Source organism: Pseudomonadota bacterium (assembly GCA_026388315.1).
GTDB lineage: Bacteria > Desulfobacterota > Syntrophorhabdia > Syntrophorhabdales > Syntrophorhabdaceae > MWEV01.
In genome coordinates this window covers 57,672-115,342 of sequence record JAPLKA010000058.1, presented here as the reverse complement: position 1 = coordinate 115,342, position 57,671 = coordinate 57,672, and the positions used below count along the sequence as shown (strand labels likewise).

Annotated in this window: 61 protein-coding genes (2 of these 61 cut by a window edge); 36 read left to right on the top strand and 25 right to left on the bottom strand. The window is 43.2% G+C overall.

Annotated features, from left to right (window positions below; translation table 11 throughout):
* From NTX75_09460 to NTX75_09390, 15 genes are all read left to right on the top strand, one after another.
* Window positions 1–5: the 3' portion of an N-acetylneuraminate synthase family protein gene (locus NTX75_09460; GenBank protein MCX5816452.1), read on the top strand. It extends 997 nt beyond the left edge of the window; 5 of the gene's 1,002 nt are visible here — the last part of the coding sequence; its start codon lies off the left edge, out of view; its stop codon occupies window positions 3–5.
* A gap of 3 nt (window positions 6–8) precedes the next feature.
* Complete coding sequence (locus tag NTX75_09455; protein ID MCX5816451.1) at window positions 9–1,055, top strand: hypothetical protein; 1,047 nt, start codon at window positions 9–11, stop codon at window positions 1,053–1,055.
* A gap of 47 nt (window positions 1,056–1,102) precedes the next feature.
* On the top strand, window positions 1,103–2,926 hold the full coding sequence (locus NTX75_09450; protein MCX5816450.1) for an LIC12162 family protein: 1,824 nt from the start codon (window positions 1,103–1,105) through the stop codon (window positions 2,924–2,926).
* Entirely contained in the window at window positions 2,923–3,246 is a 324-nt protein-coding gene (locus NTX75_09445; GenBank protein MCX5816449.1) for a hypothetical protein, read from the top strand. Before NTX75_09450 ends, NTX75_09445 begins: the two co-directional genes overlap by 4 nt.
* Window positions 3,243–3,548: a hypothetical protein gene (locus NTX75_09440; GenBank protein MCX5816448.1), complete on the top strand. Its 306-nt coding sequence runs from the start codon at window positions 3,243–3,245 to the stop codon at window positions 3,546–3,548. Before NTX75_09445 ends, NTX75_09440 begins: the two co-directional genes overlap by 4 nt.
* The gene (locus NTX75_09435) at window positions 3,545–4,414 is read left to right on the top strand and encodes a methyltransferase domain-containing protein (GenBank protein ID MCX5816447.1); all 870 of its coding nucleotides are present in this window, start codon (window positions 3,545–3,547) and stop codon (window positions 4,412–4,414) included. Before NTX75_09440 ends, NTX75_09435 begins: the two co-directional genes overlap by 4 nt.
* 190 nt (window positions 4,415–4,604) lie before the next feature.
* Complete coding sequence (locus NTX75_09430; protein ID MCX5816446.1) at window positions 4,605–5,840, top strand: glycosyltransferase; 1,236 nt, start codon at window positions 4,605–4,607, stop codon at window positions 5,838–5,840.
* Between the two features lie 180 nt (window positions 5,841–6,020).
* On the top strand, window positions 6,021–6,293 hold the full coding sequence (locus NTX75_09425) for a hypothetical protein (protein MCX5816445.1): 273 nt from the start codon (window positions 6,021–6,023) through the stop codon (window positions 6,291–6,293).
* A complete protein-coding gene (locus NTX75_09420; protein ID MCX5816444.1) occupies window positions 6,283–7,203 on the top strand; it encodes a glycosyltransferase in 921 nt (306 codons plus the stop codon). The genes NTX75_09425 and NTX75_09420 overlap by 11 nt, the downstream gene beginning before the upstream one ends.
* 7 nt (window positions 7,204–7,210) lie before the next feature.
* Complete coding sequence (locus tag NTX75_09415; protein ID MCX5816443.1) at window positions 7,211–7,450, top strand: hypothetical protein; 240 nt, start codon at window positions 7,211–7,213, stop codon at window positions 7,448–7,450.
* On the top strand, window positions 7,447–8,517 hold the full coding sequence (locus NTX75_09410; protein ID MCX5816442.1) for a DegT/DnrJ/EryC1/StrS family aminotransferase: 1,071 nt from the start codon (window positions 7,447–7,449) through the stop codon (window positions 8,515–8,517). Before NTX75_09415 ends, NTX75_09410 begins: the two co-directional genes overlap by 4 nt.
* 170 nt (window positions 8,518–8,687) lie before the next feature.
* Window positions 8,688–9,536: a peptidoglycan bridge formation glycyltransferase FemA/FemB family protein gene (locus NTX75_09405; GenBank protein MCX5816441.1), complete on the top strand. Its 849-nt coding sequence runs from the start codon at window positions 8,688–8,690 to the stop codon at window positions 9,534–9,536.
* Window positions 9,461–10,315, top strand: coding sequence for a polysaccharide deacetylase family protein (locus NTX75_09400; protein MCX5816440.1), 855 nt, complete (start codon window positions 9,461–9,463; stop codon window positions 10,313–10,315). Before NTX75_09405 ends, NTX75_09400 begins: the two co-directional genes overlap by 76 nt.
* Before the next feature lie 58 nt (window positions 10,316–10,373).
* Window positions 10,374–12,074 (top strand): bifunctional glycosyltransferase/class I SAM-dependent methyltransferase, encoded by a 1,701-nt coding sequence (locus NTX75_09395; protein ID MCX5816439.1) that lies wholly within the window; start codon window positions 10,374–10,376, stop codon window positions 12,072–12,074.
* Window positions 12,071–13,504 carry a radical SAM protein gene (locus tag NTX75_09390; GenBank protein ID MCX5816438.1) on the top strand — a complete coding sequence of 478 codons (1,434 nt, stop codon included), beginning with the start codon at window positions 12,071–12,073 and terminating at the stop codon, window positions 13,502–13,504. The genes NTX75_09395 and NTX75_09390 overlap by 4 nt, the downstream gene beginning before the upstream one ends.
* Before the next feature lie 462 nt (window positions 13,505–13,966).
* Here the strand turns inward: NTX75_09390 and NTX75_09385 are convergent, their stop codons facing one another.
* Window positions 13,967–14,353 carry a hypothetical protein gene (locus NTX75_09385; protein ID MCX5816437.1) on the bottom strand — a complete coding sequence of 129 codons (387 nt, stop codon included), beginning with the start codon at window positions 14,351–14,353 and terminating at the stop codon, window positions 13,967–13,969.
* Between the two features lie 31 nt (window positions 14,354–14,384).
* Here NTX75_09385 and NTX75_09380 point away from each other — a divergent pair, with 31 nt between their 5' ends.
* The 9 genes from NTX75_09380 to NTX75_09340 all read left to right on the top strand — a co-directional run bounded on the left by NTX75_09380 (window position 14,385) and on the right by NTX75_09340 (window position 23,300).
* Entirely contained in the window at window positions 14,385–15,236 is an 852-nt protein-coding gene (locus NTX75_09380; GenBank protein MCX5816436.1) for an O-antigen ligase family protein, read from the top strand.
* Complete coding sequence (locus NTX75_09375; protein MCX5816435.1) at window positions 15,223–15,369, top strand: hypothetical protein; 147 nt, start codon at window positions 15,223–15,225, stop codon at window positions 15,367–15,369. Before NTX75_09380 ends, NTX75_09375 begins: the two co-directional genes overlap by 14 nt.
* Window positions 15,354–17,210: a YdcF family protein gene (locus NTX75_09370; protein ID MCX5816434.1), complete on the top strand. Its 1,857-nt coding sequence runs from the start codon at window positions 15,354–15,356 to the stop codon at window positions 17,208–17,210. The genes NTX75_09375 and NTX75_09370 overlap by 16 nt, the downstream gene beginning before the upstream one ends.
* Window positions 17,211–17,235: 25 nt before the next feature.
* Window positions 17,236–18,363, top strand: a complete 1,128-nt coding sequence (locus NTX75_09365) for a glycosyltransferase family 4 protein (GenBank protein ID MCX5816433.1) — start codon at window positions 17,236–17,238, stop codon at window positions 18,361–18,363.
* Window positions 18,364–18,468: 105 nt separating this feature from the next.
* A complete protein-coding gene (locus NTX75_09360; protein ID MCX5816432.1) occupies window positions 18,469–19,842 on the top strand; it encodes a sugar transferase in 1,374 nt (457 codons plus the stop codon).
* Window positions 19,843–19,918: 76 nt separating this feature from the next.
* Window positions 19,919–21,769 (top strand): nucleoside-diphosphate sugar epimerase/dehydratase, encoded by a 1,851-nt coding sequence (locus NTX75_09355; protein ID MCX5816431.1) that lies wholly within the window; start codon window positions 19,919–19,921, stop codon window positions 21,767–21,769.
* 37 nt (window positions 21,770–21,806) lie between these two features.
* Window positions 21,807–22,214, top strand: a complete 408-nt coding sequence (locus tag NTX75_09350; protein ID MCX5816430.1) for a four helix bundle protein — start codon at window positions 21,807–21,809, stop codon at window positions 22,212–22,214.
* Window positions 22,215–22,284: 70 nt separating this feature from the next.
* Entirely contained in the window at window positions 22,285–22,797 is a 513-nt protein-coding gene (locus tag NTX75_09345) for a hypothetical protein (GenBank protein ID MCX5816429.1), read from the top strand.
* 113 nt (window positions 22,798–22,910) lie between these two features.
* Window positions 22,911–23,300 (top strand): GxxExxY protein, encoded by a 390-nt coding sequence (locus NTX75_09340; GenBank protein ID MCX5816428.1) that lies wholly within the window; start codon window positions 22,911–22,913, stop codon window positions 23,298–23,300.
* 81 nt (window positions 23,301–23,381) lie between these two features.
* On the opposite strand, the gene NTX75_09335 is transcribed toward NTX75_09340, so the two are convergent.
* The 8 genes from NTX75_09335 to NTX75_09300 form a co-directional block, all read right to left on the bottom strand.
* Complete coding sequence (locus NTX75_09335; GenBank protein MCX5816427.1) at window positions 23,382–23,933, bottom strand: hypothetical protein; 552 nt, start codon at window positions 23,931–23,933, stop codon at window positions 23,382–23,384.
* 146 nt (window positions 23,934–24,079) lie between these two features.
* Window positions 24,080–24,361 (bottom strand): hypothetical protein, encoded by a 282-nt coding sequence (locus tag NTX75_09330; protein MCX5816426.1) that lies wholly within the window; start codon window positions 24,359–24,361, stop codon window positions 24,080–24,082.
* Between the two features lie 39 nt (window positions 24,362–24,400).
* On the bottom strand, window positions 24,401–26,533 hold the full coding sequence (locus NTX75_09325; GenBank protein MCX5816425.1) for a YjbH domain-containing protein: 2,133 nt from the start codon (window positions 26,531–26,533) through the stop codon (window positions 24,401–24,403).
* Complete coding sequence (locus NTX75_09320) at window positions 26,530–26,925, bottom strand: four helix bundle protein (protein MCX5816424.1); 396 nt, start codon at window positions 26,923–26,925, stop codon at window positions 26,530–26,532. Before NTX75_09320 ends, NTX75_09325 begins: the two co-directional genes overlap by 4 nt.
* A gap of 21 nt (window positions 26,926–26,946) precedes the next feature.
* Entirely contained in the window at window positions 26,947–29,457 is a 2,511-nt protein-coding gene (locus tag NTX75_09315; protein ID MCX5816423.1) for an SLBB domain-containing protein, read from the bottom strand.
* Window positions 29,458–29,477: 20 nt separating this feature from the next.
* Window positions 29,478–30,737, bottom strand: a complete 1,260-nt coding sequence (locus tag NTX75_09310) for a Wzz/FepE/Etk N-terminal domain-containing protein (GenBank protein ID MCX5816422.1) — start codon at window positions 30,735–30,737, stop codon at window positions 29,478–29,480.
* A 147-nt stretch (window positions 30,738–30,884) separates the two neighbouring features.
* Entirely contained in the window at window positions 30,885–31,640 is a 756-nt protein-coding gene (locus NTX75_09305) for an SDR family NAD(P)-dependent oxidoreductase (protein ID MCX5816421.1), read from the bottom strand.
* 106 nt (window positions 31,641–31,746) lie between these two features.
* Entirely contained in the window at window positions 31,747–32,076 is a 330-nt protein-coding gene (locus NTX75_09300; GenBank protein MCX5816420.1) for a divalent-cation tolerance protein CutA, read from the bottom strand.
* Window positions 32,077–32,396: 320 nt separating this feature from the next.
* Here NTX75_09300 and NTX75_09295 point away from each other — a divergent pair, with 320 nt between their 5' ends.
* From NTX75_09295 to bioD, 12 genes are all read left to right on the top strand, one after another.
* The gene (locus NTX75_09295) at window positions 32,397–32,987 is read left to right on the top strand and encodes a Maf family protein (protein ID MCX5816419.1); all 591 of its coding nucleotides are present in this window, start codon (window positions 32,397–32,399) and stop codon (window positions 32,985–32,987) included.
* A 20-nt stretch (window positions 32,988–33,007) separates the two neighbouring features.
* On the top strand, window positions 33,008–33,745 hold the full coding sequence (locus NTX75_09290; protein MCX5816418.1) for a YggS family pyridoxal phosphate-dependent enzyme: 738 nt from the start codon (window positions 33,008–33,010) through the stop codon (window positions 33,743–33,745).
* Window positions 33,742–35,115, top strand: a complete 1,374-nt coding sequence (gene argH / locus NTX75_09285) for an argininosuccinate lyase (GenBank protein MCX5816417.1) — start codon at window positions 33,742–33,744, stop codon at window positions 35,113–35,115. The genes NTX75_09290 and argH overlap by 4 nt, the downstream gene beginning before the upstream one ends.
* Entirely contained in the window at window positions 35,063–36,085 is a 1,023-nt protein-coding gene (locus tag NTX75_09280; protein ID MCX5816416.1) for a hypothetical protein, read from the top strand. The genes argH and NTX75_09280 overlap by 53 nt, the downstream gene beginning before the upstream one ends.
* A gap of 45 nt (window positions 36,086–36,130) precedes the next feature.
* The gene (gene lysA, locus NTX75_09275; GenBank protein ID MCX5816415.1) at window positions 36,131–37,393 is read left to right on the top strand and encodes a diaminopimelate decarboxylase; all 1,263 of its coding nucleotides are present in this window, start codon (window positions 36,131–36,133) and stop codon (window positions 37,391–37,393) included.
* On the top strand, window positions 37,394–38,206 hold the full coding sequence (gene dapF / locus NTX75_09270; protein ID MCX5816414.1) for a diaminopimelate epimerase: 813 nt from the start codon (window positions 37,394–37,396) through the stop codon (window positions 38,204–38,206).
* Between the two features lie 71 nt (window positions 38,207–38,277).
* Entirely contained in the window at window positions 38,278–39,162 is an 885-nt protein-coding gene (gene dapA, locus NTX75_09265) for a 4-hydroxy-tetrahydrodipicolinate synthase (GenBank protein ID MCX5816413.1), read from the top strand.
* Between the two features lie 191 nt (window positions 39,163–39,353).
* Entirely contained in the window at window positions 39,354–40,148 is a 795-nt protein-coding gene (gene dapB, locus NTX75_09260; GenBank protein MCX5816412.1) for a 4-hydroxy-tetrahydrodipicolinate reductase, read from the top strand.
* Between the two features lie 176 nt (window positions 40,149–40,324).
* Window positions 40,325–41,203 carry a carcinine hydrolase/isopenicillin-N N-acyltransferase family protein gene (locus NTX75_09255; GenBank protein ID MCX5816411.1) on the top strand — a complete coding sequence of 293 codons (879 nt, stop codon included), beginning with the start codon at window positions 40,325–40,327 and terminating at the stop codon, window positions 41,201–41,203.
* Between the two features lie 217 nt (window positions 41,204–41,420).
* A complete protein-coding gene (locus NTX75_09250; protein MCX5816410.1) occupies window positions 41,421–42,062 on the top strand; it encodes a redox-sensing transcriptional repressor Rex in 642 nt (213 codons plus the stop codon).
* A 9-nt stretch (window positions 42,063–42,071) separates the two neighbouring features.
* A complete protein-coding gene (locus NTX75_09245; protein MCX5816409.1) occupies window positions 42,072–42,281 on the top strand; it encodes a hypothetical protein in 210 nt (69 codons plus the stop codon).
* Complete coding sequence (bioD, locus tag NTX75_09240) at window positions 42,281–43,012, top strand: dethiobiotin synthase (protein MCX5816408.1); 732 nt, start codon at window positions 42,281–42,283, stop codon at window positions 43,010–43,012. Before NTX75_09245 ends, bioD begins: the two co-directional genes overlap by 1 nt.
* Here the strand turns inward: bioD and NTX75_09235 are convergent.
* From NTX75_09235 to rpoN, 16 genes are all read right to left on the bottom strand, one after another.
* Window positions 42,985–44,157, bottom strand: coding sequence for a pyridoxal phosphate-dependent aminotransferase (locus tag NTX75_09235; protein ID MCX5816407.1), 1,173 nt, complete (start codon window positions 44,155–44,157; stop codon window positions 42,985–42,987). The genes bioD and NTX75_09235 overlap by 28 nt on opposite strands.
* Window positions 44,158–44,167: 10 nt before the next feature.
* Window positions 44,168–45,352, bottom strand: a complete 1,185-nt coding sequence (locus NTX75_09230) for a pyridoxal phosphate-dependent aminotransferase (protein ID MCX5816406.1) — start codon at window positions 45,350–45,352, stop codon at window positions 44,168–44,170.
* Between the two features lie 200 nt (window positions 45,353–45,552).
* Complete coding sequence (locus NTX75_09225) at window positions 45,553–46,623, bottom strand: hypothetical protein (GenBank protein ID MCX5816405.1); 1,071 nt, start codon at window positions 46,621–46,623, stop codon at window positions 45,553–45,555.
* On the bottom strand, window positions 46,623–47,612 hold the full coding sequence (locus NTX75_09220) for a C40 family peptidase (GenBank protein MCX5816404.1): 990 nt from the start codon (window positions 47,610–47,612) through the stop codon (window positions 46,623–46,625). Before NTX75_09220 ends, NTX75_09225 begins: the two co-directional genes overlap by 1 nt.
* Window positions 47,613–48,530: a PfkB family carbohydrate kinase gene (locus NTX75_09215; GenBank protein ID MCX5816403.1), complete on the bottom strand. Its 918-nt coding sequence runs from the start codon at window positions 48,528–48,530 to the stop codon at window positions 47,613–47,615.
* Window positions 48,530–49,855 carry an adenosylhomocysteinase gene (gene ahcY / locus NTX75_09210; protein ID MCX5816402.1) on the bottom strand — a complete coding sequence of 442 codons (1,326 nt, stop codon included), beginning with the start codon at window positions 49,853–49,855 and terminating at the stop codon, window positions 48,530–48,532. The genes NTX75_09215 and ahcY overlap by 1 nt, the downstream gene beginning before the upstream one ends.
* A 92-nt stretch (window positions 49,856–49,947) precedes the next feature.
* Complete coding sequence (metK, locus tag NTX75_09205) at window positions 49,948–51,111, bottom strand: methionine adenosyltransferase (GenBank protein ID MCX5816401.1); 1,164 nt, start codon at window positions 51,109–51,111, stop codon at window positions 49,948–49,950.
* 113 nt (window positions 51,112–51,224) lie between these two features.
* A complete protein-coding gene (ptsP, locus tag NTX75_09200; GenBank protein MCX5816400.1) occupies window positions 51,225–53,009 on the bottom strand; it encodes a phosphoenolpyruvate--protein phosphotransferase in 1,785 nt (594 codons plus the stop codon).
* Window positions 53,006–53,272 (bottom strand): HPr family phosphocarrier protein, encoded by a 267-nt coding sequence (locus tag NTX75_09195; protein ID MCX5816399.1) that lies wholly within the window; start codon window positions 53,270–53,272, stop codon window positions 53,006–53,008. The genes ptsP and NTX75_09195 overlap by 4 nt, the downstream gene beginning before the upstream one ends.
* 6 nt (window positions 53,273–53,278) lie before the next feature.
* Window positions 53,279–53,689: a PTS sugar transporter subunit IIA gene (locus tag NTX75_09190; protein ID MCX5816398.1), complete on the bottom strand. Its 411-nt coding sequence runs from the start codon at window positions 53,687–53,689 to the stop codon at window positions 53,279–53,281.
* Window positions 53,690–53,875: 186 nt separating this feature from the next.
* On the bottom strand, window positions 53,876–54,724 hold the full coding sequence (gene rapZ, locus NTX75_09185) for an RNase adapter RapZ (protein ID MCX5816397.1): 849 nt from the start codon (window positions 54,722–54,724) through the stop codon (window positions 53,876–53,878).
* 130 nt (window positions 54,725–54,854) lie between these two features.
* Window positions 54,855–55,148, bottom strand: coding sequence for a hypothetical protein (locus NTX75_09180; protein MCX5816396.1), 294 nt, complete (start codon window positions 55,146–55,148; stop codon window positions 54,855–54,857).
* Entirely contained in the window at window positions 55,058–55,660 is a 603-nt protein-coding gene (locus NTX75_09175; protein MCX5816395.1) for a hypothetical protein, read from the bottom strand. The genes NTX75_09180 and NTX75_09175 overlap by 91 nt, the downstream gene beginning before the upstream one ends.
* Before the next feature lie 10 nt (window positions 55,661–55,670).
* On the bottom strand, window positions 55,671–56,132 hold the full coding sequence (locus NTX75_09170; protein MCX5816394.1) for a PTS sugar transporter subunit IIA: 462 nt from the start codon (window positions 56,130–56,132) through the stop codon (window positions 55,671–55,673).
* A complete protein-coding gene (raiA, locus tag NTX75_09165) occupies window positions 56,129–56,653 on the bottom strand; it encodes a ribosome-associated translation inhibitor RaiA (GenBank protein MCX5816393.1) in 525 nt (174 codons plus the stop codon). Before raiA ends, NTX75_09170 begins: the two co-directional genes overlap by 4 nt.
* 86 nt (window positions 56,654–56,739) lie before the next feature.
* Window positions 56,740–57,671 carry the 3' portion of an RNA polymerase factor sigma-54 gene (gene rpoN, locus NTX75_09160; protein MCX5816392.1) on the bottom strand. It continues 433 nt past the right edge of the window, so only the last 932 of its 1,365 coding nucleotides appear in the window; the start codon falls outside the window, past its right edge — the gene reads right to left on this strand; its stop codon occupies window positions 56,740–56,742.

Genomic DNA, 57,671 nt, shown 5'->3' with positions numbered 1-57,671 from the left:
ATTGAAACATGAAAACAGTGCTGTTCAGGGTTGATGGTGGGAGAGTATGGGGTGTTTCAATGGGACATGTAAGGCGTTCGCTCATTTTGTCATCGCAACTTGAGAACGAATACAAAATAATTTATCTTATGAAAGACTATAAGGACGGAATTGAGTATGTACGAAATCAAGGTATGGAAGTTGAAATTATCGATATCGATGATGATAGTAATGATCGGTTAATTAAATTGAGTGAAAAATACTCTCCTGTTAAGGTGATATTCGACCTCAAGGAAACGCCCTATACGGATTTTTTTGACTATGCACGGTCTAAGCGCATACAAACGATCGTATTCGACATCGTTGGGTCATGCATTGGCTATCCGGATGTATTGATTAACGACTCGTTTGTCGATGAATTTAAGAAATATCCACATATCACAAAAAATGTAAAATTGGCATTGGGTCCGGACTATTTTCTTATGGAGCGTTGTCCGGAGGTAGAGCCAATAAAAGAAAGTGTTCATAATGTAATGATTACCATGGGGGGATCCGACCCCGCAGGGCTTACCGTAAAAATTGTCAGTTGCTTATTGGAACACGATCTTAACTATAAGCTTAACGTTGTACTGGGGCCTACTTTCGTTGAGTATAAAGAATTATACAATACATTACGCTCAAACAATTTAAGACAGATATATAATAATCCTCCTGATTTTCTTGGACTTGTAGGATCGCAAGATATTATCATAACCTCTGGTGGCCGAACGCTTTATGAATGCGCTTATCTGGGCCGGCCGGTTATTGTTGTGCCTTCGATTGATCACGAAAAAAAAACCTCAGCCGAATATGCCCGGCTCACAGGTAGCATAGATATCGGTCTTTGGAATGATAAAATGAGCCCCGCTGCAATAAAGGCAGCTCTTGATTTGTATATACAAAACAGAAGTAGTCGTCAGTCTATATTTGAAGCCTCGCGCGGCATCGTAGATGGCAGGGCAATGCAGCGAATATTATCTTTGTTGAATATACAGCAGCCCCAGATACCCTCCTTCTTGAAGGTTACCCACAATTAAGTCATAGCAATAGGTGAGCGGTGTGGATCAGCTCACGGCATCCAGAGATGAATAATACCGATACAGAAATGAGAATCGCAAAACGCTTCCTTGTGACCACGGCCGACGAACGCTCCTGGAAGTTTGATCGCCCTGTGTTGTTCCTCGGCGAGTGGTGCCGATTTTATGATCGCAAGCATGTCTGGTCAAACATGGATGCTGTTGTAGCTAAACCTTACGGTTTCCAACCTGGACAGAGAGAGGGCGATCTCTCCTATTTTCATAAGTTGTCGAGGCAACTTCTGGCAGAGGTGACAGAAGCACTTAATACGTTTCACAAGACTCAGCACAGTGAACGATATTGGAACATTGTGCTTGGCAAGTGGCTTCAAAGGTATGCTGCCGTCACTTTCAATCGCTATTTTACGCTGAAGCAGGTATTGAAGGATCATGGGGTGTCAGGCACCACGGTTTTTGATTTCGCCGGTTATAGTCTTGCCACAAACGATTCACTATCCTTCGTCTGGGCCTGTAGTGATGATATATGGAATCATGTTCTTTACGCGAAAATTATAAACTTTTTAGGGAATGTAAAGACAGATATTGATTCTGTGTCTCTCCAGGGCATAAGTGGTTTTGTACAAGAAGGAAATATCAAAGTTGCGTGGAAACAAAGTGCTAAGCGTTTTATTTTAAACACAGCCAAATATATTCTGCCCAAATTCAGCAGGAAACGTGACGCCTTTATTGTTAATAGCTATCTGCCGTTCAAAGAAGAAGTTATGCTGCAACTTGGATTTGTACAATGTCCGCAATTATGGCAAAGCCCAACGCTGGAGAAATTCGTCCCTGATCCGGGAACGCGTCGGCGCTTTAGTATTGATGCAAAAAACTATACAGGGTTTGAGCGGTTTGTTCGTTGCCAATTGTCTGAAATTATCCCAAGCTGTTATCTGGAAGGCTATGATTATCTGGTTCAACAGGTCAAATCTTTGCCTTGGCCGGCGGAACCGAGATTTATTCTTACCTCGAATAACTTTGATACCGACGAAATATTCAAAGTCTGGACCGCGTTGAAGGTCGAAGAAGGTCGTCCGTATTTTACAGGCCAGCATGGTGCCGGTTACGGAACATCGCTTGGAAGCCAAAATTGGCCGGAGATTGTAACTTGTGACAAGTTTTTTACCTGGGGATGGACGAACGGGAACCATAGGAACATTCCGGCCTTTGTCTTCACAGTGGCTGGTCGCAAACCGCAAAATTGGTTATCCGATGGTGGTTTATTGTTGGTTGAGTTACACCCACCGATACTATTAGTCTCATGCGAACTCCTATGGGATGACTATTTAGAATTCGGCATCTATCAAGAGGAGCAGTTCCGTTTTGTTGCGGCGCTGCCAGAGACCATCCAACAAAAACTGACAGTACGTCTCCACCATGTATACAAAAAATTACGCTGGTCTGATGAGCAGCGTTGGAAGGATTTTAGTCCACATATGCGCATTGAGACCGGTGATGCCCCTATCCGTAAGCTGGTTGCACGAAGTCGCGTGGTCGTCCATTCTTATAATTCGGCAGGCATCCTTGAGACCCTTGCCTTAAACATCCCTACAATGTGCTTCTGGCATGGCGGGCTGGACCATCTTTTGCCCAGCGCAAAACCTTACTATGAGTCGCTGAAAAACGCCGGCATCCTTGCTGATACCCCTGAGCAGGCGGCAGAAATGGTTTCTTTGCATTGGGATAATATTAGTGAATGGTGGGAAAGTGAGACAGTGCAGGATGCACGTAAGACGTTCTGCGACCAATATGCCAGGACGGAAAAAACTCCGGTCCGGACGATGAAACGGTTGCTAACTACGCATGCAAAAATACACCAGCTTGCGAAATGAGCAGCAAGACAATTTATTCAGACGGCACGTACACTAGATTAAACCCGAACCTTCATGCTGAAGATAGTGCGTACAAGATGCACTATCTTGCCAGACTTTTCGAAACTATCGACAGCAAACAAGCACACATAAAAATTCTCGACATTGGTGGTGGTGCTGGCGTGCTGGGAATGCTGGTCTGTGAGTGGTTTGTCGCCAGAGAGCATACTGTTTCTGCAAGTGTTCTGGATGTCGCCGAAGAAATGGTTAACACCCAGAAGAAAAACAACCCATATATTACAACGTGCTACGTTGGGAGCACTGGATCAGATAGGCGATGATAGGTTTTTTCGACATAGTGCTTATGATTGATGTCATCGAACATATCGAGAGGCACGAGCAGTTTACTGCGATGCTCAACAAGTACACCACAAATATCGCCTACAACATTCCTATAGAGATAAACCTGTTTGATGTATTGAGAAATTTTGCTATGCGCAAGAGGTTGATGCCGTGGGTAGGGCTCCATACATCATTCAAGGGTCGGCGTTCTGCCTTGAGAAATCGAAATGACACTCGCCACCACGTATATCAATTCCATGCCGCAGGCTATCGCGGCCTGCTTTTAAGGATTCCCCGATGAGGCTTACCGATCGGGAATACTGGGAAAAGGGATACAAGGACGAATTCCTAAACGTCGGCACAGATAATAACAGGAACAGCTTGTACAGGCGCGCTGCTGACCTGACCAAAAAATTGGTCGGCGAAAAAGTCACCCGCATGGCCACAACATCCTATGATGAATACCTGCTGTTCGACATAGTCCTGGAAAGATGCCTGTCGGATGTGGGTAAAGGGATGAACGCCATGGAAATCGGCTGCGCCCCCGGGACTCACATCATGAAAATGGCCGTGGTATTTGGTCTGACGCCCCATGGGGTTGAATACACACCTTCCGGCGCAAAAATCTGCAAGGCTAATTTTGAACGCCAAGGATATGACTCGGAAAATGTGCATTTTGCCGACTTCCTTTCCTTGGAGTTTCAATCCCGGCATTCCGAAAAATACGATGTGGTGGTTTCCAGAGGATTTATCGAACACTTCGAAAACCCGGAGGAAATTGTTAATGCCCATGTATCTCTCCTCAAGCCCGGTGGCCACTTGGTAATTTCGATCCCGAACCTCCGGGGTATTTACTGGTTGTGGACATATTTTTTCAACAAACCACAGCTGCCGCTCCACAATCTAAATATTATGCTGCTGAAAGAGTTCCGAAAACTCTTTGAGTCGGGAAAATTACAGGAACAATGGAGTGGATACACCGGTACCTTCAGTTTCTGGCTATTCACCGCTGAAAATCCTGGGTTGATTTTAAAATTCTTAATGCGAATAATGATTGTGGCGCAGATGGCGCTGAATGTGGTTTTTCGGCTTGTTTTCAGGGAGGGGGGAATGGAAACGGCTTGGTTCAGCCCGAATCTTCTATATGTTGGAAAAAAATGCACATGATTATATGGAAGTCCATTAGTTCTATCGCTATGCTAATCCGTCGTCTGGTCCCTTATTCCGAAACCCAGTGCCTCAAAACAGACCTGAAATACTATGGCAGGAACCTTAAGTTAGAAACTGGAGCGCGCTCCACACATCCTGAATTCGTGGGAGTTGGTGTGCCTGCTCATATTGTCGAACGGGTGGACAGATGTCGAGGCTGATGACTGTAGTGGTGGAGGGCTATATTGCCGGTGGCGCTGATCGTGTGTTGGCCCAACTCCTGCCACATTTCCAGAGTCTGCGCATTGAATTGCTGGTCAACACCAATCTGAACACCAGCATCCTGCTGAATCAACCCCTTCCGGCCAATGTAAGTCTGCGTAAATATTCATGGACAACTCCAGCGAGCATAGGTAATTGGGCCATCAGCACTGCCTCGGCCGTAATGATATTGCCACGGAGAATTCTTTCCGTACTGCTGCGGTTCCCTGTGATGGTGCTGCTTTTCCTGCGCTTTTTCAATTATTTTCGAAAAAACAGGCCAGATATTCTTTTTATAAATAACGGTGGCTATCCAGGCGGCGAAGCTTGCCGCATGGCTGTTGCTGCTGCTGTAGCACATGGTGGTATAAGGATAATTCATCTCGTTCACAGTTTGGCAACTCTTCCACAAAAACCGTTCTTTCTCCTGGAATGGCTCATTGACCGAATTATTGAACGGCGGGGGTGTTTTGTCGCTGTATCGGATGCAGTCGCAGGATCGCTAATTCAACTCCGTAAGCTAAAGGCCAATGTGGTAACGATATATAATGGCTTGCCAATTGCTCCACCCCCATTACCCCCGCTATGTGGAAAACCGCTTGAATTCCTGCAGGTAGGTTATTTGTGTCAGGAAAAAAATCAGAAATTCTCTATTCTTGCCCTGGCGATTCTTGCCAGACAGGGTTTCAAAGACATTCGGATTACATTTGTCGGAGAGGAGGCGGAAAAAGGCTATATGCACGAACTGACCGAGCTGGCGAAACAGCTTGGAGTTTCCGACCAGATTAGTTTTACGGGCTTTGTCAGGGACATCGAAGGAATGTACCTGCAACACGACGCCATCCTGCTGACTTCCATTGTGGAAGGAATGCCCATGTGTGTTCTCGAAGCTATGCGTGCAGGGCGCGCGGTCATTGCAACCACCGTTGGAGGGGTGCCGGAACTCATAGAGCACTTTCGGACAGGGTATCTGCTGAAGGGTGCAGCCCCGGTTGAACTATCTGAAATCTGGAAGCAGTTGCTGGATAAGCCAGAAACCTTAGGGCACATGGGGGCCAGTGCTTACCAGCGCTTTGTGGAGAAATTCACCCTCGACGCCCAGGTGGGTAAATACCTTGAACTCATCAATTTGCCGCCATTGCAAAAAATAGCGCCATTCCGGTGGAATTCACCCCTGATGTGAGAAGTATGATTCGAAGCTCATCTTCATATCATCAAATGGTATTTATGACGGAGAAAAGGCGCCGTACAGCGAGGAAGACCCTGCCGAACCCATCAATTATTATGGAGAATTGAAACTGAAGACGGAGAAGATGATCGTAGACTCCGGAATTCCGCATGCCATGAAAGATTGCCTGGAACAATGCAAAAGAAAATCCTGATTAGCGCACCCCGGTTTTATGGTATTGATGAAGCCATTCAGGAATCCCGGGTTCACTGCGGATTCAATGCCATACTGAAAATTTATCGCACAGAGTCCACCCTTCAGGGAAAGATCGACAGGCGCCTGACCATAAAAATCCCCCTGGCGAAGCCCATTTTCATGCCGCCGCTCCGGCACTACCTTTCCAAAGAATTGCAGCACAAGTTCAAAATCTTATCTTGTCCAAGCGATAACAAGAGATATGAGAGATAGATTGTCGACACCCACACCCCTTATCAGCGTCGTGGTTCCCGCATATAATGCTGAGTTGTTTATTGAAGATGCTTTGAATTCAATTTGTCGGCAATCTGTATCGGATTACGAGATCGTTGTTGTAGATGATGGATCAACAGATGGTACATATGACAGGGTCAAGGATTGGGCGAATGCACATCCGGCCATTCATGTGAAAATCGTCTGCCAGGAAAATAAGGGCATCGGGGGAGCGAGAAATACGGGTATAAATTCGTCTTCGGGCAGTTACATCGCCTTCCTGGATGCCGATGATGTCTGGCTGGAGCCGAAACTTGAAAATGTCATACAGCGCTTCAAAAAATCACCCAACCTGGATATTGTATGCCATGATATATGGATCGAAGAAATCGGTCGGCGAATAAGACGTAAATGTTGCGGCCCTCATAAATCATATCGAGATCTTTTATATAAAGGAAATGCCATCTCCACTTCAGCTACAGTTGTAAAAAGGGAAAAGATTTTGGCAGCAGGCGGGTTTTCTGAAGACCCGTCTTTTAACGGTGTTGAAGACTATGATTTCTGGCTGCGTCTGGCAAGGATCAATTGCAGCATTGCATACATAAATGTTATCCTTGGTGTTTATCGTATGTTCGGTCAGGGAATCACAGCCAAAATAGGGGAACACTGCCAGCATAACCTCAATGTGGTTAATGCCCATTTTCAAGGGTGGCAACCCAAGACATCTCTATATAAATATCTCATGCGCAAACGTCGGGCTGACATTATTCGTGGCGGAGGTCGCGCCTTTATGCGGTCAGGTAATCATAAGACGGCTCACCAATATTTTTTGACTGCTTTAAATTGTGACCTGTTTAACTGGAAATCCTGGGTATTTATGTTCTTGAATGCGGCAAGAATAAAATCGTGATTTTTAAATGGAATTGCAACGACTGTGCGAATCGGAGTGGATCGGCATATGGAAACCGTTCCGCACCGGTCAAGTCCGCATCCATGTTAGCTATTCGGAGCTTTTTTTCCATCCGGATTTTCATATGAGGCCCGATCCTTACCCCGTCAAGCTGGAGCAATTCATGACGGAGCATTTACCGGGAGCAGCGTCCCTCATTGCCAGGCAAAATGTCATTTGTATTGAATCATCGGCAATAAAGGGATGAACACTCTTCAGAAAGCAAATGCAGAGCGTATCAGTCATCTATGCTTCCCGACAGAAAACAGTGGCGACTGGAGTTTCGATGCATTCGTCAATCACCGTTCCGTTCGGTATTTCAGTTATGGCCGTCACGCCTTATACGAAGCCCTGAGGGTTATCGGCTGTGCGAAAGGCGATAGCGTGCTTCTCCCGGCTTTCATTTGCCGGGAGCTCTTATCTGCGATCAATACAATCGGTGCTGTCCCCGTTTATTACCATGTGGATAAAGACCTGCAGCTCGCGGAACTGCCCGATGCCCTGCCGTTTGCAAAGACCATCTTGGCCGTTAACTACTTCGGTTTTCCGCAAAGCTTGGAGCCCTTCCAACGATATGCAGCAAGGACCGAAGCTGTCATCATTGAGGACAATGCCCATGGCTTCCTGAGTCGTGATGAAGAAGGGCAAGCGCTCGGCACCCGGGGTGATATAGGAATTTTCAGTTTAAGGAAAACGTTGATGCTCCCGAATGGTGCAGCCATGGTGATCAACGCCCACGATAAGAGCTATACGATCAAACCACAGATCGTTCCCTCCGCAGCAGGGATTTCTATTTCCTTTCGCGTGAAGCGTCTTATACATAAATCTCAACGGTTTATTGATCTCCGAATGATCCGGTTTCTCACTTCCATCATACGAACGGCAAGAAAAATCACGTCCGGGAATAGAATAGCGCCTTCAGCACCCGATGCGGAATTTCGCTTGCCGGGAAACGCCGCACCCTGTATAGAACTCCAGTATTTTCTTGATCATCTGGATGCGGAACAGGAAATATCGCGTCGCTGTGAATTGTATCGTTTGCTTGATTCTGTTATGAGACGGAACGGTTTTGAACCGGTCTTCGCCTCTCTCCCGGAGCATGTGGTTCCTTATGCCTACCCTTTTTATACTTCGGGAAACCAGATCGACGAAGTAAAGGAGGTCCTGGAGAAACTCGACCTGGAATGCTTTTCATGGCCGGAGTTGCCGGAGGATGTGATTCCAACAGCTCCTAACTGGTTCAAAAATATCCGAATAATAGGTTTCTCATGGTAGAATGGATACAACGCACGGATAAAGATCATTCTGGAGAGTGGGATCATGAGCTTCTCAAAAGCAAAGATTATAATATCTTTCAATCTTATAATTGGGGAGAATTCAAACGAAGGTCCGGATGGACGCCACTAAGATACGCCGCCATTGACAAATCAGGATCTCGCGTCGCAATGGCTCAGATCATGATGAAATCACCATTTCCCGGCATTAGATTTGGTTGGGCTCCAGGTGGACCCGTTCTTGTTTTTCCAGGAACAAATATTAAAAATATTTCAAACATTATTGAATCTCTCTTGCTCACCATAAAAAAATCTACAGGAATTTCAACGGTCCGTTTTTACAGCCTTATGCCAACACAAGCTTTCTTTTCCTATAGCCTCAATCGTCATTTGACGAGGCCGATATTCAAAATAAACAGTGGCTATTCGATTACACTGGAGATTCCTGCAGAAAACGAGAATTTATTCCCGCAGATGGCATCCAAGCACCGATACTATTTAAAAAAAGCAACTGCAGAGAACCTTGACTGGAAAGTCGGAAACGGAGATAAGGATATTTCTGATTTCCTGAAAACCCATAGCGACATGGTCAAGGGGAAGATCTTTCAATCTCTATCAAAGAATCGCAAAGACGTTGAAGATATGTGTGCATCACTCAGAGAACAAGTTCTAATCCTGAACGGTTACATTAATGGAGATGCTGTAACCTCCTGTCTCATCCTGATATTCGGCCAAAAAGCATTTTACATGAACGCCGCAACGAATGCAAGGGGGAGGGAAATCAGCGCTGCTTATGCTATGTTTAACAGAATGATTGTCATTCTAAGAGAAATGGGCATTTCTGATTTTGATTTTGGTGGGATTGATCCCGAAAACTCTTCGGCAGAGGGTGTAAATCATTTTAAAAGGGGGTTCGGCGGTAACTTGGTTGAGTATATTGGTGAATGGGAATGGGCATCTTTCGATATGATGCGTTACGCTATAAACTGGGCTATTCGATACAAAGCCGGAAAATTATGAATTGGCATAGAGTTATCGCCTGCGGCATATCTGAGATATTTGCACTTTGCCGTAAATCTTCGGAGTCTCGAAACGGATTCAGAATCTTGCTTTATCATGCCGTTGGGACACCCATCAAAGAAGATTTTCGGAATTTGTTTAGTATTTCGCCGGAATTGTTTGAAACTCATATGGCAGAGCTTTCTCAATATAAAGAAACTTCCATTATCGGACTGACTGATACTCTTAATACAAAACAAAAGCATGGGGTTGCCGTTACCTTCGACGACGGTTACAGGGACAACCTCACCATTGCCGCTCCCATATTGGAAAGGTATCAGGTACCCTTCACCGTATTTATCTCAACCGCCTATATCCGAAGAAGCCGTACCCATCCATATCTGAGCGAAGCAGAAGTGCGTATGCTGTCAGAAAAACCGAATGTAACCATTGGCTCCCACGGTGTTTCCCACGCACCCCTTACAGAATGTAGTCAGGAGAAATTACGGGATGAACTTGAATCAAGCAAACATTATCTAGAAGATCTAACAGGAAAAGAAATTGTGTCTATTTCCTATCCTCATGGTCGCGTCAACCAACGTGTTATTGATGCTGCTGCGAACGTAGGTTATAAGATCGGAGCTTCAAGTATTTTTAATATAAACCATTCATCACAAAATTGTCTCATGCTATGCCGTACCTGCATTCTCGAATCAGATTCCGTTCGCATCTTCAGGCAGAAATTGCACGGGGATTGGGACTGGTGTCATTGGCGACAATACCTGTCAATGCAGCAATGAAGCGAAGATATGCAAGATGCTTTTAGTGGACACTATAGAATAAGAACAAGTGCTCAAAATGACGGATAATAAAAAAGTGCTGGTTGCAACGGCTACATACAATGAAGCCAGGAATATTAGTGAATTTATTGAACGTGTAAGGCTTACTTTAGGTGAATCGCAAGACATGCTAATTATTGATGATAATTCGCCAGATGGAACTTCTGATATTATTCGTCAAATAAAGGCTTCAGATTCACATGTTCATTTGATTACACGCCGATTTAAAAATGGTCTCGGATCGGCGCATAAGATGATGAAAATATATGCCATCGTAAATAATTACAAATATCTAGTAACTATGGATGCTGATCTGTCTCATAGACCGGAGGAGATCCCATCATTGCTTGCCCATTCTGGAGAAAATGTTTTTGTAATTGGTTCACGTTATACAATTGGAGGAAAATCAGATTACGTTGGCTTCAGGAAGATGGTTTCACGCATTGGAAATAAGCTGGCTAGAATTATGTTGGGGATTAAGTTGCACGAATTGACTACATCGTTCCGCGTGTTTGATGTGGATACCCTTAAAACAGCATCTATTTATCGATTAAACAGCAACGGATATTCATATTTCGTAGAAACTGTCAGTCTTATGGAGAAAATTGGAGTTCGGCTACTGGAGGTTCCTATATATTTCAAAGACCGAAAAAATGATGTGTCAAAGATACCAAAAAGTCAAGTCATAAAAAGCTTTGTAGATTTAGTTAGCTTGGCACTTAGACGAAATGAGAAACCATTAAGACCTTCTTTGACAAAAATGAGATTTTCGTACTGCAGATCTTGTGGAGAGTATTCGTTGCTTCCAATCTGGCAAGATGGACGAGATGAACGTTTTGACGAATTGACATCCGATAATTTTAAATGTTCCAGCGTTCAGACCGGATCTAAGCGTCCAGTTCTACAAGAATGTCTCTCTTGCGGATTGATACAGATTCCCCCTGCAACCTACGGTTCTGCGGTAAGTGACTTTTATTTTGATACAGATGATGAGACGTATTTGGAAAATTTCAATGTAAAGATGTTAACCTTTAAAAGTGCCTTTAAAAAAATATCCAGATATTTACCTAAAAAGAAACTGAAAATTCTTGATATAGGATCATATTATGGTGCTTTTATAGAAGTTGCAAAATCTGAAGGGCATACCGTTGTTGGCGTTGAGCCATCAAGAGTTGCTGCAAGATATTCGAGTGAAGTTTTGGGGCATAATGTAATAACTGATATATTTTCTAAAGGTTCACAGTTCTCAGGTATGGGTTTCGATATAGTGACATCATGGGATGTTATAGAACATTTGGAAAATCCGGATGATTTTATTAGAGAGATTAGTTTTATATTGGAAGATGGCAGAATATTTGTGTTCTCAACGATTATGATAGACTCTCAAATAGCCAAACTATTGAAAAAAAGGTGGCACTGGATTCTTCCAATGCACCTAACCTACTTTAGTGAGCGAGTTATTGTTGATATTCTTCAGAGGCACGGTTTCGAATTGCTGGGTAGTTTTAATCATACTCATTACGCTTCTCTTCCATATGCGCTAAAGGGAGTAATGAAAAACATGAATCCTTTTGTGCGCAGCGTGGGTATGTTTGTATCGAAGTATCTTCCGAAATCCTGTGTGTTTCCTTTCGCTCTGGGAGACGTGAGGTTATTTATTTGCAAGAAGGTTAACAATCTCCGTTCTGACAAGAATTTTGACACGGAGAGTGTAAAATGAAAGTTCTTTTAGTAAATCCACCTGCTGTCCATGAGATAAAGGGGCCACATCCTTTGAAAGCCGATGATATGGGAGTTTTCCCCCATTTGGGGCTTATGTATATTGCGGCCATGCTTCAACAAAATAAAGAGTTTGAAGTAAAGTTGCTCGATATGGCACTGGAGAAGACTGACGAAAAGGACTTGGCTGACCTTATCAAAGATTTCCAACCCCAGGTGGTAGGATTTTCTTCTTATACGGATTGTCTCTATGACTTGAAGGTTTTGGTCGACGCAGTACGAAAAGAAGCCTCCAGGATTGTTATTTGCATAGGCGGGCCCCATGTAGAAGCCTACCCAAATGAAACTCTGAATACATTTCCGGTGGACTGCGTGATACGTGGTGATGGAGAATATTCTTTTCGTGAACTTTGTCGTCGAGTACGTGATAACAAAAGCTGGAAAGATGTTCGAGGCGTCGGATATAAGGATTTGGAAAATACGGTGCTTAATGAGCCTTGGCAAGTGGAAAACCTGGACGAACCGCCTTTCCCTCCTAGGCATTTGTCTTCAATGGAAAGGGTTAAATCTGCTGTAGCAAGAGGTGCAGGGATAACCAGTATTTGCTCTAGTCGGGGCTGTCCGTTCCCCTGCACTTTCTGTAACAGCCCGTATAAACAATATCGTCTGCGTTCTGCACAGAATGTTGTCGCAGAAATCAAACAGTGCTATGAAGAATTTGGCATTAATGAATTCTTTTTCTTTGATGATCTCTTTAATTTGAACAAGCAACGTTTGTCAGAAATGTGTGAAGCTATTAAGAGTCTTCCTTTTAAGATTATATGGAGCTTCCGCGGGAGGATAAATTTTCTCGATGAAGAAGTGCTTCGTTCGTGCAAAGAGGCAGGCTGTAACAGAATACACTTTGGAGTTGAATCTGGCACTGAACGAGTACTGAAAATATTCAAAAAGGGAGTTGAACTTCAGGACATACGAAATGTCTTTGAGCTTTGTCATAAGGTAGGAATTGAGACGGTGGGTAACTTCATTATTGGCGCACCAACTGAGACAAGAGAAGAAATGGACGCTACGTTTAGATTTGCATATTCGCTGAACCCAACATTTGTTGAGTTTCATGTATTGGTTCCATATCCTTATACAGAAATATATAAAAATATGCTGAGTAGCGGTTTGCTTAAAGAAGATGTATGGAAAAAATTTGCATTAAATCCACAGCCTGAGTTCAATCCTCCATTGTGTGAAGATAACTTGAGCTCCGAAGAGATGTACAAGTTGTTAAACGAGGCATATAGAAAGTTCTATTTCAGGCCGGCATATGTATTCAAGCAGGTTTTCAAACTTGTTAGTTTCAAAGATTTTTGTTTCAAGTTGAAAGGGGCATATCGTTTATTGATGGTTACTAAGGACAAGGATAAACGAACTGGGCGTTGAAATTCAATTTTTTAAATGCAAGCATATAATTTGCGTGATTAATAATGTCAAATGTCAACGGCCTGTTGCTCAAACAACATGTTTTATAGAGCTTCATAGCGAAGGTCTCCTCGTCGTCATAGCGTTGGCAGGAGATAATGGTTTTTGCTACGTTCTCTCATTCTCAGGATATACAAACCAAATGCTATTATAAAAAGCTCAATTGGTTGGCAAATATCTGTTTTAATTGCGGTGAGCGATGACAGGGTAAGCACCCCGCATTTGGGTAGCGATATAGTATTTTGTGCGTAAAATTCTGAATATCATTACAATGGAAAATAAGCTAAAGAAAATAATAACTTCATTGTTTTTTTTGTATCTATTGCTCTTGCCCCTCATGTGTCTGCCAAGACCATTCCCCCTAGGCAATAAGATACAATATGCCGATATCGTATTTGCAATTCTTTTCCTTTTGTGGTCATTCTATGCACTGACCTTTAAAAAAGCGCGCTTGCCTGACGCTAAAATCCTTATTGCGCTTGGTTTATTGATTATGTTTAACTTATTTTCCTGCGTATTTTCAAAGAAGATAATTACAAGCATGCCTGATTTTATCGGCTTAATATATTTATCGGCGCTTTTTATAACCGCTTCTTCGATCCTATGTGAAAAGAAAGTTTTTGAAAATTGTATCCGGCTTATCTTTATCGTCTCTGCGGCTGTGTCCATGTTCGGGCTGGCAAGCTTCGCCGCGTTTACAATATACAACTGCTCCTGGGCTATGAAATTTCTTTTGTATGCGCCGTCCAAAGCTTCCATGATACCGTTCCAGAGAATAAGCTCTACCCTCGTCTCGCCGGAAATGTTCATAATCTTTTCTCAGCTCGGCTTGGTTTCGGGAATGGCGTTCTTCGAAATAAATAAAGATAGAAAATGGACGGCCGCCATCATCCTTGGCATAGGCATAATTTTAATAGCCGCAATCATCGCGTACTCCAGGTCTTTGGCAGGGCTTTTCTTTGCTTTCTCGTCGATGCTTTTCCTGAAAAAAACAGTTCGTTATTTGCTGCCTTTCAAAATCATAACCGCTGCATTTGCGGTATTTCTATTGATATCGGCCGTTATAGCTTCAATATGGACAATCTATCCGGTCACGGTATCCAAAGATACAACCGCAGAATTGCTAACCGTAAATATTCACACGTCCTATGACATACGAGCTTTCCTTGGGACCGCCGCGGTTAATATGGCTCTAAAATACCCGCTCTTCGGCGTGGGTCAGGGAGTTTTCACTGACGAGGTAAAACATTATGTTGACCTCTCGGTCGCGAAAAACACTTCAATGATAAACGATCACATCATCCCGGGGATAGACCCTCATTCTGTGTATTTCGGTGCACTGGCTGAAACAGGTCTGCTGGGCCTTGCGGCAATCTGCTTGTTCTTAACTTTGCTGTTGAGGACAGCATGGATATTGATCAACAAATCGTGCGCTTCGACCTGGAAAACTATAAGTACATATTTTTTTTGGGGATTTATAGGTTATCTTATAACGGGGTTTTTTGTCGATATATTATCCATACGCTCTTTTTGGCTGTTGGGAGCGTTATTATTGAGCGCATCTAATATTGCGGAGCCGCATGAAAATGACAATCAGGGAAGTCCTTCACCCCGATGTGAACCCAGATCATTTTATAAGCGAACTCATAAAAAAGAAGGAATAATTAGAGGGGTGTCTAATGCCTTTGAATAACGATGGTAATCATATGAAAGTGGTGTATCTGCGTTTGCTGTTATGGAACATCCTGGAGGAGAGGATAGCAGAAAAATTACTTGATTTTGACGAGAGATTAATGGGTCAACCACTGTTGTGGACAAGAAAATGATAAATCGCAACGTCATCATTATTTCATCAATCGACTGGGCAACCCATTGGCAGATGCACCAACAGTTGGCAACTTCTTTGGTCGCTGCTGGTAATCGGGTGCTCTTCGTTGAGAATACCGGGGTGCGTGGCCCAAGGTTTGAGGATATTGGCCGCGTCCGTGAGCGGATAATCAATTGGTTTAAAAGTGCGCGGGGTTTTAGAGAAATTCAACCCGATCTGACGGTTTTTTTTCCACTTTTCCTGCCATTTCCTTACTCCCGTCTTGCCGGTTGGATTAACAGGTTCATGCTCTCCAGGTCGGTCAGCAAATGGATGCGTATTGCACGTTTTCATGACCCGGTTGTGTTTACTTTCCTGCCTACGCCTCTGGCTCAGGCACTGGTTCACGATGTTGATCCTGCATTGGTCATTTATTACTGTGTGGATAACATGGCGGGTTCCTCGTCCGCCGTGTACAAGCTGCGCCCATGGGAGGATTTGCTCTTTAGCCGGGCTAATCTGGTGTTTGTCACTTCTGAAGCCATACGCGAAAGAGCGGCGATACATGCCCAAGATGTGCATGTGTTTCCAAGCGGGGTTGATTTTGTAAAGTTTGCTACCGCTATAAAGCGAGCATCTACTCCCGATGATATGGCTTCACTACCTCGCCCCGTTGTCGGCTATGTCGGGGCATTGAGCGGTGTGCTGGATCAAGATCTCCTGCTGGAAATGGCGACGCAGATGCCTTCAGTGACATTTGCGTTGGTAGGCCCACCGTACACTGATGTCAGCCGTCTAGGAACTTTTTCCAACATCAAATTGCTCGGCGCACGGTCACATGATCAGATACCCGCCTATATTAAGGGGTTCGATGTCGCTTTGATCCCTTATCTTCGGACATCTTTTACAGAAAGTGTTTACTCATGCAAGTTAAACGAATATTTGGCGATGGGTGTTCCCGTTGTTTCAACCAACATACGTGAAGTCCGAGCATTCGCAGAGCAGTTTCTCGATGTGGTTACGATAGGTCAAGATAGTGCTGACTTCATCGCTAAAGTCAAGCTGGCTCTGGACGATCCGCAGATTCAGTCACAGTCAATGCGCGATAAGCGTATAGCTGTTGCCGAGGAGAACACATGGGATAAGCGTTTTGCGGGGATTATGGATGTTCTTGACAAGCACCTTCTCCTAAAGTCACAAGCACCGGCCAGTTGGAAAGAAAGCTTGATCAAATACTACCGCCGCTCTCGTGCCCGTTGGTTGATTCGAACAGCATTTGTCGTTTGCCTGTATCTACTTATCTTCCATACTCCTCTGGTTTGGTTTGCTGGGGACCAGTTGGTCGTTAAGCACACGCCTCAACCAGTCGATAGTATCGTGGTGTTCAGCGGCGATGGTGAATCGACCTATCTCAACGCCAGCTACCAACGCAGGGCGCTTGATGCAGCACGTTTCTACAAGCAAGGTTATGCACCAATCATTTTCCTTTCATCAGGCAAGGAACAAACCATTTCCGAAGTAGAAGTGATCCGTTTGTTCCTGGTTGACAAGGGCGTTCCGCACTCCGCCATCCATGTACTCGACAAGTACCCCAGCAGCACCTATCAGAATGTGGTCATGGTGAGCCAAATGCTTAAATCTCAGGGCGCACGCTCAATACTCTTTTTAACCTCACCCTACCACGGCCGTCGAGCGCTCTGGCTGTGGAGAAAACAAGCCCCGGATATCGCCGTCCTAGCACCGGCTGTTATGGATACCCCGCCAAGCAATCCACGGTGGAGTGCTACTGTGGATCAGATCAAGGCGATTGCATACGAATACGCGGCGATTGCATACAATTACATGAAAGGTTGGTTGTGAACAGCAAGTCTTTCGATTACTTTATATGAAAAAAATTTTAATTGTTTCAAATACAAGTTGGTCGATATATAATTTTAGATTAGGATTATTGAAGTCACTAAAGAATAGTGGTTTTGATGTAGTAGCCATAGCACCGGAAGATGGCTTTTCCAGAAAGGTTGAAACCGAAAACTTCAAACTCATTGTCATAAAACACTTAGTTGGAAGAGGTACAAATCCATTAAAAGATTTCAAACTTTTTCTTGAATTTTATGCGATATACAAAAGAGAAAAACCCGATCTGATTATTCATTTTACAATTAAACCGAATATATATGGCAGCATATCTGCTCTTTTAAACAGAACTAAGTATATTAATGTAATTACGGGTTTAGGGTATGTATTTATAAAGGACTCGTTACTCCAAGTATTTGTTAGGTTTTTATATAAAATAATATGTTCTTTTTCACAATTTGTTGTGTTTCAAAACGATGAAGATAAAAATATTTTCTTGAAGAAGAATATTGTAAAGAAAGAGAAAGCAATACTCATTGAAGGTTCAGGTGTAAATACAGATTTTTTTGCACCCGACTTCTCTAAGAATCAACTTGTGAAAAAAGATGGGGTTGTTTTTCTTATGGCTTCAAGGATGTTATACGACAAGGGTGTGATTGAATTTGTTGAAGCGGCACGACTTGTTAAACAGAAGCACTTTGATGCAAGGTTTGTATTGCTTGGTGCATGTGACAATAGTAATTCTTCTTGTATACCAGAAAGCTTAATAAAAAGCTGGCACGAAGAAGGTATTATTAATTATTTTCGAGAAACTGACGATGTAAGACCTTTTATGAATAGCTCTGATGTTGTAGTGTTGCCTTCATACAGGGAAGGATTATCCAAGGTGTTGCTTGAGGCTATGGCTTTAGAAAAACCCATTATTACAACAGATGTAGCAGGTTGTAGAGAAACTACAGAAAATGGGAAAAATGGTTTTTTGGTACCCGTTAGAGACGTTAAGGGTCTTGCAGATGCTATAATGAAAATGATTGAGATTGGTGAGTCAGAGAGAAAAAAGATGGGTCAGAGCAGCAGAGAAAAAGTAAAAAATGAATTTGATGAAAAGATCGTGATAAAATATTATCAAGAACTTATAGAAAAAACCATTTCTTTTTGAAATTTTAGAAATTAATCAGTAGCATTTCCTGATTAGGAACATGATTATAGCAAAGACAATTATTTGAAGTCTGCCGATAGCCGATTTTTTTAACATTTTAGAAATATGCTGAAACATATTCCAAAAAAGAAGTTTTTGTTGCTCGTGGGAGATATTTTACTTATCTACTGTGCCTATTTTTTGGCGCCTTTAATACGCTTCCATGTTTTTGTGTTTGAACCACTCCAATCATCGAGTGAAATTCTGGTAATTGTTTTTGCATACATATTCTGCTTTTACATAGCAGACCTTTATAATTTTGATAGCAGATTTAGAGGCGCCAGATATATATTTATATTTTTAACAAGCACAGTTATTGCGACATGGGTAGTGCTGATTATTTTTTTCTTTTTCCCGAAGACTGAACTGAGTAGAGAAGTTTTTATTATAAACGCAATATTGATCTGTATTCTGACCTATTTGTGGAGATTGGTATTTGAGATAGCATTCAAGAAATATGTCCCTGCCGGACAAAAAAGATTTCTGATTGTTGGCGCGGGAAAGACAGGAAATAATATTTATAAGATATTAAAAAATGATCTTTCGTACAGGATAGTCGGTTTTATTGACGATGATCCCGATAAGCAGGGTTTGTATAACTCAATCAGGGTATTGGGCGATTGTACGGCGATAAACAGAATTATCAGGGACGAGCATGTCGACAATATAGTTATTGCAATAAAAAATTTGAAAAATGTCGACCTTTTGAAAAATGTTTTAAATTGCAAATTAAATGGAATACATGTATATGATGTGCCGTCGTTTTATGAGGAGGTTCTCGGTAAAATACAGATCGAATATTTAAACGATTTATGGATTCTTAATATGCCTATATACGGTGTTAGAAAGAACCTTTACAACAGAAGGATTATAAGGCTGATCAGTATGTCCTTTTCATCCTTGTTTCTTATAATAGGCTTGCCTTTATTTCTGTTGGCTATGATTGCCATAAAACTTGATTCAAAGGGTCCTGTTTTTTACAGACAGAAAAGGGTTGGCTTGAACGGAAGCCTTTTTGAAGTAGTCAAATTCAGAACTATGAAAATTGGTACCGAAAATGACAGGGAATTTGCAGGAAGAAAGGATGACCCTCGTATTACAAGAGTGGGGCAGATAATAAGAGTTGCCAGGATTGACGAAATGCCTCAGATGTGGAACGTGCTTAAAGGAGAGATGAACTTGATAGGCCCCAGGGCGCTGATGATGCAGGAGGTGGAGGAATTCGAGAAAAAAGTCCCGTACTTTTCAATCAGGCATTCTGTGAAGCCCGGTGTCACGGGTTGGGCACAAGTGAACTACCCGCACGGGGCTACGGTGAAAGATGCCCTGGAGAAGCTCAAATACGACCTCTTCTATATCAAGAACCTCTCCCCATTTCTTGATTTTCATATTTTGCTGCGCACTGTTCGGGTAGTCTTATTTGGTAAAGGAGCGAGGTAAATCTGATTTCAAAATGATAAAAAAGACTTTTTACAAACGAGTAGCTTTTTATATGGCAGGAGATATCTTCTTTTTTATGTTGGCATTCTTCCTCTCATTTTTAATTAAATACGATTGGACCATCCCGTCACAATACAACCTGCTTTTGTATATCCCTATTTTTTTACTAATAAAAGTTACACTGTTTTTTATTTTCAGGCTTTACACGATCTCGTGGAGATTTATCAGCACCCATGAAACCATTGATATTGTTAAGGCCTTATTTTTAAGCACGCTGTGTGTTTTACTTGTTAATTTTTTAGTCAATCCTGGTAATGCCTATGAAAAACTTTCACTGTCTTTAGTGCTGTTTGATTTTATATTGTCTTTATTGTTTGTGTGTTCATTCAGATTTTCTAAAAGGGTTTATTTCCACATTATTAATGAATATTCAAGAGATGGAAAGGGAATGTTGGTTATCGGTGCAGGCAGCGCTGGTGAGCTAATTGCGAGGGATATGCGTCGACACAGTAAGAGCCAATATACTCCAATTGGTTTTGTAGATGACAATATAAATAAAAAGGGGAGTTCTATCCAGGGAATTAAAGTACTTGGAACGACTGCAGATATACCAAAACTTACCAATGAGTTTAATGTTGAATCAATATTGATTGCCATCCCTTCGGCAACAAGTAAGGAAATGAGAAGAATAATGGCAATCGTAAGAAAAACCGAAATAAAGGATATAAAAGTTGTTCCTGATATACGAAGAATTATTGAAAATTGCAGTGTTACGCTTGCTGACATCAGAGAGATTAATATAGAGGATGTTATCGGCAGAGAACAAGTGTCGGTGGATTACCAAGAAATAGGTAATTTTGTATTAGGAAAAACAGTTTTACTGACAGGTGCAGGGGGTTCAATAGGTTCGGAGATTGTAATGCAGGTATGCGTTTTTCATCCTGAAGAGGTAATCCTTTTTGATATTGATGAGACAGAATTACATAACCTTGGTCTTAAACTCAACAGACTATTCCCTCATTTGTCCGGGCAGATACATTACATAACCGGTGATGTAAGGGATGAAATGAGATTAAAAGAGGTTTTTGAAGCATTTAAGCCACAGATTATATTCCACGCCGCTGCATACAAACATGTGCCTATGATGGAGTTTAACCCGAAAGAGGCTGTAAAAGTAAATATTTTCGGCACATACAATCTTGCCAGAGTTGCAGTTGATTATGGTGTAGAGAAATTTATCATGATATCTACCGATAAAGCAGTAAGACCAACAAGCATTATGGGCGCAACAAAGAGGATGGCGGAATATGTTTGTAAAGCGTTTAACGACGATAGGGGTCAGGGGTCAGGGGTTAGGGGTCAGGATGAAACAATTAACCACTCAACCCGGTTCATTTCTGTTAGGTTTGGTAATGTGCTGGGGAGCAGGGGGAGCGTGCTGCCACTTTTTCTTGATCAATTGAAACACGGAGGCCCGTTAACGGTAACCCATAAGGACATGAAGAGATATTTCATGACTATTCCAGAAGCAGTATCATTGGTGCTTCAGGCATCTACCATGGGTGAAGGCGGAGAGGTATTTGTCCTCGATATGGGTGAACCTGTGAAGATTATCGATATTGCAGAGGAACTGATAAGAATCCACGGCTTGGAACCAAACAAGGATATTGATATCACATTCATAGGTTTAAGGCCTGGAGAAAAGCTCTTTGAAGAGATTCTTACCGCCGAAGAAGGAACAATGGCGAGTAAGCACGAAAAGGTCTTTATCGCAAAAAACAGTGAAAAGTATTCCATAGAGAAAATTGAAGGAATTTTGAAGGAATTCAGGGAACTGATATCAGAATCTTCAATAGGGAATGATGGGAAAGTGAAGGAACTGCTTAAGAAATATGTGAAACACTATGAAGAAACAGCGAACCAGTAGAGTGAGTAAAGTAAGTAGAGTGAGTTGAGTAAGGAACATGAAGTACGAAACGAGGTCGACAATTGAAACATTGGAAGCATGGAAAATGGCGAGAAATTTGAGAAAGGGAATAGCAAGACCGGTAAAAACATTCCCTCAGGAAGAAAAATTCAGATTAGTCGATCAGATGATAAGGGCGTCAAGATATATAACCGCAAATATTGCCGAGGGCAACGGAAGGTATCATTGCCAGGAAAATATTCAATTTTGTCGTCAGGCAAGAGGTTCTCTGTATGAAATGTTAGACTATATTACTGTTGTATTGGATGAAGACTATATTGAGCAGAAGGTTCATGAAAATCTGCGTAAAATGTTTTTTGAAAATATAAAGGTTATTAATGGTTACATTAACTATCTTAAAAACCAAAAGGAAACTACTCAACTAACTCAACTTACCGAAAGGTAGCGGGCGAGAGACATTTCGTGGTTCGTCTGCGCCCGTCTGTAGCTAAAATAGAATAATAATGGGGGTATTTATGATTAAAAATCCAATATTCAAAATCTTTCTGCTTACTTTTTTTATACTCATAACCGGATTGCCGGCGTTTGGGGTTGATGCTGAACTTACCCGCCAGACAATTAAAGGGCTGGAGGGGGTAAATGTAATAGTGGAGGATATCCAGCCGAATGTCCAGAAGTATGCTCAAAGGGCAGGCATTGCAAAAGAGCAAATACAAAAAGATGTTGAGACAAAGCTGAAATCCAATGGGATTAAAGTATTAACCAAGGATGAATGGCTAAAAACGCCGGGCAGACCTGTACTGTATGTAAATATCAATACGCACGAAACCGAAAAATATTGGTATGCCTATAATGTCTGGTTGGAATTAAAACAGGTTGTATCTCTGGAGGCAAACCCGTCCATCAAAACATTGGCAAGTACATGGTCAATTAACATAACAGGAGTGGCGAATATCGGTACTCTTGGTGTTATCAAAAACGCTGTGGATGGGCTTGTAGACAGATTTATAACAGCATGCAAAAAATAGGAGGCTATGAAGTTTTTGCCGCCCGCTATCGCTCGACAAATGCGGACTTACACAGCCTTTCGTGCAGGCGACTTGCCTGCAAGAAAATTTCATTCACTTCGTGAAAATAAATTATGGATATAAACGATATTACCTATATTATCAATGGCGCTGTCTTTGAAGTAAACAGAGTTCTTGGCCCTGGGTTCCTTGAAAAGGTATATGAAAATGCATTATTAATTGAATTAAGAAAACAAGGTCTAAAGGCTGATGCACAGGTACCTGTAAATGTTTTTTATAAAGATGAACCAGCAGGGGAATATGTTGCAGATTTACTTGTTGAAAATAAGGTAATCGTCGAACTGAAAACCGTAGAACGGATTGATAAAATCCATGAAGCACAACTTATCAATTATTTAAAGGCAACAGGGATACAGGCAGGTCTTCTGGTAAACTTTAAACATGCAAAAGCAGAGATTAAAAGGATAGTCTTTACCCTGCCCGAAGGGCATGAGGGTTTATAACCGGCAATGTCACCGGCTATAAAAATAATGATTCTGTCATGACTTCGTCCGCTCTTGTCTGCGGCTAAATAAGGATTTTTACTATTTATGCGTCCAGAAGGTTTCGACAAGGCCTACTTTCCATGCGTTGTTTTCTTTGAACATTTTTAGCATGGCAGGGTTGTCTGATTTTTTATATTGTATGGATATTTCAGCTTTGTCCTTTTTTACTGTTCCAATATCCCATTTACTTTGATCCAGAACTAAATCAGGGTTAAAGTACTCAAGGAAACCATTCCAGTATGACCTTGAGATTAATCCCCCAATTTTAAAATCCGAGAGTATCTGCTCCTTCGAGTATTCCACAACAGTTGTTTGTGAGGATTGGTTCTTAAGGATCTCTTTGAATACTTCATCAACAATTGTTTCTTGTGATTTTTGTGAAAGCAGTGTCCATATTTTTGTGTAGTCTTTTCCCTTAAGGCTCTTAAAGAATGATTCTGCTGGTGTCAATACTGCATTGAGTTGGTCTCCGGTGTTTTGTGTATAAGCTGGAACTGTTGTAATGAATAGAGCTATTATTATGTAGAAAAAGGAAAGGTAATTTGCAGTAACTTGTAGATATTTGTAGATATTTGTAGATATTTTTCGCATTTGTAATTAATTACCCGGTTACTATAAATCACTTAAATAGTTCTGGACTCCGGCTTCCGCCGGAGTGACAGTGTTTTAATAAAATATCAGCTTTGGAAATTGGGTTTTCCCAAGCTGATATTTTTATTTTTAAAGAATACTTGCTTTCAGTGACTTACAGCTGTGTGAGTAGTAGTAGTGCTGCTGCTACCGGACGAGGCACCTACGACTGCAAGACCTGCTGCAACTACCGCTGCACCAAGTGCGATTGTTCCTACACCAACACCTGCACCTACTGCTGCACCTGCTGCTCCACCTGCTGCACCTGCTGCTGGAGCTGGAGCTGGAGCTACTGCTGGAGCCTGTGCATACGTTACTGTCGGCAGGCAAACCATTGCAACAAATAATACAACTGTCATCAATTTCACTGCCTTTTTAAATCTGTTCATAAAGTATTCCCCCGTTTCATTTGGATTTTAAACATACCGCTATTTATACATGTATACTCTGTCTTTGTCAATATATTTTTTTGAGTTTCTCCCAAAAAAATCAAAAAGCGTCATAGAGTGATCTATGTCCTGGGCAACATCCCTTGTCCATGGTGAAATAAAGAAATTGTAAACTGTTCTGGAATCAGTGCCTTCGAAAAGTCTCATTGGTATCTTTATGCCTACACCCATATCATTGTAACCTCTATTCATGCTGTCAGTAAAAATTGATGTATCTGTAAAACTATACCATGCAACAAGAGTAACACCCTTGATAAATTTTGACACTGTTATGCGCGCGCCCCTGTCGCCTGCCAGGAACTGCCCGGCATTAACCTCAATTGAAGTTTCTATTTCAGGGATATTGAGGCGCGCATTTAAAAAACAGGTATTATAGTACTCTTTCCAGTCATCGCTTTTTAATTGAAAGGGTTCGTCCACCGCCCTTTTTCGTACAACACTACCACTCAGGCCGACATATAACCTTCCATCCAAAATGGGTTTTGCCAATTCACCATCAAGACCGGCGTATTCCGTTTCCAGTATGCCTCCGGCAACTCTTCCATAATAACCTTTATCAAAATTGAGGATTTGCTGATACATTAATCTCCCCAATATAAATTTTTGCTGCAAATATGGTACAATATCACTCCGTACTGGTCTCGATGATGAAGTTCCTTGAGATGCTGAAATCGTGTTAATAGGATATGTGTCGATTTCGGCTATAAAGGAACCGCCAGACCACAGGTTGTAGCTCGCCCATCCTACAACTCCAAACCGGTATTGAAAAAAACCGGAAGGGTCATTGAGAAAGGTTTTGAAGTCCGGCTTTAAACCATAATCGAACAGTTTCTTGTAACGCTTTTTGATATCGGGATATTCTGTAACATCCAAGGCTCTCATCTCCGATAAACGGAGAAATTCCCGGAGTGAAATTTTTTCATTATACAGTTCATATATATCAACAAACGTTGTATTAAATTGAATCAGAGGTACGCCGTTGTCATGCAGAACGATGTTGACTTTATCAACACGGACAGGTTTCAGGTCATAGAGTATTTTTAAGATTACACCCAGCGCTCTTGTGTCATAGAAATATTTTCCGTTTTGAGCCTCTATCCATAGCTCATTGCCTTCAAGCTTAACGCCGATATTGCTGAATCCGGATGCGTGCAAGGCCTCCGTTATCCTGTCACTGAGAGGATCTGATTTCATTTGTAGTTTTTCAACGTATGGCTTGTCATAGATGGGTATGATTGGATTACCAATGTCAAACGCCATTGAAAGGTTCACACCATACTGGTTCCCCCTCTGATAGGTAAAATCGATGTCAGTCCACTTAAAGGGCTTCAGCCTTATGCCATAATTAAATTGCGAAGGAACCGGGTCCTGAAAGTATTTCATCTGAGCAGGGTCTCTCGTCTGTTTTTCATATTTTATCGGACTGTATTCCATCATCAGGGCAAATTTTTCTGATGGCGCAAACTGGATACCCCAAAAAAATTCCGAGTCTTTTAGCCATTCTTTTGTATCGCTGAACATTTCAACCTTAAAACCTTCCTTCTGTGCTGGAAGCGGGGTTTTTCCAAACCTCCCATTGCCAAAACCCAAGGTAAAGTCAAAGGGGTATATCTGCTTGCTTGCCACAATGAGCTGTGACGAATATACTCTTGTCCCGAATGGGTCCATGATTCCAATGGAAAGTGCAGGCGAATATCTGCCTTCTTCTACAAGCTTGTATTTGAAGTTAAATGACTTATCTTTAAAGTTCCCATAGGAACCGGAAAATCCTTCACCTGGAGCAAAACCAAGAACCTCTGTAAACCTTCCATTTATTTCAAATCTTTTAAAGGGACTCACAGTAATATAATAATGTTGGTATGGGTCAATCTTGCTTGCGCCAATCCTGTAGCTACCTTCATTCATAACCCTTGCTGTTGGGATTTCCATGAGACCCGTCCCCCCCCAGTTTGCCGGACCGGTAAAGGGTTCGTCAGAAGCGTAAGCAACGGTTGAGCGGTTGAGTAGGTTGAACGGATAGATACACGATAATGGATTTAATCGAAATAAGAGAAGAAATGATAAAAGAAAAAAAGTAAAGACAAGATAGTTGTGTGTCCTTGGGATGATCAACAGATTGTTTTTTGTTTTTTTAAATGGTTTATGTAACCATTTAATATTTTGATAACCCTGAAGGTTTCAGCCTTAAAATCATTAAATAAATTCAAAAGTATATATTGTTCGTCCAAAGCCACATACAAATGATCCAACAATTCAAAAAGTGAGCCTCGTGCTTGACGGCAGTATTGGATATTCTCCTGGTAATAATACCTGCCATACCCTTCCGTAATATTTGCCGTAACAGATATTGATGGCCTTACAATCTGATCGACTGATCTATATTGTTCAATAGCTGGCAAATCTTTAACCGCCTCTGGTATCTGCTTCCTCGGCCTTCTACCTGCCTTCCAAACCTCCAGCGTTTCAAAAGTAGATTTAGCCTCATTATTATCCAACTCACTCAACTTACTTAACTCACTCAGCTGTTACTGATACAGGGCTTTTACCACGCCTGCGCTGACAGCTATATTGGCAACGATCTGGGCAATATCCTTGATCTCTCTCATCCAGGCAATCCGTTCTACCTTTTCCGGCACAACTATGGTATCTCCGGGTTCTACTTCTTTTATCGGCTCTCCGAATGAAGCCGTTTCCCATCTCGACCGCGCCGAATTCCAACTGAATAATCCGGTTGCAACCTTCATAGCGCTGCCGTCCACTTTCATTATATACATATTACCGGTGTCCGCCCATCTCGAAGCCCCACCGGCAAGCTCAATGTAATCTTTGCTGCTTAATGTATTGGAATATATGAAGCTTCCCTGGGTCATCACTGATCCGGCCACATTCACAAAGTTGTTCGATACGGGTATATATAGACTGTCTCCACCTTCAAGTTCAATGTCAAATCCACTCCCCTTTAATAGCCTCAAATGGGCTAAATATATCGTCAATCTGCCGGTTGCCTTAAGCTTTTTCAACGATTCAAGGAATTTCTGCTTTTGCTCGGCTTCAGCCTTGCTTGCCGTTACTCCCTCCGATGACGTTGCAGTGGCAGTCTGGGCAGAGCTTGCAGACAGCAGCTCCCTTTCCAGTCTCGTTATAATTTCCTCCATATTCCTCTGTTGGACTTCCTTTAATCTCTCCCTTATAAAAACCGCTCCCCTCAAGTATGCATATTCGCTGTAGCCCCCTGCCCTTTCGATTATTGATGAAAGCCGCTCCCCCCTACTGATCGGGTATGTACCTGGGAAACGCACTTCACCATTAATGGTAACCATCTGCTGCGGCTGCCAGTTCGGGATAGTCCTGATAAAGAGATAGTCCTCTTCTTTCAATGCAAGATTACTCTCCGGATCGCCTGTCATGGCCTTTTCAAGGCTGAAAAGCATCTTTTCCGTCTTCGGACCTTCCTCTGTCACAGAATACCTCGTCAACTCGGCTTCTTTTAAATACGCAAAATATTTAAGCCCTCCCGCTAACAGAATCATGTCCTTCACAGTCATGCCCGGTTTCAAACCATAGCTTCCTTCTCTCTGGACAGCGCCGGAGAGCTTGACGACACGTTTTTCCTGCACAACCTGAAAGATTTTAAGCACATCCCCAGGATGTAGCTTAACATCCTTCTCTTTTAAGCTTGTAAGGTCCGATTCATAGACAATCTGTCTGTTGTTGCCAACGATCCTCTCTATCTGCACCCTGCCTTTGTAGGCAACAGTATCCAGTCCGCCCGCCATCTCGATAAGCTGGGTTATGGTGGCATCCTCTTTGAGTTCGTATATAGCAGGGTTATTCACGCTCCCTGTTATGGCAACGAGTGTGCCAATAGGCGGGATGAACACCACGTCCTCGGGGAGTAGACGTATATCCTGTGCTTTATTACCTTTAAGCAAAAAGTCATACAGGTCAAAGTGAACGATAGTCTTTCCAAGTCTTTTCACCTGTATATCCCTCATTGTCCCGGTCTTACTCGGACCGCCTGCCGCAAAAAGTGCATTTATAACCGATGAAAATGATGAAACAGTATAGCTCCCAGGCCTTTCGGCATTTCCAACGACAAAAACCGTCATCGTACGTAACTGCCCCATGCTTACATTCATCTCAAACCCGGTGAAATTCTTTGATAGCGCTCTATGTATCATTTCCTTCAGTTCCTGGTAGTTCAGCCCGGCAACGTTCAATGCGCCCACCTTGGGAAGTGATATATTGCCATGATTATCCACAAATACATTCCAGATAGCCTCAATATGGCCCCATATGATAATCTTTACTTCATCGCCCGGCCCCAGTACATAATCCGGTCCAACAGGTACACCGGCATCAGGTACAAACGAAGAAATCGGCTGCCTGAAAAGGTCATATCCATATTGCTTGATGTCGGTTGATATAATAAATGGCAGTCGCAAACCCAGCAGCGTAAATGCCCTTGTGATTGCATCAACGGTTCCAATAATAAAACCGGCATCGATAAGAATAGGTTTATCGGTAACCTCCAGCTCTTTAAAGGTTTGGGACGACTCCCTCTTCTCTGTTTTTTTCAATTCCTCGTTGCCGCCTATGGTTTCCATCTTCTTTGTTATCTTTATAATTTTAACAGGTACAGCTATTGTTCCTTTGATGAGTCCCCTGTCAGAATAGAGGAAAGTAATCCCGTCCAGCCTTTTGACAATATCAAACTGGAACTCATTGACCTCGATAACCTTATCGCTTATATAGCGTTCAAACCCTGACAGTTTTTCTTCGGCGGGGCTCCGAGGTTGCTGAAGATATTGTTGGAACGGTTGAGCTGGCATCGGCGGAAGTTGCTGGTAATTAAACTGCTGTCCTGTCTGTCCTGTTGCGGAAGGTTGCCCACCTCCGTAAGGGTTAGCCTGATTCATTTGGGGCTGGTATTGTTGGGGAGATGATGCAGACGAAGGTTGCTGGGCAAAAACACTGCCGCAGCACATTATTAGTATGAAAAAAAAGATTACCGAAGCCTGTTTGAATCTTGTCATACTTTGCTCCTTGTTATGTTTCATTTAACTTTATTATTAGTTAAATTAGTTAAAATGTTCTTTGCCTTGCGAAAAAGACCAGAAGGAAAAAGCTTTTTTATTTCATCAATCCTTTCTTTGTTCTCCGGATTGGAAGAGGACTTTTCTGCATATTCCATAATAAAAACAACAAATATTGAAAGGAAGAAACCGACAACACCGGCAGTCATTACCATCTTTCTTCTTTCTGGCTTAATTCTCTTCTCCGGCGGCTCGGCCTTATCAATCACCTGAACGATAGTTGCATCCTTGGCTTCATCAATCTTTGCCGCCTCATACTGTTTGATGAGGAGCTCGTTCAGGGTCTCATAAAACTTAAAATTCCTTAACTTTCTCACATATTCCATTCCAGTTTGAGGCGCTTCTTGTAATGGCATTAGAGGGTCATATTCTATTTTATTTTTTGTTTGCTGATTATTCACTTCAGCCTTCATGCCTTTTATCGCTTCTTCTACCTTTTTTACATCCGGGTTGCTTGGCGTTGAATATGTTTTCAACACCCTCAATTCTATTTCTTTTGCGGCAATTCCTGCCTTCATGCCTGCAATAGCCCCAATTGCCAACTGAACCTGATCTTTACTCAAAACGCCAGTCTTTTCCTGAAAACCCTTTATGTCCTCTTCTGATGCCACCAAAGCCTTTTTTACATCCTCAAGCTGTTCTTCAAAGAATAATCTCCTCTGACTTGCCTCGCCAACAGCAAGTCCTTTGTTCATAGCCTTCAGCTCCTCAACAAAGGCGTTTGCAAACAGCGCAGCCCTTTTCGGGTCTTTATCCATAACAGCGATTGTTATAATGCCGCTTTTCCTGTCTTCTTTTGCTTCGACGGCACCCGAAAGAGCACCCCTTGGCCCTGCTTTCGATTTGGCTTTGTAAAGCTTCACGAGATCAAATCTATCAATAATACGGTCTAAGATATTATTGGTTTTTAATAAGGCAATATAGAGGTCACCTGGGGTCTTTGAGGCGCCTGATGCCATACCGACAAACCCCGTAGCGCCCCCCAACTGACCCAAAAGCTGAGACATTGAACCCTGGCTTGACTGTTGGGGCGGCATAATCCTTGTTTCAGCCCTATACACAGACGGCTGGGTAAGGCTATAAATTGCAGTTATCAGCATAGCTCCAAGCGTTATATACGCAATAAGCCTTTTCCTCTTTACGAGAACAATCAGATAATCTAACAGGTTGATTTCTTCATCATTATCGGTATATTCAGTTTTATTGGGATTTTCCTCCAAATATTTCCCCCTCTCAATATATTATTTATTTTATCGATATATCCTGAATTAAACATATATTATCTGTTTCTCTACCAATAAAAGTCAAGATATTTCTCCCCCCCCCCCGCACCTTCCTGCCTTCTTATCTTCCCAACTTCTATGTTTTCACCTCATCCAACTCCCGCCCGTTACGCAGATGGTCTGGCCTGTGACATATTCGCCTTCGTCAGAAACGAGGAACAGGACTGTATTGGCAATATCCCGTGGTGTTCCTTTCCTGGGATAGGGGATCTCTTCGTACATTCTTTCGATCTCTTCTTCCGGATAGATGTGCGGTATAAATTCGTTATAGATAAAGCTCGGGGCAACGGTATTGGCTGTAATATAGTAAGGCGCCGCTTCCATGGCAAGGCAGCGTGTAAAGGCCATGACGCCGGCCTTTGCTGCAGCATAGTGGGCATGGCCAGCCTTAAGACCCCTGAAACCCGCAACAGACGTTATACTCACAATGCGGCCGTATTTTTGTTTCATCATAACAGGCAGAACTGCCCTGCAACAATAAAAGACCCCCCGCAGCGACACATTGATAACAAGTTCCCAGTCTTCATCACTCATATCCACTATCCGGGAAGGACGGTTTGTACCGGCGTTGTTAAAAAGGATGTCTATACGGCCGAACCGTTCAAGGGTTTCGCTCACTGCATGTTTAATATCGTCCCGGTCTGCTACATCACATCCCATGCCAAGGGTTTCTGTCCCGTATTCTCTGTGTATCGCCTCTGCTACTGCAATTGCCCTCTCTTTGTGTACATCAGTAATAACGACATGTGCCCCTTCCCTGGCGAACGTCCGTGCCACTGCCTGGCCGATCCCTGCACCCGCCGCCGCCGTAAGGAAGGCTACTTTTCCTTTTAATTTCATGTCCACAACCTCCTATATCAGTCTGTTCACAGTTCACAGCTTTTCATAGTGAAATGTGAACTGTACTCTTTTCCTTTGCGGTCTTTCTTTTTCCACCTTTTTCTTTTCACTTTTCACCTTTCACTGTTTCATTTTGTATCCAGTCTGCATACTCAGGCAGTACATGGGGGATGTCAATAGCTATGATTTGCGGGAGTTCGTAGGGGTGGAGTACCCGTATTTCCCTTTCAATTGTTTTATAAAGTCCCTTCCTGCTTTTTAAGGTGCACACCCATTCTTCAGCCGCCTCAATCTTCCCTTTCCACCAGTAAATACTTTTAATCGGCCCACTAATCTGGGCACACGAGGCAAGCCTCCTCCCTACAAGGTCCCTGCCAATCTTTTCAGCAGTTTCCTTGCTATCTGCTGTGATAATAATTTTGATGATTTCGCTCATCATACCCTCCAGTTTTATATCCAGATTGACCTTGATACTGGTTTCTGGATACTTGATATTCGATCCTTGATTAAAGCAGCATCATAACAACACGCAGGCTAAAGCCCTGGCCAAGAACTACAACAACACCTTGGCAGGACAGGCCTGCGACTACCAGCGGCTTTTTACATGACCAGTCTTGTTGGTTGTAACCAATAAGACTGGTTTTAAACAAATACATCCATGAGCTAATTCGCCATGAGCTATCAACGCTCTTCATATTTAACTTGAAATCAAAGAGAGTTTCATATATTTTTACTATTCTACGATAGGAGAGGAATATGTTTCAAGTGAAGGAAGGAGATTCAATCATACTGGCGAGCGAGTCAACCCGTAGGGTCGATATTTTAAGGACCCTGGGCATATCATTCTCCATTATACCCCCGAACATCGATGAGCGAAGAAGGAAGGATGAACTGCCGAAGGATTTCGTGCTAAGGGTATCTTATGAAAAGGCACATAAAGTTGGGAATCTCTTTCCTGATAAGTGGGTTATCGGTGCTGATACGGTAGTGGTATTGAAGGGCAAGATACTGGGAAAACCGAAGAATGACAGCGATGCATTTAATATGCTTAAGATTCTGAGCGGAAAGTGGCACCGGGTCATTACAGGCTATTGTGTCCTTAACATATCCAGAAACATAACATACAGGGATGCAGTTGAGACAAGGGTTTATGTAAGGGGTTTGTCTGACGATGAAATCAAGCGCTACATTAAAACATCCGAGCCTTTTGATAAGGCCGGTTCATACGCCGTCCAGGGCAAGGGTGGCTACATGGTAAAAGAGATAAAAGGATCCTACGCAAACGTTGTCGGTCTGCCCATATGCGAGGTTGCAGAGGCACTGCTGTCATTAGGTGTGCTGTCGTGAAAAATAGAAAATGATGCTGGATGCTGGATACTGGATTAAGTCAGAAACAAGAGAAACAAAAGAAACCAGAGAAACATAAAATGCGGAACATTAGCGATGCAATAAAAGCAGTACTGGAAAGGGTTGAAAAGGCCTGTATCAGATCGGGAAGGCCTTTGTCTGAAGTACGTTTAATTGGTGTGACAAAAAGAGTTGATATTGGTAGAATAAAGGAAGCTATGGCCTGCGGTTTGAAAGATTTTGGTGAAAATTATATCCAGGAAGCAAAAAGGAAGATCGAAGAAATTGCCCCTTGCGAAGAGGTCAACTGGCACATGATTGGCCATATACAGACGAATAAGATAAAATATCTGCCGGGATTGTTCGGTTATATCCACTCTGTTGACCGATATGAGATCCTTGAACTGCTTGACAAATACAATAAAGAAATCATGGTGTTATTCGAATTGAACCTCTCAGGCGAAGCCACCAAACAGGGCACTATCGTGGATAACCTGAAAAAGATGCTTGAAAGGGTAAATCAGTTGAAGAACATCAAGCCTGTCGGACTCATGACGATGGCCCCGTTTGTAGATGACCCGGAGGAGGTAAGGGGCGTGTTCAAGGGACTCAGGGAGACAATGCATGAGGCAAACAGAGAGTTTTTGTTAAACATGACTGAACTATCCATGGGAATGTCTTCTGATTTTGAGGTAGCCATAGAGGAGGGTGCAACTATGGTAAGGGTGGGAACCGCTATTTTCGGAGAAAGATCATGAAACTATGGGGTGGGAGGTTTAAAGGCAGGACAGACCCGCTCATGGAGCGCTTCAGCGCCTCCATCCAATCCGATTGGGTACTCTATGAGCATGACATAGAGGGGAGTAAGGCACATGCATGGATGCTCCGGAAGATCGGCATATTAAATGAAGATGAAACAAATACTATTGTTATTGCCCTTGAAGAGATAAAAACAGAAATCAGAGAAGGTAAGCTCGCCTTCTCCGATACACTGGAAGATATTCACATGCACGTTGAAACACGCCTTATTGAAAAGACAGGGGACCTCGGGAAAAAGCTCCATACAGGAAGAAGCAGGAACGATCAGGTCTCCCTTGATATGAGGATGTTCTTAAAGACTGAGTTCGCCCTGATTGATGGTGCGATTCTCGCGTTCCTGAAAACCCTCATAGAAAGGGCGGAGAAAGAAAGGGATGTAATTATGCCCGGATATACCCACATGCAACGTGCTCAGATCGTTACCTTTGCCCATTATCTGATGGCCTATTTTTATATGTTTAAAAGAGACCGGGGGCGGATACAACAGGCATTGAAACACATCGACATAATGCCCCTGGGGAGCGGGGCCATCGCGGGCTCTACAATTCCTCTTGACAGGGAGTTTGTAAGCGAAGCCTTAGGTTTTTCAAGGGTTTCAGAAAATAGCATGGATAGTGTTTCAGATAGGGATTTTGTTCTTGATGCCGTTTATTCCATTGCCATGATCATGATGCATATGTCAAGGCTGGCAGAAGACCTCATCATGTTCTCCACTCAGGAATTTTCCTTTATTTCGCTGCCAGATGAGTTGTGCACAGGGAGCAGCCTCATGCCTCACAAGAAAAATCCCGACGCCCTTGAACTAACACGGGGAAGGGCATCCCGTGTTATTGGTGACCTTTTCAGTCTCTTCGCTATGCTGAAAGGACTCCCCATGACATACAACAGGGACCTCCAGGAGGACAAGGAACCTCTTTTCCATGCAGTACATACTGTAAAAGATGTGCTTGCCATTATGGAATTGTGCATAAAGGGGCTGAGCCTCAACAGGGAGAAGATGGAAAGCGCAGTCAGGGAGAGCTTTATGCCCGCCGTAGAGATGACCGAATACCTGACCCTCAAGGGATTGCCTTTCAGGGAGGCCCATGCGATAGTAGGAAAAATGGTAAAATACTGTGAGGATAAAGAGATAACCTTAAGCGAGATTAAGCTTGTTGATATGAGGGAACATGCAGATATTTTCGGTGAAGATGTCTACAATTATATAGACCCTCATAACATAGTAAAAAACAGAAAAACAACAGGAGCTGCCTCTTTTGAAGAGGTTGACAGGGCGATTGAGAGAGAGAAGATATATTGCAATTATTAGCATTGCCTTGGTTCTCCTTTTTGTTTCCTGCGGCAAAAAGGGCGATCCTCAGCCCCGGGCGCTGCCGTTACCGAGTGGCATAAACGATTTATCGGGGGAGGTGAGGGATGGATTATTGTTTCTTTCCTTTTCAGTACCTGCTAAAAACAAGGATGGCTCAGCAATAAAAGACCTTGCGGGATTCAAGATTGTCAAGAGTTGCGGGAGCTGCATTGGCGCCTCATTTGAACCCTTTAAAGATCTGAGTCTCGACGCAGCACAGGGATATGTCATATATGAAGGCAGGACTTATGTCTACGACGATGACCTGGCAAACGGCTATCAATACGCATATAAAGTCTATCCTTATACAAAAAGGGGGACACGCGGAGATGCATCCAACACATTTACCGTAAAATGGGAGCAACCCCCTGGTGTGCCCGGAGACATTTCTGTTAAAGAGGATGATGGAAGGATTGAGTTGACATGGCGGAAGGAAGAGGGAACCTCGTATAATGTTTACAGGTATGATGATGATATTTACCCAATTTTTCCCATTAATAAAAACCCTCTTACAACGCCGTATTTTGTAGATTCAGGGCTTGAAAACGGGAAGGTGTATTCATATGAAGTCAGGAAGGTACAGACAAAAAGCGGATTACGCACTGAAGGTGAGGGCTTAAAGGTAAAGGCCATCCCTAAGGATTCGACACCGCCTGCGTCTCCTCTGGGAGTGAAAGCAGAAAAAATGGCTGAAGGCGTTCAGATAACCTGGAAGGCAGGCCAGGAGAAGGACCTTGAAGGGTATAATGTTTACAGAATCGGCGCAGGTAAGGCTGAGAAAATTAATATCGGGCATGTGAAGGAAAATATATTTCTCGATAACAATACCCCTGACATAAGGTACGTGTCATATTATGTTACAGCAGTCGATGGAGCGGGCAATGAGAGCAACCCGTCGAGGGAAGCGATTATTATATTGAAAGAGTAGAGATGGAGATCGGGCTGATAGCTGAAAGGCTGAGGATAAGAAATTATGCATTACTTTGAATATAAAAATGGTGAATTATACTGTGAGGATGTGCCTGTTGAACGCATTGTAAAAGAGACGGGCTCACCAGTCTACATATACAGCCATAAAACGCTTGAAAGGCATTTTACTGTTTTCGATAATGCCTTTAAGGGTATACCACATATCGTATGCTATTCATGCAAGGCAAACTCCAATATTGCAATCCTCAGGGTCATGGGCAGGCTTGGAGGGGGCATAGATATCGTATCGGGTGGCGAACTTTACAGGGCCCTTGCTGCCCGTATTCCCGGCAATAAGATAGTTTTCTCAGGCGTTGGGAAAAATGAAGAGGAAATAAAAGCCGCCATACATTCGCAGATACTTATGATAAATGTAGAGTCAGAGGAAGAGTTGTCTGCTATCGCAAAAATAGCCCGGAAGATGCGAAAAGAGGTTCCCCTTTCCATACGGGTAAACCCGCAGATTGACCCGAAAACCCACCCTTATATCACCACAGGGCTAAAAAAGAACAAATTCGGGGTCATCCGGGACGACGCCTGTAAACTCTACGAAAAGATGAAGCAGGAAAAATATCTCATCCCTGCAGGTATTTCTTCGCACATAGGGTCGCAGATACTTGAACTCGGGCCTTTTAAGGAAGCGGTAAGGTCATTGAAGGATATGGTTAATGAACTCAAGAAGGATGGAATCCCGCTTAAGTACATAGACATTGGCGGAGGTCTTGGTATAACATACAAAGATGAACTCCCACCACACCCTGACGATTATGCACGTATAATAAAAGAGGAACTGAAAGACGCGGACCTTACTCTGATACTCGAGCCCGGGAGAGTTCTCGTCGGCAACAGCGGTATATTTGTGACAAAGTTGCTGTATGTAAAGAAAGTTCCGGGGAAAACCTTTTACATCGTTGACGGGGCAATGAATGACCTCGTTAGACCGTCCCTTTACGGTGCGTACCACGAAATCGTTCCCGTTAAGGACAAAAACGGTAAAAAGATAAAGGTTGACATTGTAGGGCCTGTCTGTGAATCGGGGGATTTCCTTGCAAAAGACAGGGAGATTGCCCCTCTCGCCTCTGGTGAACTCCTGGTCATCATGGGTGCAGGTGCATACGGGTTTTCCATGTCTTCCAACTATAATTCGAGAAGGAGAGTACCGGAGGTCCTCGTGAAGGAGGCAGAGTTTTTTGTCATTAAAAAGAGGGAAACATTAAGAGATTTACTTAAGGGAGAATCTATTCCATCATTTATGGAGGTGCAGTAAGTGTCCAAACTGGAATTTATTAAGATGAGCGCAAGCGGTAATGATTTTATACTGATAGACAACCGGACCGGTGAATTATACAAAACATATAATGATATTAATGATTTTGTTGCGAAGGTGTGCAGGAGACGCCATTCTGTGGGGGCTGATGGACTTATATTGATAGAAAAATCGAGGAATGCCGATTTTTGCTGGAGATTTTTTAATGCCGACGGGTCGGAGGCAGATATGTGTGGCAATGGAGGCAGGTGCGCAGCGAGGTTTGCTTTTATAAAGGGTATTGCCGGTAAAAAGATGGCTTTTGAAACCGGTGCAGGCATCATAAAGGCAGAGACGGAAGGTACGAAGGTTAAACTCCAGCTTACAACCCCTACTGATTTAAAGCTTGATTACTCTATTAAACTTGAAAATAAGGAGATATTTATCAACAGCGTGAATACCGGCGTGCCTCATGCAGTTCTCCTTTCCGATGATATCGACCACGTCCCGGTAGAGGAACTGGGAAGAATTGTACGGTTTCATTCGGCCTTTGGTGAAAAAGGAACAAACGTAGATTTTGTGAAGGTCATCGATAAAACAAATCTGGTATTGAGAACATACGAGCGGGGCGTTGAAGCCGAAACGTATGCATGTGGTACAGGGGCAGTGGCATCAGGTGTTATTCTGAAAGAGAAGGGGTTAATCGAAAGCCCCGTGAATATATTGACAAAGGGCGGGGAAACGCTCAGGGTGTATGTGGATGATGAGGTATACCTTAAGGGAGATACGAAAATCATATACATTGGCTTGCTCAACGATGAAGCGTTGCTGTAATATAGCTAATGGCTGATAAATGCTGAATGCTGAATAGCGGCTAAGAGCTAAAAACACTGAAAGGAGAAGTGATGGAATTAAAAGGTATATATACGGCGTTAGTGACACCTTTTAAGGATTATAAAGTGGATGAAGAGGCATTAAAAAGGCTTATAGGATTTCAGCTCGAAGGCGGTGTAGATGGGCTTGTTCCATGCGGCTCTACCGGTGAGGCCTCAACACTCGGTTACGAAGAACACGAAAGAGTAATAGAGTTGACCATAAAACACGCACATGGTACTGTGCCTGTCATTGCAGGAACCGGTTCAAATTGTACTGAAGAGGCCATCGAACTTACACAAAGCGCTAAAAAAATCGGCGCAGACATGTGCCTCCTCACCACACCCTACTACAACAAACCGTCACAGGAAGGTTTATACAGACATTACAGAAAAATAGCGGAAGATGTGGATATCTCTTTGATTTTATACAACATACCCGGAAGAACAGGGGTTAATATGACGCCTGAGACCATAAAGCGGCTCGCTGAAATCCCGAATATCGTTGGCATTAAGGAGGCATCCGGTTCGCTGATACAGGTGGCAGAAATATTCAGACTTACGGACGGGAAGTTTACCATATTATCGGGAGATGATAACCTCTTTCTACCCATGATGAGCGCGGGGGCGGTTGGAGTTATATCTGTTGCATCAAATATCACCCCGAAGGAAATGCAGGAACTCTACAGGACATTCTTCATTGAAAAAGATATTTTCAAGGCAAGGGATATGAATGCCCGGTTTATGCCGCTTTTTCAGTCTCTGTTTATAGAAACCAACCCGATACCGGTCAAAGAGGCCCTTTATTTTATGGGCATGATAGAAGAGGAACTCAGGCTCCCCATGTGCCCGGCATCGGAGGGGAACAAGGCGGCGCTCAGGAAGGTGATGGAGAAATATGGACTGGTGAAGGGCTAAAGATTCAGTTTTAAGTTTTGAGTTATAAGTTATAAGTGACGGGGCGAAAGGGCAAGGTAGAGCCGAAATTGCGAAGATAGGAAGATTAGGATCAGAAGAGAAGTATTCTCTGGCGGACCAGATTCGGAGATCGTCATCTCGTCCTCGTAAGTTCGTAGCCTCGTAACAAGGATAATAACAGGGAGTTCGACATGATTAAGATAGTCATAACCGGTATTGGCGGGAAGATGGGCAATGCAATACTGGGCCTTGCGCTGAAGAACAGAGATTTTGAAGTGGTTGGGGTAACTGAGGCAAAAGGACATCCTTTAGTTGGCAAGGACATCGCACAGGGGCCGGGTGAAATGGAAAAACCGATTATCGTAAGCGATGATCTTCCCCGTCTTGTCAGCATGTGCGATGTTGTAATCGATTTTACCCAACCGGAACCATCATTTGAACATTTCAGGGTTGCTAAATCCGCAAAAAAGGCTATAGTTATCGGTACCACAGGGTTCCCGCAGGCAACCATTGATAAAATCAACAACTCGAAAAATGCCCGGGTGGTTATATCTCCCAACATGAGCGTTGGTATGAATCTCATGTTTGACGTGGTTGAAAGAGTAGCGAGAATCCTCAGCGATGATTACGATATAGAGATCGTGGAGATGCACCATAAATGGAAAAAGGATGCCCCAAGCGGGACAGCGATGAGAATAAAGGATGTTATACAAAAGGCACTGCCTGAAAAAAACTGGATTGAGGTTTTTGGCAGAAAAGGCATCACCGGTGAGAGAAAGAATGAGGAAATAGGCATCATGACTTTAAGGGGCGGTGATGTGGTGGGAGAACATACGGCAATTTTTGCCGGAATCGGTGAGAGGCTGGAGGTTACCCACAGGGCATATTCACGTGAAAACTTTGCACGAGGCGCCCTTGTTGCAGCCAAATGGATAGCAACACAGCCTGATGGCATTTATTCGATGAAAGATGTCCTGGGTCTGTAGCATAGTTATGGTTATATCCTTGTCTCTGATGCTGGATGCCAGAGGTTGGATGCTGGTTTAAACTACTCTACAATGCATGTTCTATTGGTTCTGTTTATCCCATTGGTTTCATTAGTCTTAACCAATAAGACCAATGAAACCAATCAAACAAATAAAAACAGGTTTGAACCAAAGAGATGAGTCGCGAACTTAAGGTATTTTCTCTTGTGTTGATCACCGTCTGGGCTTTGTTAATACAGGGTCAATCAGTTTCCCATGCCTGTACCCTGTGGGCTGCTGCAGGTGAAAAGGTAGAGGGCGAAGGCGTTATACTTGCAAAAAACAGAGATTATCCACCCCAACAAAACGAGTTGAGGCTTGTTATCCCTGAAACAGGTTTTAAATATTTTGGTATTTTCCCTGCCCCGGACAACAGATACCATGGCCTGGTTGCCGGAATTAATGAAAAGGGACTGGCAATAGTAAGTGCTACCGCCGGGAGTGTATCGCGGAAAAAAAGAAATACGGGTATGGAGAGTCTTAATAAAAAGATGTTAGCCACATACGGCTCAGTAGACTCTGTACTTGCAAATAAAACGATGTTTACAAAAAGTCATCCTGTCTTTTATCTGATTGCTGATAAAGGAAAAACTGCCATAATTGAAGTTGCGCCAAAAGGCGAAATCTCAATCAGGACAACCGAAAATGGGGTTCTTTTTCATACAAATCATTACACGGATGAAAAACTTCTCCACGCAAATGAAAAAATAGGAAAAAGCAGCCTCGCGAGGTTCAACCGCATCGGGAACCTCCTAAACGATCACCCTTATTGTTTTACCGTTGACGACTTCGTAACATTCAGCGAGGATGTTGCTGATGGCCCCGATGATAGTATATGGAGAATCGGTGGTACACCCGGCAAAGAACGGACGCTGGCAACCTGGATCATCTACATACCAAAAAATGGTGACCCTGAACTGTATGTTAAATTTGCAAACCCGGATGAACCGATAAGGGCATACAACATGAAACTGGACGTTCCATTCTGGACAGAAGGCATCGAACTTCCAGATTAGCCCATAGCGAATTAGCTCATGGCAGAACAAAAACAGACCAGCCGCTATGAGCTATCAGCTAAGAGCTCGAGTCTGCTTGATAAATTTTTCTCTTGCAAGAAGCCTGAGAGCGATTATCCGGTAAGAACAGCGCTTAGCTTGATAAATTTTTCTCTTGCAATCCGTGCCAATTATTGTTACTAAATACAGAAAAGCGTTAATTTAACAGGTGTAAAAAATGGGAAAATATCCAAAAATTCCTGAGGCCACGATAAGAAGATTATCAAACTACCTGAAATGTCTCGAAGACCTTGAATCAAAGAATGAAAAGGTATCGTCCAGCGCCCTCCTCGCTTCCATGTGTAATGTGAATGCAGCCCAGGTGAGAAAAGATTTTGCCTATTTTGGCGAATTCGGTATCAGGGGGATGGGTTACAACGTAAAGGAACTAAAATATCATATAAAAGAGATACTCGGAATTAACAGGGAATGGCGGATTGCAGTAATCGGCATCGGCAACATGGGGAGCGCCCTCCTTGTTTATAAGGATTTTCTGAAACAGAATTACAATATCGTAGCGGCCTTCGATATTGATCCGGGGAAGGTTATCGGGCACATTTCGGAGCGTATGGGGAGACCGGTAGAGATACTTCACATAGACAGGTTGAAAGAAGTCGTAGATGCCAGAAACATAGAAATAGGGATTATCACAACACCCCCTCAGGAGGCCCAGAAGGTTGCTGACCAACTCGTAGAGGCAAATGTCAAAGGTATTTTGAATTTTTCTCCTGCACCTGTCCGGGCACCCGAAAAGATAAAATTAAGAAACCTCTTCTTTACCTCTGCTCTTGATAATCTTGTGTATTACCTTACAAACTAAGGGATTTTTATGTGGAAAATACTTGGAAATATTATCGAGATGTTCGTTTATTCTGCCGTATATATGATAATCGTCCTTGTCTCTTTAAAGATTGTCGGTGCAACGTTTTCTACAGATTTTGAGAAAAAGATTTCAGAGGAAGGGCACATCGGGCTTTCGCTTATCTGCGCCTGTGTTTTTATCGGGTTCGCAATCCTTCTCTCATCACTCGTTCGATAATGACGCCGGTATTTATAACAGGGACTGACACCGGGGTCGGTAAAACTACAGTAACATCGAGCCTTTCTGCCTTTTTATCACTCAGAAAAAAGTTGAACGTGGGGGTTATGAAGCCCTTTGAGAGCGGACTGTCCAAGAGAGACAAAGACCTGCTCCCCTGGGACGCCATATGCCTGAGAGAGGCCTCAGGAAGTAACGATGACCTCGATGATATAAGCCCCTATACCTTCGAAGCCCCGCTCGCCCCGGAAGTAGCTGCAAACATGGAACACATCCAGATTGATATGGATATTGTTGACAGAATATACCACAAAATCATGAAAAAGCATGATGTTGTCATAATAGAAGGTGCTGGAGGGGTGCTTGTACCAATTAAGAAAGACTTTTTCTACGTAGACCTTATAAAAAAGTGGGAAGCGCCTACAATTATTGTTTCGAGGCTGGGCCTCGGGACCATAAACCATACACTCTTAACGAACAACTTCCTCCAGTCAAAAGGTGTAAAGGTCCTCGGGGTTATCCTCAATGATAATGACGGGACAGGCGATTTAGCTGCCCAGACCAACCCGGAAGTGCTGAAAAGATACCTGAATGTGCCAATACTCGGTATTTTCCCTTATGTCGAGGGGTTGTTAAAAGAGGGGATGGACAGAGAATCGCTCGCCGGCATCTTTGAAAAAAATATAGACACCGACAAATTGTATCAAATGTTTAACGCTTCCTTAAAGTAGGGCCTTGACCGCTCAATGATATCCATCTCGACACAGTACGCAAGCCGGAAATAGCCCTGTTTCCCGAAACCGATCCCCGGAACTGCCAGGATATGGTGTCTTTGAAGTTTCCTCACAAATTTTATGTCATCCTGAACCGGTGATTTGGGAAATATATAGAATGCTCCCCCCGGTTTAATCACCTCGTATCCGGCATCCACAAGAATGTCGTATATGGCATCCCTTTTCTTCTGGTAATCCAGAATATCAACGCTGTTTTTCTGAAATCTTGCCACAAGCCGTTGCATAATGGCGGGTGCATTAATGAAACCGAGTATCCTGTTAGAAAATATCGTAGCATCAATAAGATTCTTTGCGTTTTTTATGAGAGGTGAAATGGCAATATATCCTATCCTCTCTCCTGGCAGCGCAAGGTCTTTGGAATGGGATGTAATGGTCACGGTATCCTCATAGATCTGAAACATGCTGGGAAACTCTATGCCGTCATAAATGATTTTTCTATATGCCTCATCTGAAATGACAAATATCCTCTGTCCTTTCTTTTTCCGTTCCAAAAGTACAGCGGCAAGCCTTTTCAGATCATCCTCGTTGTATACTACGCCAGTGGGGTTGTGAGGTGAATTTATAATGATTACCTTTGTATTCTTGTTTATCGCCTCTTTTATTTTATCGACATCAAGATGAAAATCGTCTTTTGTATCCACGAGCCTCATTACACCGCCGTGATTTTCTATATAAAATCTGAATTCAACGAAATAAGGACAGGGGACAATCACCTCATCGCCAGGGTCAAGAAGAGACTTCAGCACAACATTTATACCTCCGGCAGATCCTACCGTCATAACGATATGATCTTTCGTAAAGGGTATTCCGGTTTTCCCACTGTGAAATTGAGCAATTTCTTCTCTTACCTCTTCATATCCGCTGTTCGACATGTATCTGTGCATCCCTTTCATCTCGGAGGAAACAATCTTTATAAGCTCTTTTTTCAGTTCCTTAGGGGGCTCGGTTATGGGGTTTCCGAGGGTAAAATCGAATATGTGCTCCGCCCCGTATTGTTTTTTCAGCTTTTCCCCTTCTTCAAACATAGCCCTGATCCACGAAGAGCTTTTCATTGATTCGGAAATCTTTTTTGATATAACCATACCTTACTCCTTACTTTATGTATTCTTTTCCAATTCTGCGGAAACCATCCAGGGCGCCCAGTATTTTATCGATAGGCACACAATATGCAACTCTAAAATAGCCCCCCTTGCCAAAACCCCTGCCAGGTACCGCAAGGATGTGCTCTTTTTCCTGCAAAATCTTCACAAATTCAAGCTCATCATCAATAGGGGATTTCGGGAACATGTAGAATGCCCCCATCGGTTTTGTGCACTGGAAACCCGCCTCAACAAGCGCATTGTAGAAGATATCCCTTTTTTTCTGGTATTCCAGTATGTCTACAGAGTTTTTCTGGAACTTGCCCACTACTCGTTGAAATAACGCAGTGGCATTTACGAAACCGAGGGCTCTGCTTGAAAACATGAGGGCAGAGATAAGCATATTCGCTTCACCTATTTTGGGAGAAACAGTGATGTAGCCTATCCTTTCTCCGGGCAATGCAAGATCCTTTGAGTGGGATGTGACTGAGATGACAAGATCATAGATTGAGAAAATATTTGGCGGCGGCAGGTTCTCGTAAAAAAGTTTTTTGTATGCATCATCGGATATTACATATATCTTTTTACCGTCACGCCGGTGTGCGTAAAGAAGGTCTGCCAGTTCCTGCAAGGTCTTCTCCCCGTAAATGACACCCGTGGGGTTGTTCGGGCTGTTAATGAGGATCGCCCTTGTCTTGGTGGTTATCGCCCTTTCAATAGCTTCAATGTCAAGCTGAAAATCTTCTTTTGTATCGACGAGCTTAATCACGCCTCCGTGACTTTCAACGTAATATTTGAATTCCATGAAGTATGGCTTGGGGATGATGACCTCATCTTCCTTATTCAACATGCTTTTCAGCAATATATTGAGACCGCCTGCACAACCTGCTGTCATGTAGACATGTTGTGACGTAAAGGGCAGGCCGTAACAGTCTTTTAAATAATCTGCAATCTCTCCCCTCACATCTTCGTACCCGTTGTTCGGCATATACCGGTGCATTCCGGCGGTTGGATGGGTCAGGATATCGATGAGCGATTGCTTGAGCTGTTCAGGCGGTTCCACATCGGGGTTGCCAAGTGAGAAATCGTACACATTCTCATCTCCATAGCGTTTTTTCATATTGATGCCCTCTTCGAACATCCTTCTGATCCAACCTGTCTCTTCCATCTGTTTTTTAATCTTATGTGAGACTATCATTGTTCCTCCTCAAAACTAAAAAGGCCATGGGTTAAACGCCATGGCCTTCACATTAAAAAAGCCATGGGCCTTTTACACCCATGGCTTTTGCTCTTTTCAAAGCAAATTAATGCCCGGGTGCGAGTTTCTAAAGTAAAAATAAAAACCGAAGTAGGGGGTAAATTCGTTCATTGTGTGTAGATTAAAAAGCAAAACCACCTCTATGTCAAGGGAAATGTTTGTTTTTTATAGGTATATCGAGGGCCTTCTATGTGTATATCGCCATACCGGTTCTTGTGGTGAAGAAAATGGATAGCATCTAAATCGATGTAGTCAAAGCCTCCGGTTCCAAGGGCAAAATATATGCCGGCAGACAGTCCTGTCATAGTTTCTGTCATGCAGCCGATCATGAGTCTGAGACTGTGCGCTTTTGCCATGGAAAAAATATTGAGGGATTCGCTGATACCACTCTTGGCTATTTTTATGTTGATTCCGTGACCAAGGTCTTCCTGGATGACCCGCATTAGGTCATGAGCCGTAAATACTGTTTCATCAAGGATGACAGGCATGGGAGAGCGTTTCTTTATTTCTTTGAGACCCTTATAATTTGTTTTTGGCAGGGGCTGTTCGCACAGTTCAACCATATAGTCTTTCTGTGTAAGAAAATCGATAAGCCGGAGAAACGATTTTTCCGTATACCCCTGGTTGCCGTCAAGCCTGACAGTAAAACCCTTTATATCGTTTTTCAGTTTTTCATAAATATGGGATATGTAGATTTTATCAGACTCTATGTCACCGCTTATCTTAAGTTTAAAAATAGAGAACCCAACCGCTGCCATGTGACCAACCCATTTGTCGAGGAGGACAGGGTCAGTGATAAAAGGTACCGTAATGTCTGTTTCTAAATCTTCATACCTGCCACCCCAGTGGTCATATTCCAATTCATGCTTGCATGCAAGATATGCCCGGAAGAGCGCCATCTCGAGGCCCGAAATAGTCATGGGATATTGAAAATATTTTTTTCGAAGGTACTTTATCTTCCCTTCGTATTCGGCAATCGGCGCATTGAGGAGCAGGCGCGATGCCTCTGTCAGTATCTCTTTTATCCTTGGAACGGTCTCCTGCTTCAGGGCAAAACTCGTAGGGCACTCTCCGAGTCCGGAAAGACCGTTGTCCAGTCTTGCCTTTACAATAATGCTTCTTATCACATCTTTCTTCCCGAGAGCCGTAGAGAACGTTACTTTAAGGGGCCTTACAACTTCGTAAAAACGGATGCTCTTGATACTGCTCATTATGTGGGCACAACCCGCCGGAAATATATCTGTTTTTTGTTAATCCCGAATTTCTCCTTAAAGGTAGTTATCTGAACTACGCTGCCGGTCTCTGATGCCTCTATAAAACGTTTCCTGCCAACATAAAGCATAACATGGGTAATTTGGTCTTTACTGCCTTCAGCAGATACAAACAGTAAATCTGCGGGCTTCAATTGATTGTGGGTGATTTTTTTGGCCACCACCCACTGATCGTGCGCATCCCGCGGAATATCGATATTGTTAACCCGGAAAACAAGATTAATAAGGCCGGAACAATCAACGCCGGTGGTTACTTCGGATTTTGGATTTCGGATTTCGGATTTTTTTAGAACTGCGCTTTGCGCTTTGCGCTTTGTGTTAACGCTGACCCCCGAACCCTGACCCCTGTCTTCTGTCTTCTGCTCTCCGCTCTCCGCTATTGGCACGCTCCTCCCTCCCCATATATAAGGCACACCGAGGAAAAGCTTTGCAGTGGCAACGATACTCTTTCTCAATATCGCCTCAGCAGGCATTATATCGCTTCTGGTAACATCGCCCCGGTCAATCCAGCCGGTTTGACCATTAGCCAGCAAAACCTGATAATATTCGTCATGGGTCGATTCTTTAACGGCAAGCCTTGTACCAACGGGAGGTACGAGCAAAACCACCGATTCTATTGAAGGGTCTTTTCGTATGAGGGCATAGCTGTTTTTTACTGTGATATCATGCCTGACAGGTCTGTCCGTCAAGGTCACGGATGCTTTTCGTATCCATCCCGGATATCCCTGCCAGACGCAATTACGGGTAAGCTTCTTTTGCTCAATGGCTTCGACATAATACCAGTCTTCAATCTCATCCCTGCAAAGAAGTGCTTCATTATATAAGACCTGTGTCTCCTGAAGGTCATCATGGGTGTAATTGCCCGCTGCTTCTATGGACTCACGCCTTATATTTGCAACAGGATCAATAACAACAAGGTATCTTTCCATTCACTTGAATTCTATGTCTCCGAACTGTATGCATCTCATAAAGGCGCTGTATCGATCTCTTATCTCCTGGTAATCAAGGGTTTTTATCCTGTTGATGCTGAAATCTTCCACGTTGAACGAGGCCATGACGGACCCCATGATAATCGCCTGCTTTAAGGTACCCGATGAGGTATCACCCATATTTGCGATATACCCCATGAAGCCGCCCGCAAAGGTATCACCGGCGCCGGTGGGGTCAAAAACATCCTCTAAGGGGTAGGCAGGGGCAAGAAAGATTTCCTCCCTGTTCATCATGAAGACACCATATTCGCCACGCTTTGCCACTACACATGTCGGGCCGAAAGTCATTATTTTCTTTGCACCCTTTACAAGGCTGTGCTCCTTAGATATCTCCCGCAGTTCTGCCTCGTTGATAACAAGGATATCGACCCTTCTTATCACATCAAGGAGTTCGTTGTATTTGTTCTCAATCCAGAAATTCATCGTATCGAGGACCACAGCTTTAGGAAATTTTACCTGATCAATTACATAGGCCTGCAGCACAGGGTCAATATTTGCAAGGAAAATGAAATCTGCATCCCTGTAATCTTCGGGTACTTTCGGTTTAAAAGACTCGATTACGTTCAGTTCGGTCTTAAGGGTTACCGCCTGATTCAGATCATACCCGTATTTCCCTTCCCACCGGAAGGTTTTTCCTTCATCAATCTCAATTCCGGCCATGTCCACATTTCGCTCTTTGAGGAATTCTATTTCACTCATTTCAAAATCTTCACCAACTGTTGCAACGATGCCCACATCGGTAAAAAAACTCGCAGAGTTCGTAAAATGGAGGGCAGAGCCCCCCAGAACATCTTTTACCTTGCCAAAGGGTGTTTCAATAGAGTCGTATGCAAGGGTACCGACAACGAGTAATTTGATCATGTGCCCATCTCCCAGGAAGTAAGGTAATTCTTCTGTTCTTCTGTCAATTCATCGATCGTTATTCCGGCTGACTTGAGTTTTAAGAACGCCACATCCCTGTCTATTTCACCGGGAACTCCGTATACCTTCTTTTCAAGATTCTTGCCGTTTTTCCACATATGCTCTGCACAGAGCGCCTGATTGGCAAAGCTCATGTCCATTACCTCTGAAGGGTGGCCTTCCGCACAGGCAAGGTTTACAAGCCTGCCCTCTCCGAGAAGGTATATCCTGTTTCCGTCCGGCATGGTGTATTCGTCCATAGACCCTCTGATGCTCCTCTTTTTAACATTTATCTTCTCGAGGGCGTTAATATCAATCTCAACGTTGAAGTGACCGGAATTGCCAATAATTGCTCCGTCCTTCATCAGTTCGAAATGCTCTTTTCTCAATACATGGATATCACCTGTGGTGGTGATAAATATGTCTCCCAGAGGCGCTGCATCCTCCATTCTCATCACATCAAACCCATCCATGAGTGCTTCCAGCGCACGTAATGGATTCACTTCTGCTACAATCACCCGGGCACCAAGGCCTTTTGCCCTCATGGCAACACCTTTTCCACACCAGCCATACCCTGCCAAGACAAACTGCGCACCGGCAAAGAGCAGATTGGTGGCACGGAGAATCCCATCAATGGTACTCTGGCCCGTACCATACCTGTTATCGAACATGTGCTTTGTGAGGGCATCATTCACTGCAACAATGGGGAAGCAAAGCACTCCTTCTTTTTCCATGCTTTTGAGCCTGATAACACCCGTCGTGGTTTCTTCAGATCCTCCAACGATACTGTCGATAAGCCCTTTTCGTTCCTGTGTAGGGAGTTTTTCAACCCAATCTTTCACTGTCCTGTGAAGCGCTTCGTACCGTCCAAGGGCAATCATGTGTAAGGCGCTCACAAGGTCTGCACCATCATCCATAGTAACGTTAGGCTTAAATGCAAGGGCCTCTTTAATATGGGCATAATATACATCATCGCTCTCACCTTTAATAGAAAAGGTGGGGATTCCAAAATGCTTCACAATAGAGGCTGCCACATCATCCTGCGTGCTCAAAGGGTTCGACGCACAAAGCGCAACTTCGGCACCGCCTTCTTTTAATGTCCTCATGAGATTGGCGGTTTCTGTGGTAACATGGAGACAACAGGAAATCCTTACACCCTTGAGCGGTTTCTCCTTTGAAAACCTTTCCCTTATTATCCGCAGAACAGGCATACGCCTCTCAGCCCATTCGATCTTTTCATAGCCCTGATCAGCCAGATTTATGTCTTTAACGTCATAGTCCATCTTGTTCCTCCTAAAAAAATCTGTGAATAGTCGTTAGTGAATAGTATTCAGTAAAAATCTATTCACTGTTCACTATTAACTATTCACTGTTTTTATATTCCTGATTTTTTTCTAATCTCTTCTACCATATCAAGCTTTTCCCAGGTGAAATCCGGATCATTCCTGCCAAAGTGACCACCACAGGCTGTCTTGTTGTAGATTGGCCTCAGCAGGTTGAGTTTTTCAATGATCTTCCTCGGCCTCAGGTCAAATAGTTCCGTGACAATCTCCGCTATCCTGTCGGGGTTTATCTTTGCAGTACCCTGGGTATCAATCATAATAGAAACAGGCTGAGCAACGCCTATTGTATAAGCAATCTGTATCTCAAGCCTGTCTGCAAGTCCGGCGGCAACAAGGTTTTTTGCGACATACCGAGCCATATAGGCGCCGCTCCTGTCCACTTTTGAAGGGTCTTTACCGGAGAATGCGCCGCCGCCATGGCTTCCGACGCCACCATATGTATCGACGATAATTTTACGGCCTGTCATTCCGCAATCGCCCTTTGGCCCACCCACTACAAACCTTCCCGTAGAATTGATATAGATTTTTGTTTTTTCATCCATCAATTCGGGGGGGATAACCTTCTTGATTACCTCTTCGGTGATACCCTCTCTTATGGTAGCAATCGATACGTCAGGATTATGCTGGGCGGCAATTACAACAGCATCAACCCTTACCGGAATCCTGTCGATATACTCAACGGTAACCTGACTTTTTCCATCAGGTCTCAAGAAATTGAGTATATTGCTTTTTCTGACTTCAGCAAGCCTTCTCACAAGTCGATGGGCATAAATAATCGTCATGGGCATAAATTCAGCCGTTTCGGTGCATGCATAGCCGAACATCAACCCCTGATCACCTGCCCCCTGTTCATGATCTGCCGATTCATTGACACCCATGGCAATATCGGGCGATTGTTCATCGATAGCAGTAAGCACTGCACATGTCTCCCAGTCAAACCCCATGGAAGAATCGTTGTACCCGATCTCTTTAATGGTCTGCCTGACAATGTCCGGAACATTCGCATAACCATTCGTGGTAATCTCCCCGCCTACAAGGGCAAGCCCTGTAGTAACATATGTCTCGCACGCCACCCTGGACTTCGGGTCCTGTTCGATAAGGGCATCAAGCACTGCATCCGAAATCTGATCCGCAACCTTGTCCGGATGTCCTTCTGCAACAGATTCCGATGAAAAAAGATATCTACTCATTCCCATATTTTAATACCTCCTCATAATTTAAGTTTTGTGTGTTGAGTTTTGTGTGTTGAGTTAAGAAACTTAAAACCTATAACCCAAAACTTAAAACGCAACACTCAACACTGATTTCCTTACTCTTCATAACATTGTACAAAGTCATTCGGAAAAAGCCTTGCCATCTCCTTTCTCAGGAGCAAATTACCTTCCCTGCCGGAATCCCTTTTCAGTATTTCATCGAGCAATTCCTTGCAATAGCTGTGGTCAAGCCCTCTGATAATCTTTTTTACCTTAGGTATGGAGTAGGCATTCATACTGATTTCGTCAAGCTCCAACGCCATAAGCACAGGGATGTAGAGCGCTTCACCAGCCATCTCTCCGCACAAGGCAACCTCAATATTATGCGCATGTGCATTCTCAACGGTCTGCTTTATCATTTTCAATACCGCCGGATGCATGGGCTCATAGAGATACGAAACGTATTCGTTCACCCTGTCTATGGCGAGGGCATACTGAATCAGGTCGTTCGTGCCTATACTAAAAAAATCCACTTCCGATGCAAGCTTGTCGCTAATCATGCATGTAGAGGGCACCTCTATCATAATGCCGAATTTTATGTCCTTGTTAAATTCAATCTTCTTCCGGGCCAGCTCATTCATACACTCTGCAAGTATTGCCTTTGCCCTGCGGACTTCATCTATACCGGATATCATAGGGATCAATATCCTAAGGGGGCCGTAGGCGCTTGCCCTGAGAATGCCCTTCAGTTGGGCTTTAAATAATCCCACCTCTTTAATGCACAGGCGTATTGCCCGTAAACCCATTGCAGGGTTGATCTCTGTTGGCATTTCAATATTTGATACAAACTTATCACCACCAATGTCCAATGTTCTTATGGTGATGTATTCCATTGCCTTGTTCTCCGCCAGCTTTTTATAGATGTGATAATGGTCTGTTTCGGTAGGCAACTCTTTTCTTGACAGATAGATATATTCTGTACGGTATAGGCCTACGCCCTGAGCGCCGTACCGTTCTATAATGTCCATCTCTGCCAGAAGCTCTATATTTGCCCCCACCTTCATTTTAAAACCATCTCTGGTCTCTGACTTAAGTTTTGCAATCCTTAAAAACTCTCTCCGCTGGACCTTAAGGTGGATTTGTTTTGCAATATAGTCCTTTTTTACCTCTTTTGTGGGATTAATGATAGCAACGCCCTCATCACCGTCAATGATGATCGTATCATTATTCTTAACAAGGCTGGTAATATTACCAACACCAACGACAGCAGGTATTTCAAGTGCCCTCGCCACAATTGATGTATGCGATGTCCTTCCGCCAACGTCTGTTATAAATCCTGATATTTTATTGAGATTCAACTGAATCGTATCGGCGGGCGAAAGGTCATGTGCCGCTATGATCGCCTTCCCTTTTATATTAAAATCATTAATATCTGATGACTTCCCTTTTACCAGGATTCTCACAAGCCTGTCATAGATATATTTTATGTCCTGGCCGCGCTCCCGTAAGTATGAATCCTCCACCTTTTCAAAGCTTGTCAGGAATTTCGATACCACGATATCAAGTGCCCACTCAGCATTTATCTTGTCCTCTTTTATGGTATTAATAACAGCATTCGTGAAAAATTCGTCCTGAAGGATAAGCATATGGGCATCAATTATGAAAGAGTGCTTTCGCATTTCGTCGTCAGGCATAGTCTGTTTTATGCCATTCAACTCTTCAACGGCATGCCTTATTGCATGGCGGAATTTGAGAATCTCTTTATCCCCCTGCTCTTCTTTGATGGGGCGTTTGTTTATAGGGATTTTCCCCCTCTCGAGCAGGCGAACTCTCCCATAGGTTATACCTGATGAGACGCCTATGCCTTTTAGCATTTTATTAACAAAAGTTTCTTCTCTCATATCTCCTGAAAACCATCATCGATGAGTTGGCCAAGTTCCTGAAATGCCATTTCTTCATCAGCTCCGTCAACTTTCAGCATTACTTTACTTCCCAGCGGGCATGCAAGCATCAAAAGACCCATGATGCTTTTTCCGTTTACCTCTGTTCCATCTTTCTCCACCCATATGTCGGCCTTGAATTCGTTTGCCTTCTTCACAAAGGTTGCAGCCGGCCTCGCATGGAGACCCAACCTGTTCTTTATAGTAAATATACCTTCCAGCATTCCCCCCTATTCCTTCTTTCGCGGTTTCAGCACATCCGTTGCAAGATAGATGTTGTTCTGCCCATACTGTGTTATAAAACGGGCAAGCTCACCCAACTGCCTGCCCTCCCTGTATGTATTGAGCTTAATCAACATTGGGAGGTTTACTCCAGTTACTACCTCAACCTTCCCTTCCTCAAGAAAAGAGAGGCTGATATTCGATGGTGTGCCGCCAAACATATCAGTAAGTATCATTACCCCGTCGCCTGAGTCGGCTTTTTTCAAGGCCTCTATAATTTTGCCCCTGGTTTTGTCAATGTCCTCATCAGGAAATATACCGATCGATTCAAATTGTTCCTGTTTGCCAATTATCAATTCAGTAGCAGCAACCATCTCTTTGGCGAGATTCAAATGTGCTATAACAACCAAACCAATCATTCGTATCCTCCAGTAACTCCAAAATTATCTAAAGCAATAAGCACCAAATCCTAAACAAATTCAAAATTACAATGTTCAAAACTTTTGAATTTTGGACATTTGTATACCCCAATCCCTGCTTCGCAGGCTTAGCAAGGCAGGTTTGTTTAGAAATTAGTATTTAGTATTTCTATAACTCATTTCTCGTTACTTCTCAATGTCCCTGTGGACAGAGTTTGCATTATATCCCATCATGGAAAAATGTTCTGCCAGTTTTGTCACAATAAACACAGACCTGTGCTTTCCCCCTGTGCAGCCAAAGCATATCGTGAGGTAACTTTTCCCCTCCTTTTCATATAGGGGAATAAGATATACCAAAAAATCCAAAAGCAAAAGGAAATATTTGTTGAAGACATCATCCGACATGATGTATTCCGCAACCTCATTCGAGAGCCCTGTTTTATCCCTCAAGCCTTCCACAAAGAACGGATTCGGGAGAAATCTCACATCAAGCACAATATCTGCCTCAAGAGGTATTCCATATGAATAGCCGAAGGACATGAGGTTGATTTTCATCCTCTGTTCATCCCAGCTACTGTAAGTCTTCAGCACAAACCGCCTGAGTTCGTGTGTTGTAAGCTGTGAGGTGTCGATTACTCTGTCAGAGATGTCTTTTATCCAGTCAACAAGTTCCCTCTCTTCTTTCAGGGCATCCTTGATGTTGGGTGCGCTATAAAGGGGATGGAGTCTCCTTGTCTCGCTGAATCTTTTAATCAGTGCATCATCAGAACTTTCGAGAAAAATGAGCTCTGCACCAAATTTATCCTTAATCCTTTTAAGAATATTCCTGCCCAAATCGAAAAATTCCTTTTCCCTGATATCGATAACGAGGGCACACTTTTCGATTTTATTGTCTGCGAGCCTCGAGAGTTCAGAAAACTTCTGCAGCAGGATCAGGGGAAAGTGGTCAACGCAGAAATATCCGGTGTCTTCAAGCGCCCTCATAAACGTCGTTTTTCCTGAACCGGAAATACCGCTTACGATGAGTAATTTCATTTTTTCGCCTCAACTTTCATGGATTTCAATACCTTTTCTTCCAATTCAATTGCAGTGTTTACACCATGCTGCTTCAGTATGTGATTTCTGCAAACCAGTTCTATTATTGTGGACACGTTTCGCCCTGAGCTTATGGGATTCTTACGATAGGCAGATCAATCCCCAGGAGCCCGAACTTGTCTTCTTTTAACCCGACCCTTTCATGTTCTACATTTTCATCCCAATCGAGCGACTCTACAACAAGGTCGATTTTCATTTTTTCCCTTAATGCAGAGACCCCGAAGAGGCGTCCTATATCAACAATCCCTATCCCTCTGATCTCTAAAAGGTTTTTTACCATATCAGGGGGCTCCCCGCGAATATCAATTGCGCCCACCTTTTTTGCATACACGACATCATCCACAACCAGTCTATGTCCCCGCATAATGAGCTCAAGGGCATTTTCGCTCTTTGCCTATACCGACCCTTCCGAATCAATGTGCCGATCCCGAGTATATCCATGAGCACCCCGTGGACAGTAGTGGAGGGGGCAAGTTTTTCCTCGAGGTATCTTGTAATTCTTTCTATGAACACAGAGGTTATCAGTTTTGTTCTAAGGAGAGGAATGTCTTTATCTTCTGTTTCCGCAAGGAAATGGTCAGGCGCTTCGAGGTTGCGTGTCACAACGAAGCAGACCACATCATTTTTACAAAGTTCTTGTATTATGGCAGAACTCTCGGTTTCGCCAAGTAATCTGAGGTAGGATATTTCTGTATTGCCAAGAATTTGCATTCTGTTGGGGTGGAGATAAACCATATGGCCTGTGATAACGAGACCAAGTTTTTGTATTCTTGGATTATAAATCTTCCTGGAGAGGCCTTTCGGGCCTGCTATCGGGTATAATTCTAATCTGTGTGTTTTATCTTTGATGAGTTCCTGAACTGTGATACCCTTCATTACATTCGGATCAACCCTTTTTGTCCTCTTCGATGATGTCTTTGTAAATCTCCCGGCTGTCAGGAAGGTCTATAAGCCTTTTTCTAAAGGACGGGTCTCTCAGGATTTTTGAAATTCTGGACAACATTTTGAGATGTAAGCTTACAGAATCTTCGGGGGCAAGGAGCAAAAAGAAGATGTGAACAGGTTTCCGGTCTACCGCATCGAAATTGACACCTTCCAATGACCTGCCGAATACACATAAAAAGTTATGTATCCCTTTCATTTTGCCGTGCGGAATGGCCACACCATCGCCGATGCCGGTACTTCCAAGTTTTTCCCGGTCGAGGATAATATTGACAACCTCCTCCACATCGTCAATAAGGTCGGCTTTTTTCAAAACACCAACAAGCTCAAAGAGGATATCCGTTTTTGTGTTGCCCTTCAAACTGTCAATTACACATGATTCTTTTAATACCTCCTCAATTCTCATAGTGTTTTTCCCGTCGTTTCAATGAGACTGAAATTACCATCTTTCCTTTTATATACAACACAGACATTATCGCTCTCCCTGTCCCGGAATATCATGAAACTGTCTCCGGATGCTTCCAGTTGCATGACAGCCTCTTCAGGATCAACAGGTTTTGCGTCTATTGTTCTTGTAACAATAATCTTTGAGTCCACTTCTTCCAATGCCGGAGTACTCCGCTTCGGTTTTACTTCCCTGTATTTTTTAAGTTTATCCCTGTATCTGGTCAATCTCCTTTCAAGCTTGTCAAGGATACTGTCGATAGCGGCATACATGTCGTCCATTACTTCGTGTGCATTTATGACCACACCATTTATCGTGAACATTACATCAACTCTCTGTCTGTATTTTCTTTCCAAGGATAGTACCACATGTACATCCAGGGGAACCTCAATATACTTCTGCAATTTTGTGATCTTTTCCTCTGCATATCTTTTTAAATTGTCATCCGGATCGATGTGCCTAAAACTTATTGTAATGTCCATAATGCCTCCATTGTCAAATTAATGCTTTCCAGAAATCCAGCCCCAAATACAAGGTTAACAGATAAAATACCCTCTGTCAATCCAATTTAGCCGGGAGTTACTCTTTCCCTTGAAGACCTTATATTTAGTATATCCCGATACTTAGCAACCGTTCTCCTCGCAATTTTTATGCTGTATTTCTCCTTCAGTGCCGTGACAATCTCATCGTCTGTAAGGGGAAAATTTTTATCTTCCTTTCCGACGAGTTCTGTAATGAAATCACGGACAATGCTTGTTGAAAGCTGGTCCCCTTTCACATTGCTGATGCCTGTTGGGAAAAAGAACTTCAATTCGAAGATGCCATGCTGGGTGCCCATGTACTTGCTTGTTGTAATCCGGCTCACTGTTGATTCGTGAACCCCGATATCCCGGGCAACATCTCTGAGGATGAGTGGTTTCACGAACCTTACGCCACGCTCAAAAAATTCCTCCTGGAACTTTACGATGCTCTTTGCAACAAGGTAAAGTGTCTTCTGCCTCTGTTGAATGCTCTTTATGAACCATTCCGCCTGTTTAATCTTACTTTTAATATAACCCTTTGTTTCTTTATCTACGTTTTTTCCTGTGTAAAGCTCCATATAATACCTGTTCATCCGAAACTCAGGAATATCTTCATCATTCAGGTACACCTCAAAACCATCCTCCCCTTTCACAACATATACATCAGGGACCACATAAGAAATAAAATCTTCACTATAGTTCCTTCCGGGTTTTGGATCAAAGCTTTTTATTTTATCCAGAACCTCCTTGATCTTTTCAACAGGGTATCCCGACTTTTTTGAAACCTCTTTTAAGTTTACATTTTGGAGCAGATCGAAATATGCGCTCACAATCTCTTCGAAGATGGGGTCTTTTTCCCCCTTTGCTTCGTATTGAAGGTAAATACACTCTTTTAAATCCCTTGCTCCGATGCCCGGTGGATCAAGTTTTTGAATTTTTGTGAGTACATTTTCAAGCAATTCAACAGGAAATTCTGATG

Coding starts and splice junctions, on each gene's coding strand:
- NTX75_09455 (MCX5816451.1), top strand. CDS start 9: ATGAAAACAGTGCTGTTCAGGGTTGATGGTGGGAGAGTATGGGGTGTT.
- NTX75_09450 (MCX5816450.1), top strand. CDS start 1,103: ATGAATAATACCGATACAGAAATGAGAATCGCAAAACGCTTCCTTGTG.
- NTX75_09445 (MCX5816449.1), top strand. CDS start 2,923: ATGAGCAGCAAGACAATTTATTCAGACGGCACGTACACTAGATTAAAC.
- NTX75_09440 (MCX5816448.1), top strand. CDS start 3,243: ATGATAGGTTTTTTCGACATAGTGCTTATGATTGATGTCATCGAACAT.
- NTX75_09435 (MCX5816447.1), top strand. CDS start 3,545: ATGAGGCTTACCGATCGGGAATACTGGGAAAAGGGATACAAGGACGAA.
- NTX75_09430 (MCX5816446.1), top strand. CDS start 4,605: ATGTCGAGGCTGATGACTGTAGTGGTGGAGGGCTATATTGCCGGTGGC.
- NTX75_09425 (MCX5816445.1), top strand. CDS start 6,021: ATGCAAAAGAAAATCCTGATTAGCGCACCCCGGTTTTATGGTATTGAT.
- NTX75_09420 (MCX5816444.1), top strand. CDS start 6,283: ATGAGAGATAGATTGTCGACACCCACACCCCTTATCAGCGTCGTGGTT.
- NTX75_09415 (MCX5816443.1), top strand. CDS start 7,211: ATGGAATTGCAACGACTGTGCGAATCGGAGTGGATCGGCATATGGAAA.
- NTX75_09410 (MCX5816442.1), top strand. CDS start 7,447: ATGAACACTCTTCAGAAAGCAAATGCAGAGCGTATCAGTCATCTATGC.
- NTX75_09405 (MCX5816441.1), top strand. CDS start 8,688: ATGGCTCAGATCATGATGAAATCACCATTTCCCGGCATTAGATTTGGT.
- NTX75_09400 (MCX5816440.1), top strand. CDS start 9,461: ATGGGAATGGGCATCTTTCGATATGATGCGTTACGCTATAAACTGGGC.
- NTX75_09395 (MCX5816439.1), top strand. CDS start 10,374: ATGACGGATAATAAAAAAGTGCTGGTTGCAACGGCTACATACAATGAA.
- NTX75_09390 (MCX5816438.1), top strand. CDS start 12,071: ATGAAAGTTCTTTTAGTAAATCCACCTGCTGTCCATGAGATAAAGGGG.
- NTX75_09385 (MCX5816437.1), bottom strand. CDS start 14,353: ATGAACATTTCCGGCGAGACGAGGGTAGAGCTTATTCTCTGGAACGGT.
- NTX75_09380 (MCX5816436.1), top strand. CDS start 14,385: ATGGCGTTCTTCGAAATAAATAAAGATAGAAAATGGACGGCCGCCATC.
- NTX75_09375 (MCX5816435.1), top strand. CDS start 15,223: ATGCCTTTGAATAACGATGGTAATCATATGAAAGTGGTGTATCTGCGT.
- NTX75_09365 (MCX5816433.1), top strand. CDS start 17,236: ATGAAAAAAATTTTAATTGTTTCAAATACAAGTTGGTCGATATATAAT.
- NTX75_09360 (MCX5816432.1), top strand. CDS start 18,469: ATGCTGAAACATATTCCAAAAAAGAAGTTTTTGTTGCTCGTGGGAGAT.
- NTX75_09355 (MCX5816431.1), top strand. CDS start 19,919: ATGTTGGCATTCTTCCTCTCATTTTTAATTAAATACGATTGGACCATC.
- NTX75_09350 (MCX5816430.1), top strand. CDS start 21,807: ATGAAGTACGAAACGAGGTCGACAATTGAAACATTGGAAGCATGGAAA.
- NTX75_09345 (MCX5816429.1), top strand. CDS start 22,285: ATGATTAAAAATCCAATATTCAAAATCTTTCTGCTTACTTTTTTTATA.
- NTX75_09340 (MCX5816428.1), top strand. CDS start 22,911: ATGGATATAAACGATATTACCTATATTATCAATGGCGCTGTCTTTGAA.
- NTX75_09335 (MCX5816427.1), bottom strand. CDS start 23,933: ATGCGAAAAATATCTACAAATATCTACAAATATCTACAAGTTACTGCA.
- NTX75_09330 (MCX5816426.1), bottom strand. CDS start 24,361: ATGAACAGATTTAAAAAGGCAGTGAAATTGATGACAGTTGTATTATTT.
- NTX75_09315 (MCX5816423.1), bottom strand. CDS start 29,457: ATGACAAGATTCAAACAGGCTTCGGTAATCTTTTTTTTCATACTAATA.
- NTX75_09305 (MCX5816421.1), bottom strand. CDS start 31,640: ATGAAATTAAAAGGAAAAGTAGCCTTCCTTACGGCGGCGGCGGGTGCA.
- NTX75_09300 (MCX5816420.1), bottom strand. CDS start 32,076: ATGAGCGAAATCATCAAAATTATTATCACAGCAGATAGCAAGGAAACT.
- NTX75_09295 (MCX5816419.1), top strand. CDS start 32,397: ATGTTTCAAGTGAAGGAAGGAGATTCAATCATACTGGCGAGCGAGTCA.
- NTX75_09290 (MCX5816418.1), top strand. CDS start 33,008: ATGCTGGATACTGGATTAAGTCAGAAACAAGAGAAACAAAAGAAACCA.
- argH (MCX5816417.1), top strand. CDS start 33,742: ATGAAACTATGGGGTGGGAGGTTTAAAGGCAGGACAGACCCGCTCATG.
- lysA (MCX5816415.1), top strand. CDS start 36,131: ATGCATTACTTTGAATATAAAAATGGTGAATTATACTGTGAGGATGTG.
- dapA (MCX5816413.1), top strand. CDS start 38,278: ATGGAATTAAAAGGTATATATACGGCGTTAGTGACACCTTTTAAGGAT.
- dapB (MCX5816412.1), top strand. CDS start 39,354: ATGATTAAGATAGTCATAACCGGTATTGGCGGGAAGATGGGCAATGCA.
- NTX75_09255 (MCX5816411.1), top strand. CDS start 40,325: ATGAGTCGCGAACTTAAGGTATTTTCTCTTGTGTTGATCACCGTCTGG.
- NTX75_09250 (MCX5816410.1), top strand. CDS start 41,421: ATGGGAAAATATCCAAAAATTCCTGAGGCCACGATAAGAAGATTATCA.
- NTX75_09245 (MCX5816409.1), top strand. CDS start 42,072: ATGTGGAAAATACTTGGAAATATTATCGAGATGTTCGTTTATTCTGCC.
- bioD (MCX5816408.1), top strand. CDS start 42,281: ATGACGCCGGTATTTATAACAGGGACTGACACCGGGGTCGGTAAAACT.
- NTX75_09235 (MCX5816407.1), bottom strand. CDS start 44,157: ATGGTTATATCAAAAAAGATTTCCGAATCAATGAAAAGCTCTTCGTGG.
- NTX75_09230 (MCX5816406.1), bottom strand. CDS start 45,352: ATGATAGTCTCACATAAGATTAAAAAACAGATGGAAGAGACAGGTTGG.
- NTX75_09225 (MCX5816405.1), bottom strand. CDS start 46,623: ATGAGCAGTATCAAGAGCATCCGTTTTTACGAAGTTGTAAGGCCCCTT.
- NTX75_09220 (MCX5816404.1), bottom strand. CDS start 47,612: ATGGAAAGATACCTTGTTGTTATTGATCCTGTTGCAAATATAAGGCGT.
- ahcY (MCX5816402.1), bottom strand. CDS start 49,855: ATGGACTATGACGTTAAAGACATAAATCTGGCTGATCAGGGCTATGAA.
- metK (MCX5816401.1), bottom strand. CDS start 51,111: ATGGGAATGAGTAGATATCTTTTTTCATCGGAATCTGTTGCAGAAGGA.
- ptsP (MCX5816400.1), bottom strand. CDS start 53,009: ATGAGAGAAGAAACTTTTGTTAATAAAATGCTAAAAGGCATAGGCGTC.
- NTX75_09195 (MCX5816399.1), bottom strand. CDS start 53,272: ATGCTGGAAGGTATATTTACTATAAAGAACAGGTTGGGTCTCCATGCG.
- NTX75_09190 (MCX5816398.1), bottom strand. CDS start 53,689: ATGATTGGTTTGGTTGTTATAGCACATTTGAATCTCGCCAAAGAGATG.
- rapZ (MCX5816397.1), bottom strand. CDS start 54,724: ATGAAATTACTCATCGTAAGCGGTATTTCCGGTTCAGGAAAAACGACG.
- NTX75_09180 (MCX5816396.1), bottom strand. CDS start 55,148: ATGCGGGGACATAGACTGGTTGTGGATGATGTCGTGTATGCAAAAAAG.
- NTX75_09175 (MCX5816395.1), bottom strand. CDS start 55,660: ATGAAGGGTATCACAGTTCAGGAACTCATCAAAGATAAAACACACAGA.
- NTX75_09170 (MCX5816394.1), bottom strand. CDS start 56,132: ATGAGAATTGAGGAGGTATTAAAAGAATCATGTGTAATTGACAGTTTG.
- raiA (MCX5816393.1), bottom strand. CDS start 56,653: ATGGACATTACAATAAGTTTTAGGCACATCGATCCGGATGACAATTTA.